Source organism: Plantactinospora sp. KLBMP9567 (assembly GCF_033446045.1).
In the GTDB taxonomy this organism is placed as follows: domain Bacteria; phylum Actinomycetota; class Actinomycetes; order Mycobacteriales; family Micromonosporaceae; genus Plantactinospora.
Map to the genome: position 1 here is coordinate 1 of NZ_JAWQRR010000030.1, position 57,671 is coordinate 57,671.

Below are 57,671 nucleotides of genomic sequence, written 5' to 3' on the forward strand. Positions count from 1 at the left end.
ACGCGGGTGGGGGGGGTGCGGGGCCCACCCCCCGCGGGGGGCCGCCCGGGGGGTGGGCGCCCCCCCACTACCGGGCGGTGACGATCGCACCGCCGTGCAGCCGGCGGGTGTGCTCGGGCACGTGCAGGTCGTAGGGATGCAGCAGGTCGGGGCATCCGAGCTGTTCGAGCCGTGCGACGTGTTCGGCGGTGAGGGTCGTGTCGAGGGCGCCGAGGTTATCCTCGAGCTGGGCAAGAGTCCGGGCCCCGACAAGGGTCGAGCTCACTCCCGGCCGGTTCGCCACCCAGTTCAACGCCACCTGTGCCGGAGTGCGTCCGAGTTCGTCGGCGATCGCGACGAGACCCTCGAGAACCTGTGCCGCGCCAAAACGCGGGCGGTGGCCGTTGGCCTGCCCTTTGGATTTTTTGACACGGCACACGGTTCGTGCGGACGGAGCCACGTCTGCTTCGGCTGACTAGGAGCCCGATTCGAAGGATCAGGACGTCTGCGCTATTTTCCCCACAGACCGGATCTATTGGCACAGTGCCATCTATTGATCACTGTAGGCGCATGAAAACACGGCTGTTCCTCATCGCCGCACTCGCCGCTGTCGCCGCCATCCTCACGGTACCCTCGGCCGCCCACGCCAGCACCGACGACAGCAACCGCGCGAGCGTCGCCGGAATCTCCGCGCAGGCCATCCAGGCCGGCCCGACGACAACAACAACGCGAGCGTTTCCGGAATCTCCTCACAGGCCGCCTGAACCTGTCCCTACACCGCCCTGTGCCTCTACACCGAGGGCGAATTCCGGGGACGCATGTTCGTGATCTACGCCTGCGGCAACTACGCACTCTTCAACTGGAACGGCTGGGGGTCCGTCTACAACAACCAGACTCCGAGCACGTGGGCCTATCTGCTGGACCAGAACGGCAATGAAGCCCACGCCTTCGTCGAAGGGGCCGGCGCCAGCTGGGTGGAATTCGATCCGTACTGGTACGCCAAGCCCTGCTACAGATCTTGAATGGTCAGGTTGTGTCGGCCTCAAGGGTCAAGCCAGTATGGGCGAGGAAACTGTCGAGGAGGTCGGTGCGGTACTGGATGCTCTTGAGTCGGTTCTTGATGATCGCCAACAGGTGGTCGACGCCATTCACGGCGAGGTTGCCGATGCTGCGTTTCAGGTGTGACCAGACCGCCTCGACCGGGTTGAGGTCGGGGGCGTAGGCGGGTAGCCGGATGACGTGCAGCCAGTCTCGGGCGGCGATCAGCTCGCGCATAGCGGCGCTGACGTGGGTGTTGAGGTTGTCCCAGATGACCACGATCGGGGCGTCGAGTTGCTGGTGAGCGGCGTCGAGCAGGCAGATGTAGTCACGTTCGCTGAAGCTGCGCCGTTCGCCTTTGCGGTTGCGATGCACGATCGTGCGGTAGATCAACCGGCTGCGTCGGCCGGGCTGGTAGCAGGTCAGCCCGGCGATCGACACTCGACCGGATCCCTTCCCGGACACCGTCACGACCGGTGTGCGCCCGCGCCGGCCCCAGGTACGTGCTTTCGGTGGGCGCAGCGTCTGACCGGCCTCGTCCTCGAAGTAGATCCACGCGCCGCGCTGCGCCGCTACCGTTTTCCCGCCGGCCATGCCTCCCGCCGCCACGTCGTGATCGCCTGCTCGTCGCGCTCGGCCGCGCGATGCTTCGGGACCTGCACCGAGAAACCAAGGCGGTGCAACACGTTCGCCGTCCCGCGCAGGGTGTAGCGGGTGTGAAACATCCGGGCGATCAGGTCCGACACCCTGGCGAGGGTCCAGCGCTGATCCTCGCCGAAGCCGTGCACGGCCGGACCCGCGTCCAAGGCGTCGGCGAGACGCCGCAGCCGGGAATCGTCCAGGCGACACCGGCTACCGCTGGACCCCTTCGACGCCAGGGCCTGTTCGCCACCGGCCTTCCAACGTTGCCGCCACCCGTACACCGCGGTCTGCGACACCCGCAACCTGCGGGCCACCTCCGGCACCGGCACGCCATCGGCGAACCAACCCGCCGCCTGACGTCGTACCGCCTCTCGTTTGGCCCGCCCTTGCGCGGTCAGACCGCCACCATCGGGATACCTCATCCCTCCGGCCTACAAGAGACCATCGATCATCGTCACGCAGACACGCCGGAGCAACATCGACCAACCTGACCGTTCAAGATCTGTAGTCGGGACCAGGAACAGCTGGCCGTTCCGGGCATGCCCGGCCTGACCCGCCGGCACGAACGGCAGCGGCCCGAGACAGGCATTAGACCTGGTACCAGGTCCGTCACCGACGGGCCTGGTACGCCCCGCACCACCCCTGCGTCGACCGCGCTCGGCACCACGCTCCAGAACTTGGTCCAACGCCACTGGACCTACCCCCACTGCGACGGCCGACCAACCGTCAGCGATGTGTTCGCAACTCTGCTCGAGTTGATGGGCGCCCCGGCTGTCTCGGGTACGTCCACCGACGGGCGACCAGGTTGCGGTGCCACCGCAGCAGCGTAGCCGGCGTAACGAAGAAACTCGCCCACCGCGGGCGGGGCAGCAGCCGCGACACGATCGAGCTTGGCATGGATACGTACTGCTTGGTGGTCGACCCAGGCCAGGCGACGCACTACGGCGGAGTGCGCGAATGCGAGATCAGGGACCGCGAGCTGCGGCTCGTGCTCGACCAGGACGCAGCCGCCATATTGGGCCTGCCGGTCGAACAGCGTTTCGTCCTCGGCATGCCCGCGCACCAATTGGATCTTCTTGGTCGGGGCCTGCGTAGGGTGCTGACCTCCGGCCGACGTGACGCAATCCCGGGCCGGCTCGACGTTTGATGGCGGACCAGGCTCCGGCCGGTAGTGGACTGGCTGTCGCCACGAGCGGAACTACCGACAGCGTCCGAATCTGCCGCCGTCCGCGCTCGCGTTCACTCAGGAGGTAGGCGACATCTTCGCGAGGGACTGCCGTGGGCGGAACGCCACCATGCGGTCAGGCGCCCGGCCATGGCCGCAGTCTCGACTTGACCACGTGACATGCCGAAGTGGCCAGTGCTTTCGTCGTCCAAGAACTATTGGACCTGTCCCGTGTTGGCGCCGCCTGCCAGCCTCGTCAGCAGCCTGGTTGGACAGCGCAGCACGAGGAACGACCGGAGCGTGAGGGAGTGCTGTGGCGCACGTAGGCGTCGCGCAGTGGCGTCAATGCGCCGCATCCGGCGAGGCAGAATGGTCGTCTGCTCGTGAGCCGCCGCCTTCGCGGCTACCGCCCACGCCCAATCGACGCGGTCCTCACCTGGACCTGGCGCAGGGACTTCCTTCTCCGCCGGCAGCACCACCCGACGCACGACCGCGCGCATGGCCTCTCGAACCGTGTCCTCCGGAACGAGTAGCCCTTCCCCGAAGGCTTGTAGCGCCAGGTCCCGTGGACGACGGCCGGACCCTGCGTGCCGAGCTAGCCACACGACCAGGTCAGCCGCACCTGGCGCCGGTACCGAAGTGCTCCCCCGGCCCCGACCCAGTCCTCGGGTGATGTTGCGCGGCAGTAGTCCTACTTGGCGCCACCGCTCAAGCCGAGTAGCGCTGATGTAGACGCCTTCAGCACGAGCAGCGTCCAGCAGGCGCTGGTCGGCGGGACTGAGGGACTTCCGGACCATCGCCCGACCGTACCGGCAAGGGTCGTTAGAGCCCCGCAACCTCGCCCAGGATCAATCCGTGTCCGGATGCTCTGCTTGGTGAACAAGCCCAGCCAGCCGAACGTCATAACGGTCGGCGTCGAGTGGAAGAGGTTGAAGGACCATGGACAGCGCATGCGCATCGGTACCACCGCCCAGCAGGCCACCTCGTCGGCGGTGGTCATCGGTATTGGCGGCAGCCGGCGCTGTGGTGGCAGGTGCCGTGGCTGCCCGTAGCCCGGCATGGGCGGCTGGGATCGGCACGGCCGTAGCGTTGTTCGCAGTAGTCCGGGAAGGTTTCCGAGCCCCGTGATCCCGATAGCGGGGCCGCGTACGACCCGCGGCACGTCGGCTACCCCTACCGCCGACACACCCGACCGAACACCCCCATGATCCAAACGACGCGGCGTGTGGGGCGTCCCCCGGGCTAATCGATGATCAGCGTTTCGGCAGGTGTCAGTCATGCGGGGATGAGGAGCGCCGTGCATCCGCCGTGGGCAAGCTGCTCGGTCGGCATCGCAGCCGATGCCGGCTCTGTCACCACCGCCGAATCCAAACGGGCGACACAGATGATCATGTGCTCCCAGTTTGCTCCCAATGTAAGGAACAATTACGAACTAGCTCGTTACCGGAATCCGGCAACGAGCTAGTTGACCTGCGTATATAAGTGGTGGGCGATACTGGGTTTGAACCAGTTACCTCTTCCGTGTCAAACACGGTCCACCCCACGCCGCGACCTGCTCGAATGGGATTCGGGCAGGTCACGGCATGTTCCTTGAGCGCCGTTGCCATCCGTTCGGCGCCGTTCACGTCCGGCCGCCGCGCCCCATGATCCAATCCAGTAGGCACGGCACCAGGGAGCACTGCACCGCCCCCACCCGACCACGCCGACGAACATTGCGGAACGCTCCCCCACCCATGCGAATCGCCGTGCCTGAGCAGCGCAAACACCTCGACCGGCTGGAGCACGAAGCTCATTGGTGTACCTCTTCGGCGCTAACACGAATGCCTCCCTTCGGGAGCCGCTGCGCGAAATGCCTCTGGATTCACTCAGGTGATGCGAGCGCCGCTGGAAGTTGGTGGCGAGAGGTGATGTTGAGTTTCCGGTAGGCGCTGGTGAGGTGGATTTCGATGGTGCGGCGGGTGACGAAGAGTTGCTGGGCGATGTCCCGATTCGTGGCGCCCCGCACTGCTAGGCGGGCGACGCGGAGCTCTTGGGCGGTCAACGCGTCTGGTCCGGATAAGGTCTTACGGCGGGGGCGGGCGCCGGCGGCTGACAGTTCGTCGATCGCGCGGCTGGTCAGCGATTGTGCCCCGCAGCGGGTGGCGTGGTGGAGGGCTTGGCGTAGCGGATTCTGGGCTGCGATGCGTTCGCCGTTGCGGCGCAGCGCGGCGCCGTACTCGACCAGGGCGTGTGCGTGGTGGAGCGTCGCGGAGGTGCGTTCGAGGGTGGTTGCGGCTTCCCGGAGTAGGGCGACGGATTCCGCGCCCTTCGCGGCCATGCCCGCCGTGCGTAGGGCGATGCCGAGCGAGTGTGGGGCCTTGAACCGCCGGGCAAGTTCGAGTTCCTCGGCGGCCAGGGTACGAGCCTTGGCGGTGTCACCCATGGCGAGGTGCGCCTGAACCATCTCGGAGCGCCATCTGGCGAAGGCCGGGTTGGTGTATCCGGCGGCGGTGAGCGCGTCACCGCAGACGGCCAGGTCGGCGAGCGCATCCGCTGGGCGGCGCTGCTGGAGGCGGAGCCGGGCTCGGGCCAGGTGGAAGAAGTGAGAGATCAGCCAGTTCAGCGGGAGGTGTGTTTCGAGGCCCAGGGTGGTGAGCACCTGCTGGGCAGCGACGGTCTCGCCACGGGCGACGAGTGCGTCGATGAGTACCGCGGCTGCGAGTGGACGCTCCTCGGGGCGTTCCTGGTAGATCTCGATCGCCGTCTGACCGTCGGCTTCGGCCTCCATGAGCTGCCCGACATCGATCGCGGCGTGTGACCGGAGAACCAGGAGGTAGCCAAACGTGGCGATGTCCCCGCTCTGGCGGGCGGTGTCGATCCCCTTGCTGAGCAACTGGAGCGCGTAGTCGCCCTCTCCAGAGATAGCGAGCGCCGCCCCGGCCAGATTGGCTAGCATGCCGAAGTTCCTGGCCGGTAAGGGACCGGCTGCGGCGACAGAGGCCAGGCGGACGACCTCGTCCGCTGGGCGGTCGCCGGTAGCGGCGGCGAGGAACGCGAGCGTCGCGTACACCATGCGGTCTGCGTCTGCCGTGCCGGAGAGGTCGGGCACCGCCTGTTCCAGTTGGTGGATCCAGATGTGGGGTGGATCCATGGCGGTGAGACCGCCAAAGGCGGCTGCCGCGAGGGCCCGGGTGGCAATGTCCGGGCTGTCCCCTGCCGCGCTTTGCGCGTACCGCAGCAGGTAGCCGCCGTGATAACGCCGCCCTGCGATCACCAGCAGCGCGCCGAGTTCCACCGCGGTCTCGGCGGAGATGTTCGTGGCGCCGGGCGCGTCCAAGAACGATTGCAGCCGGCCGGCGGCGTCGTCGAGCCGGTTCGACAGCACCAGTGCCCGAATCAAGTCGACGAGTATCGACGTATGGGCGGGTGGTTCGGGCGGCTCGACCAGCGCCCGTTCCAGGAACTTGATGGCACTCTCGATCGCGCTGCGACCGAGAGTGGCCCGGGCTGCGGCGTGTAGGGCATCTGCCACCCAGGGGTCTCGCGTGGGTTCGCAGGCGAGGAGGTGAGGCGCGAGATGTTCGGGCGCCAGCTGTTCGTCCGCCAGCAACAGGGCTGCCGCCTTGTGTAGGTGGGCACGCACCGAGACGCTGATGTCGGTGTAGACCGCAGTACGAGCTAGCGGATGCACGAAGTCGAGGGGAAGCCCCGGAGCAAGAACACCTTCCCGTACGAGAAGGTCGATGATCATCGCGGCCTGGTCGGACCCTGTCTGCTCCGAAGGGGGCCCTGCCATCCCACCAGCAGCACCGGAGAGTGTCGCGGCCCGGCGCAGAGTTGCCGAGCCGCCGAGCACCGCTACTGCTCGGGCCAGAGGCAGGGCCTGGGGTCCCACCGAGATGATGCGCTCCAGCACGGATCTCGTGATGAAATCGGACTGCAGGGCTTCCAGGTGATGCACTTCGCTTGCCCGGGCGGCGACACCAATGGCGCGAAGCGTCTTGATCGCCTCGATGACCAAGAAGGGATTGCCACCGCTGGCCGACGTAAACGCCTCGCAGAAAACCTCCTCCGCGTCCTGCGCTAGGGAATCACGAATCAACTCCGCGACGGCCCCACCGCTCAGCGGAGCCAAGGGCAAGAAGTGCGACGTGACGCCGCTCAGTACCTGAGCAGCCAGTGACCGGCCCTGCCGCCAAGCCGGGCGCGTGGCAAGCACCAGCAGTACCGGCAGGTGCGTGACCCGTCGGGCCAAGTGAGAGAGGAACCGCAGCGACGCCTCATCGGCCCAGTGAACATCGTCGACCACCAGCAGCAGCGATCCCCGCTCCGCGAGATTCGAACACAACCAGTAAAGAGCATGTACGACATCGCCGACCGGTGCGTCGGAAGCAGCGGGGCGGTTCTCGAACACCACCGAGGCGAATTGGGCCGCACCGCTGAGGATGTCCGTCCGGTCCGCCGCAGCGACAGCGCGCAGAGCCGGCTCGAACAGCTGCCGTACGACTCCGAACGGCATGTCCCGTTCGAGTTCGCCACAGTGCGCTGCGAGCACCGTGACCTGCCGCCGCCGAGCGTTCCCACACACACTGGCCAGCAGCGCCGACTTGCCGATCCCGGGCGCACCCTCGACCAGCACGATGGCCCCGGTCCCCGAGTCCAAACCGGAGATGAGCGCCTGAATTCGCACCTGCTCGTGATCACGTTCCAGAAGAATCATGGATCAGGCGGACCAACCGGAAATCTGCGCACGTGGGGTCAGGCCGGTGACCACAATCCCTCGACGGTGGGCAAACCCTTCGGTGGGTACCGTGATGCCACCTCGGCACATCTGCACAGATCCTGAAATCATGACACCGAAGGCCAACCGACGGCGACATCGACCCAAAGCGGGCCTAGCGCCAATGATGATCGAGTACGCCGGACGCCACCGCGGTTGGCATCGACATGCAAGGAAGGACTTGGCCACACTCGCCACTCCCGTGCGGTTCCTCGCGGCGCCGGGCCCGGGACCGGGCACCGGCGACGTATAAGCATCCAGCAGCGGGCAGCGCCACGCCTTTGCTCCCACCGCCGAGAGCGACCGAAGTATATGCCAGTGGAAACGATGCATGGACAGCCCAATGGATGCAGTCACCAATCAATTTCTGGCAACCTAGCAGCGGAAAGTCAAGATCACAATTATTGAGACGGTAATTTGACAGTTGTTGACTTTCCGGCGCATGTCGAGAGTCCGAGGGGGTGGTACGGCGGCTCAGCCGGACAGGCGCAACCCCGGTTCGAGTCCTCCGGCTCGGACGAGCCTTCAAGTCACCTTCGCACCGACATAGCGAAGGCTTCAATCCGAAAGGAAAGCAGATGACCAAAATCAGAATGATCGCCGCACGCGCGATAATCGTTGTACTCGGATCGGTGTCAGCTGTCGCCGTAATGGCTCCGTCCACCGCCTCGGCGGCCACCCCCAGGAACGGCATATGCGAAGTCGGCGAGGTCTGCTTCTACTGGGGACCGAACCTGACCGGATCGCTCTCCGACTTCACGGGTTCGCTCGCGAACTACGGCTCGACCCAGCCCACCTGCTACGAGTTCCGGTCGACGGGGACAGGGCAGGGACAATGCATGAAAAACAATGCCACCTCGGCATGGAATCGCAGTTCCGGGACCGTCCGCGTCTACTACAACAGCAACTACGGAGGTACGTACGACAATGTAGCCGCCGGAACATGGCGAAACCTGAACAACACCTATCTCGACAACGCTTCACACCGATTCCTCTGAGCGCCCAAGAACACTCCTAGCAATCACCGACCGGCGTCGGATGGCCTATCCGTCGCCGGTCCCCCACTTACTGGTTTCCTCACCTCGGGAGGTGAATTCGTGTTCGACCTGGGTGCGGTCCGCTAGGCAGGCGTCGATCCTGCAGGTAGATCCTTGCGACAGAAGTCGAGATCGCAAGAAAAGTTCCAGGCATCCGACACTCGACGCCATGACACCTGCCGCAAACGAAAACACAACTTCGGAAAACCGTCCAGAAATACTGGGAGCGGCATATCCTCCCGCCAAGGCGGGTGACGCGGGCGACGCGCCCGCCTGGGAAAGGGTGAGCGTGCATCCCAGGCCGTCGAACAACGTGGGGAGGGTCTCGTGGCGGGTGGTGTGCAGGTGTTCATCAGCCACACGTCGGACATGGCCGGGTATCCGGATCGGAATGTGTCGTTCGTGCGGGCGGCGATCGACGCGGTGAACCGGGCGCGGCATGTCCCGGTGGACATGGCCTACTTCGCGGCGCGCGATGGCCAGCCCGCTCGCTACTGTCACGAGCAAGTCCTGGCCTGCAGCGTGTACGTGGCAGTGGTGGGCTTCCGGTACGGGTCGATCGTCCCTGACACGTCAATGTCCTACACCGAGTTGGAGTTCCAGGCGGCCACCGAGGCCGGGCTGCCGCGGCTGGTGTTCCTACTCAACGAACGTCCCGATCTGCCCGCCGGTCTGGTGGATGCAGACCGGTCACGAATTGACAGGTTCAGAGCCCGACTGGGCGATGCCGGGTTGATCCTTCGCAACTTCTCCACCGTGGACCGGCTGGAGTTCGAGGTGTTCCACGCCCTGACCGAACTCAACCCGCCCAGCAGCGGGGGGCCGGCGCGGGACACGCTGCCGGCCAGGCAGGCCGTGTTCGTCGGCCGGGACCGTGAACTGGAGCAGATCACCGCCGCAGTCACCGACGCCACCGTAACCAGTGGGGTGGTCGCGATTCACGCCATCGACGGCATGCCCGGCATCGGCAAGACCGCGCTCGCGGTACGCGCTGCGCACCTGCTGACCGCCACGTTTCCGGATCGCCGGCTCTTCGTCGACCTACACGGCTACACCCCTGGTCACGAACCCACCGACCCCGCCGATGCCCTCGCCGACCTGCTGCGCGCCGACGGCCTCGACCCCCGGCAGCTCCCCGACGGGCTACAGGCCCGCTCAGCCCTCTGGCGGGACCGGATGAATGGAAAGAGCACCCTGCTCGTGCTCGACAACGCGCGGTCAACGGCACAGGTACGGCCACTGCTGCCCGGCACCAGCAACGCGCTGGTACTCATAACCTCCCGGGCTCGCCTAGCCGACCTACCCGAGGCCACCCACCTCAACCTGCAACTCCTGTGCCCTGCCGACGCGGCAGCGATGTTCCTCCGGCTGGTTCCCCGCGCCGAAGCCGAACCCGAAGCGGTTGCCGAACTGGTCGAGGTCTGCGGTTTCCTGCCACTGGCGATCGCCATAACGGCCAGCCGATTCGCCACCCGCCCCACCTGGACGATGGCGGACCTGCTCGCCAAGCTATACGGGACGGGTGGCCGGGTATTGACGGTCAAGGGTGAGGAAGCCACCGTGCGCGCCGCGTTCGACCTCTCCTACCGCCACCTACCACCGGAGCGGCAGCGGTTCTTCCGGCTCCTCTGCCTGCACCCGGGAATCGACATCGACGACTGCGCCGCGGCCGCGCTCACCAACACCACCCTGGACGGCGCAATCGAGCATCTCGACAGGCTGTATGGCGACCACCTCCTTGACGAGCCCGCACCTGGCCGCTACCGGATGCACGACCTTGTCCGCACATTCGGCTGTACCCTTGCCAGCACCATCGACCCACCGCCCGTGCGTGACGAGGCTGTGGCGCGATTGCTGGACTACTACCAGCACACCGCCGGCCGCGCCGACCGCTTGATTGCCCGCTACACCCGCTCCGCCACCACTACGGTGGTGGCGCCGGCAGCCGCCCCCCAACTGACGGGCTGGGACAGCGCCGCCGGGTGGCTACGCGTCGAACGAGCGAACCTACTGGCCTGCCTGCACCACACCACGGCCCGCGACCAGCACCACCGTGTGGTCGGGCTCACCGCTGGCCTCACCAACCTGTTACGCAGCGAGGGCCCCTGGACTACTGCGGTTGACCTGCACCAGCACGCCATCAACCACGCCGCGCAGGTCGGTGACCGGCTCAGCCAAGCCAATGCCCTCCATGATCTGGGGGCCGTACGACGGCTGATCGGGGACTACCCGGGCGCGGAGAACGTGCTGAGCCAAGCCCTAGACTTGCACCGCGCACTCGACAACCACCTCGGCCAAGCGAACACCCTCATCGATCTCGGGGCCATCAGAGCGTTGACGGGGGACAACCTGGGCGCGGAGAACGCGCTGATCCAAGCCCTACACCTGCACCGCGCACTCGACAACCACCTCGGCCAAGCCAACACGCTTCACCGTTTGGGGGTCGTGCGGTGGTTGATCGGGGACTACCCAGGCGCGGACGACCTACTGAACCAAGCCCTAGACCTGCACCGCGCGCTCAACAACCAGCTCGGCCAAGCCCACGTCCTCCACGAATTGGGTGCCGTACGCCGGCTAGCCGGAGACTACCCAGGCGCGAACGACCTACTAGGCCAAGCCCTGGGCTTGCACCGCGCACTCGATCATCGGCACGGCCAGGCCAACACCCTCCACGAGCTGGGGGTCGTACGGCGGTCAATCGGGGACCATCCGAACGCGGAGAAGCTGCTGCACCAAGCGTTGGACCTCCACCGGGCATTCGACAACCGTCTCGGCCAAGCCCACGTTCTCCAAGATCTAGGAATCGTGCGGCGGTTAACCCGGGACTACCCGAGCGCGGAGAAGCTGCTGCATCAAGCGTTGGACCTCCACCGCACTCTCAACAACCGTCTCGGCCAGGCGTATACCCGCACCCAGCTCGCGGTAGTGCGATACCTCACCGGCGACCACGCCGCTGCCGAAGATCTCCTCCAGCAGGCCCTCACCACGCTACGCAAGGTGCGCGCTCCTGACGACGAGGCCGAAGCCCTCAACCACCTCGGCACCCTGCGCCGGCTCACCGGACACCCCGACCAGGCCCATGCCCTGCACCAGGAAGCCCTCACCATCTCTCATCACCACGGCCACCGCATCGAAGAAGCACGCGCCCACGAAGGTATCGGCCGCGCCGCCACCGACCTCGGCAACATGGCCTCCGCCGTCTCCCACCTGCGGCAGGCCCTGCGCCTGTACCTGGCACTCGGAATCCCAGAGGCTACCCAGGTAACAGTCGACCTCGCCACACTCGACCCAGCCACAGAGGTGGCGGGCAACCGCAACCCATAGCGCTCAACCTGCATCCGCCCATCGTCCTCACTCCCATGAGCTTCCCTGGTAGTCAAGATGCCTTCGATCAGGGATAGACCTGCCGGGAGTAGTTCGACCGCAGAGAAGTACCCGATGGCTTGAGCGTCAGCCGGACACTTCCAGCATCGAGAAGCGGTCACCCCTGGTAGCAGGACTTCCACATCTCGGAAGTGCCCACCATGGAGGGACCATACATGCAGGTCAGACGCCTTCCGGTGCCGACTTTCACACTCCGGAAGCGCTCGCGACACCGCTCCCCAACACCCGGAGCACCGTGTCAACGACGTCCGAATTTTGGATCTGGCCCAAATTTCGTGATCAGTCCTGACCCCCGTGGCGTTTGATTCACTGTGTAGGGTCGGCGGCCGTGCGATTGGCTGACCTCGCGGTGCTGCTGCCGCACCTGGCTGGCGTGGGCGTTGACCGGATCGAGCGTCGCGCTGGTGGTCTGCGGTTATGGGCCCGATCGCGGGCCCTTCAGGCGGTCTGTGGCAGATGCGGCCGCGACGGCAGCCGGGTTCACAGTCGCTATGAGCGCCGGTTGACCGACGCCGCGTTGGCTGGCGAGCCGGTGGAGATCCGGCTGCGGGTGCGACGGTTCTTCTGCGACACCCCGGCGTGCCCCGCGCGCACGTTTGTTGAGCAGGTTCCTGGCTTGACCCGTAGGTATGCCAGGCACAGTCCGCCGTCGCAGCGGTCGCTGGAGAGGATCGGGTTGGTGCTGGCCGGCCGGGCCGGCGCCCGGCTGGCCAGCCGGTTGGGCTGGACCGTCGGCCGCAGCAGCATCCTGCGCGGGCTACGCGCCTTGCCCGAGCCGGAATCACCGACCCCCACCGTGCTTGGTGTGGACGACTTCGCCCTCCGCCGAGGCCGCCACTACGCCACCGTGCTGATCGACCTCACCACCCGTCGTCCGATCGACGTGCTACCCGACCGTGAAGCGGCCACCCTCGCCGGCTGGCTGGCCAACCACCCGCAGGTCCGGGTCGTCTGCCGGGACCGGGCCAATGCCTACGCCGACGGCGCTCGCACCGGAGCGCCGCAGGCCATTCAGGTCGCCGACCGCTGGCATTTGTGGCACAACCTGGCCGAACACGCCGAGAAGACGGTAGCCCGGCACCACCGCTGCCTCACCGAACCGCTACGCCCACCACCGTCACCATCGGGACCGGACCTGGGCCAGGTCACGACCCAAGCCCAGGTCGACCGGGCCGAGCAAGGACTGCTGGTCCCGCGTCTACGACGCGACTACGCGCAGGTCCAAGCGCTGCGTGGGCAGGGCGTTACGATCAAGGCGATCAGCCGCCAGCTCGGTATGGGCCGTAACACTGTGCGCCGGTTCGCCCGCGCCAGCAGCGTCGAAGAGCTCCTCGCCAAGGCCCACGCCGGACGACCCAGCATCCTTGACGAGCATGCCGCCTACCTGCGGCAGCGGTGGAACGACGGGACCACCAACGCCGCCCTCCTGTTCGCCGAGATCCGCGCCCGCAGCTACCGCGGCACGATCGCCACCCTGCGCACCTACCTCCAACCCCTGCGAACGGCCACCGCCGCAGCCTCAGCTCCGTGGCGACCACCCAAGGTCCGCGCCATCACCACCTGGCTGCTCCGACATCCCGACACCCTCGACGCCGACGAACGGGACCACCTGACCCAGGCACGCGCCGCCTGCCCACACCTGGACGCACTGGCTAGGCACGTCACCGCGTTCGCGGAGATCCTCACCGGCAGACACGGCCACCGACTCGACACCTGGATAGCCGCCGTGAACGCCGACGACCAGCCCGACCTGCACTCCTTCACCGCCGGCCTGCGCCGAGACCACCACGCCGTCGTCAACGGCCTGACCCTGCCCTACAGTTCCGGACCTGTCGAAGGGCATGTCAACCGAATCAAGATGATCAAGCGACAGATGTACGGCAGAGCCAACCTCGACCTGCTCCGCAAACGCGTCTTGCTGGCCTGACAGGGTCCACCCTCATCACGAAATTTGGGCCAGATCCCGAATTTTGACCCTCTGGCGACGGCTGAAATCTGACCCCCCTTTGTTGGTCATCGGTCGTCGTTGGTGGCCGCGGGGACGCGGCCGAGGTCGCGGTCTTTGAGTCGGTAGCTGTCTCCCTTGAGTGAGATGACTTCGGCGTGGTGGACGAGGCGGTCGATCATTGCGGCGGCGACGATGTCGTCGCCGAAGACCTCGCCCCAGCGGCCGAAGGGCTTGTTGCTGGTGACGATGAGGCTGGCGCGTTCGTATCTGGCGGAGACGAGTTGGAAGAACAGGTTGGCCGCTTCGGGTTCGAACGGGATGTGTTGGGTCGGGGACGAGACGCCGTGCAGCGTTTCGGCTGTCGGTTTCCTCGTCCCCGCCCTCCGAACCGGACGTGCAGGTCGTCCCCGCATCCGGCTCTCCACGTGTTCACGATGGGTTAGCTGATCAGTTCGCTGACCTGGGCGACGAAGAGCCCATCGTCGTGGCTGGTCTGGCGGAAGCGTGCTCCGGCAGGGTCGACCACGTCGATGTTGTAGGGCGTGCAGATCTGCTGGCCGCGGAAGCGGTAGCGTTCGACTCTCATCTTCGCCGGGTTGTAGAGGGTGACGTCATCCTCGGTGATCCGGTCGGCGCCGTAGTAGCGTCGCCGGATCTGTTTCCAGGTCAGGTGGGGGTGCTTGCGGCGAATCCAGCCGATCATCCGCCACCAGGCGTACCAGCCCAGGTAGGAGAACGTCCTCTTGGAGACGCCGTAACGGAAGTACGCGGCCCAGCCGCGCAGGATCGGGTTGATCTTCCGCAGCACCTCGGACAGGGTCATCGAGGTGGTTCCTCGCCTGGTCCATTGCTTGATCTTGTGCATGACGGCTGCGAGGGCGTCCTTCGCGGGCCAGGTCAGCACCACCGGTCGGCCGTTCCACTGCTTGCGCTGGACGCGGAAGCCAAGGAAGTTGAACCCGGCGTCGATGTGGGTGATCAGGGTCTTCTCATCCGAGAGGGTCATCTTCAACTGTTGGCCCACGATCTCGGCGATCTGCTGCTTGATCTGCTCGGCCTCGTCCCTGGTGCCATGCACGAGCACCACGAAGTCGTCGGCGTAACGGATCATGCGGTAGTTCGGCCGGCCCGTCCGGCGGCGATACTGCCGCCGCCATCCCGGGCTCATCTGCTCGTCCCAGACCTTCGCGAAGTGCCGGTCCAGGACAGACAGGTAGATGTTGGCCAACAACGGGCTGATGACCCCGCCTTGCGGCGTGCCGGTCAGGCTCGTCGCGAAGCCACCGTGCAGTTCGACAACCCCGGCGCGCAGGAACGCCCGCACCAGCCGCAGCACCCTCTTATCGGTGACGCGTTCGCGCACCAGGCCCATGAGGACCTGGTGGTCGACGTTGTCGAAGCAAGCCTTGATGTCGCCCTCGATGATCCACTCGTAGGTCGACGGCTTGCGGGTGAAATGGTGGATCTCGGCAATGGCGTCCTGAGCCCGCCGTCCAGGCCGATACCCGTAGCTCGCAGGGTAAAAGTCGACCTCGAAGATCGGTTCCAGGACCAACTTCAGGGCCATCTGCGCGACCCGGTCCCGCAGTGTCGGTATCCCGAGGTAGCGAACCTTGCCGCCCTTCTTCGGAATCGTCGTCTGCCGCACCGGCAACGGTGTGAAACTGCCGTCGCGCAGCGATGTCCGCAAGTTCTCCAGGAACGGGATCAACCCGTCGTCGCGGACGACGGCGAACCGTGTCACCGCATCCACCCCTGCGGTCATCGACCCTTTGTTGCCTGCCACTCGTTCCCAGGCGTGCATCAGCGTCGCCCGGTCGCAGACCAAGTTGAACAGGTCAACGAACCGCCGCAGCGGTTCGGTTCTTGCCCATCGGTGCAGCTTGCGCTGGTGTTCGAGTACCCGTCTCTCGGCTTGGCCGAAGCTCGGCCACTCCGGGAGCGGTTCGCCGCTGTTCAGCGGCGACTCCTCCGTCGAGCACACGCTGCTGATCACGCTGTCGCCCTTCCCCATGTGCCGGGCTTTCCCCAGCTCGGAGTACTACGGCGACTCCGCCACGACCCGATGCCATCAGCGGGCGTCACACCTGCCCGCCGGACGGCTGGCCGCGTCAGCGACCGCTACCCCGGCGAGGACGACGGCGGCGGCGGCCGCGACGATGAGTGGCGGCACGAGGATCATCGCCGGCGAAATGACAGCGAGTACGAGCACTCCGATCACACGGTCTCGGGACACCCGGGCGAACACCGCGTACTCGAGAATGGCCCGGCCGGCGAGGAACAGTGCGGGCCCGCCGAGGACGACGGCGATCCACGCCGGCCGGGTGTGCCCGGACGGATGCCTGATGACCAGCTCGTCGCCGACCGAAATCGCGACAACACCGGCGACCATCACCGCGTGGGCGTACAACACGGAGTTGACAACGCGGAGCGGATCCGGGGCCGCGGCGACGGCCGCGCCCAACACCTCACCGGCCCGGTAGATGTAGATGCGCCACAACAGCACCGTGGTCACGAACGCCACCACGACCGCCGCCGTGCGGTCGGCCACGAGGCCGCCGCTGGCGTATGCCAGCCCGGACACCACGATCAACTCGCCGAGCGCGATGATGAAGAACTGCCGATGCCGCTCGGCCACGAACTCGCTCAAGAATGAAAACTCCGCCGGTCTCGCGCTGGGCAGCCCCGGCGTTGGAAGGCCGAGTCTGGGCGCCGCGGAGTCCACGGCCACCGCGACCGCCCACAGCACCCCACGGGCCCAACCGTGCGCGAGCGCGCCGGCGAGCCACAGCGGCGCCGACACCACGAACCAGAACAGCGTCCGCAGCTCGAAGCGCTGCCGCTCGACGCCCCGTGTGACGAGCACGAGGAAGAAGCTGCGACCGACCTGGACGGCGACGTACGCGCCGGCGAAGACCAGACCGTGCGGACCGAACGCCTCAGGCGCCACCACTGCGAGCAGAAAGCTGCCGAACATGCAGCCGATGACCAGCGCCTGTATCGCCGGCTGGGCCGGGTCGAACCTGTTGGCTACCCCCGCGGTGTGGCCCCACACCCAAAACACTGCGAGCAGCACCACCACCGTCTGGAAGGCGCCGCTCCAGGTCAGACGCTCCAGCAACCCTTGCGAGAGCCGGAAGAGCGCGAAGACGAACACCAGGTCGAAGAACAGTTCCAGGAACGTGGCCCGGCCCGGATCCTCAGGTCCGCGCAGCAGCGTGGCTGCCCTACTCCTCATTGGTTCGCCCCGCTCTGTCGACTTCACACCGGTCTTGACGCAGTCGTACCACACCAATGGGCGTCGAACGTCGCCGACGAGACACTCCGCGCGACGACCGCTGCGTGGCCGATGGGTGCCGGCCACCCGAGCGACCGCTGAGCGAACCGCGGAGTCCGAGGCGGAACCGGCCGTATAGCGGGTACCGCGACGATCCGCAAGGGCGGCGCCTCCGGCGGGTAGGGCCCCCGACCCTGCGACCCGGATCCGGCCTCCGGCGGCCAGGACCACTCGCCCTGGACCCCCGGCGCTCCGGCGACGGCTCACCAGTGACACACCAAAATCAACCAGACCACGCCCGGCCGGTCCAGGGCGTACGTCCGGTGGGCCGCACCACCTGGACCGACCGCCGTTCCGGCGACCTCCTCCACGTCTTGACCAGCAATGATCCGACTACGCCATAACCCTGGGACGCTGGGCATCCGAATGGCCGCGATTGCCAGTGGCCGCCGTTTCGTGATCGACCTCTACCGGTTCGACCCACCATCCACAAACGAGCCCAACGCGACCCCTCCGGACCCGTCAGACGACGACTCCGGACAGAGGGGGCCCACCCACCGGACACCCCACCTGGCCTGAAGCGGTACGCGCCGTCCGCGCTGGCTCACCCCCTGGCGCCTGCTGCACCGCTGGCGGCAAGCATGGACGGACCAACCACCACCCCGCGAACTCCAGCAACTCCTCAATGCCGTCGCAAACGGCCAAGCCGCGCCGCGCCGGCGGGCGCCTCGCCTGACGAGGTAACCGGGGGTGTGTCAGACACGAAGGGCTCTGGCGCGAAGACGGTGGTGGAGCCTGTCGCCAGTGGCAGCTGCGGTGCGGCACACTCGGCACCGGTGTGCCTCCGACCTGATCAAGATGTGGTCACGTCCAGGGAAGTGGTGTACGACTTGCCCGTAATGGGCGTGTTGCGTAGATAGGAGACGGCCACCGCGCGATCCTTCGAGACGGCTAATCCAACGAAGGAGAGTGAGCCTTTTCCAACCTGACCGCACTGGTCACGGCAGGGATGGGAGTGTCCCGGCGCTGACGGCGGGCCTGAAGGGTGACTCACCCCAGCGGATCAACGACTCCGGACAGCTGGTTAGCGCGACCGGGGTTTGCTGTTCTCAGGCGAGCGCTGGTTCCCTGTTGGTCGCTGTCCAGCCACTGCCGGCCCGACGAGTCGGTCAGTTGGGGCGAGGTCGGCGAGGTCGGCCTCGAAAATATGGCGGGTGGTTCGTACGATGAGGCGGCTTCCGCAGGTGCTGACCAGGCGGAACTTCTCCAGCGGGAGGCCGGCGGGATCGGTCAGGACGACCGGGCCGTGTCCAGCGATGGTGTCGTCGAGTAGGCGGCATTCGGTCAGGCGGTACGGGTTCCCGTATTCGCCGATGAGAACGGCCTCGTCGTCGTAGACCAGTACGGCTCTCGCGCCGCGGACTGGACCCGGTCGGAAGGGCCGGACTTCGGTGTCGGTGATCCGGATGAGCGGGAATCCGGTGTAGTAGTAGGCCCAGGTGGTGCGGGCGTCGACGTTGAGGGCGTAGCAGTCGGCGATGTGGTCGAATCCCGGCGGCGGCCAGTACGACCACAGCCGCCGGCCGTACTCGTCGAATCGTGCTGCGCCAGCGGCGCTGAGCGGGTCGCCGCCGTAGACGCCCTCGTCGAAGTAGCCGACCCAGATGGTGCCCGGCTCGTCGATGGCGAGGTGGCTGATGCCGTCGCCGAGCCGGAACGACCGTACGGGCTGGCCGGAGGTGTCGAAGACCTGCGCGTTGTCTTGAGCAATTTCGTGCGGCTGGCGGGTGCAACGGGACTGGACCAGCAGGAACTCTCCGCCGGGCAGCAGGTCGACCCGGGACGGCGCTATCGTCACGCCGCTCAGCGAAACCTGGCGCCAGCCGTGCCCGGCGTCGTGCAGGTGGATTCGCACCCGCACGTCCCGTAGCCGGTTGCGCCGACGGCAGTGTTCCGAAACGGCGATCAATCGGCCTTCGACGGTTGCGTTCAGCGCGACGAGGTCTTCCCCTGCGCTCAACGGTGGGAGTTCGGCTATCCGACGGCCGCGCAGCGTACGCATCACGATCTTGTACCACCCCTGAAGGTCGAGCCGGATTACCGCCGCGCGGAGATCGTGCTGATAGGTTCGATCTTTGAGATCGAAGTGTGAAGGTTGGCCCTCTTCATCCTGCTATGACGGTCGCTTCGATCGTATGGAGGACGAGGATGGCCTGCACGATCGCGGTGGCGCGGCGTGGGCAGCAGCGCAGCTTGACCAGGATCTTCCAGGTCTTGAGGGTGGCGACGGCGCGTTCGCCCAATGCGCGGATGCGGGCGTGGGATCGGTTGATCGTCTTCTGCCGCCGCGACAGCTGTGGCCGGTGTCGATGGCGCTTGAACGGGGTACGGACCGTGCCGCCGGCGCCTTGATATCCTTTGTCCGCAAACGTAATCACGTTGCGGCAGGTCAACGCGTCGATCAGGCCGGTTGTCCGCGCGGCGGTCAGGTCGTGCGCCGCGCCGGGCAGGGCGGGCGACGCCCAGACAAGTCGGCCGGCGGGGTCCGCCACGACCTGCACGTTCACTCCATGTCGGCGATGTTTCCCCGAGTAGTACGGCCGTTGGTCAGCGACCCGGTCGATCGGGATGAGGGTGCCGTCGAGGATCGCGTACGCCAGTCGTGCGGCTCGTCCCACGCAGGCGTCCAGGTCATCGGCAATGACGGTGAGCAGGTCGATCGCTTCCTGCATGTAGCGCCAGGCGGTGGTGGTACCGATGGCGAACCCGGCGGCGAGACGGGCGTAGGTGTCGCCGTTGCACAGGTGAGCGAGGACCAGCAGCGCTTGCCGTCCGGGATCCATGCGCCGCCACCGGCATCGACGCTGCGCGTGTCGGGCACGGATCAGGCCGGCCAGACGGGCCAGGGTGCGAGTCGACAGCGGGATCGCGGCAGGGTAAGACAGCAACGAGGCTCCGGTGGGGCATCGGACGCTTCTATAGATGTGCCGGTCCGGGGAGGGATTGGTACCGGTAGGGTCCGGCGTCGGTGATCTACGAGTGACTCAACCAAGATCTGGCCACCTCGCGGTGTGCCGTTCATCGGACTTGTCCTCGTAGGTTGCCGGCGCCGGCCCGGCCCGCCTTGCTGGCCTGATCAGAAGCCTGTCCGCGTTGTCGCGTGACTCATCACAGATGTGCCGCCGGGTGACCGCCTCCCGGGCCGACGCTGTCCGAATGTCGGCCCAAAAAGAGGAGACCTCGTGTCGTCCGTCCTGGCAGAACGACTCGCAGATCGCGTCGACGCGATCATCGGCGTGGACACTCACACCGACACCCACACCGCGGCGGTGATCTCGCCGGTCGGGTCAGTCCTGGCCGAACTCACCGTCACGGCCACAGCCGACGGCGTCGCCTCCCTGCTGGCCTGGGCCGGTGAGCACACCGACGGGCTCGGCTCCGGCCGTCGCGCCTGGGCACTGGACAGTGCACGCTCGCACGGAGTCGGACTGCTACGCGCACTTCGCACCGCCAACGAAACCGTCTTCGAGGCGCCCAAACCCACGGCGACGGCGCGGCGGCAAGTCCGACTCCCTGGACGCGGTCCACGCCGCCCGAGCCGTCCTAGCCGCCGACCACACCACCACGCCGCGCGCCGACGGCGACCGCGAAGCCCTACGGATCCTGCACGCCTGCCGCCGCCACTACACCGACACCCGCACCGCCACGGTCAACCTGTTCAAGTCACTGATCCTCACCGCCGACGACGAGTTACGCGACCAGTTCCGCAGCCGAAACACCGACCAGCAAGTCCGCCTCGCCGCCGACCTCACCGCTGGCGAGAACACGGATGCGCTCGCACGCCCGCGCCGTGACCAGATGGCCGCCCTGGCCAACCACATCCGTGACCTTGACCGGCTGCTGGCCACGAACCTGCGCCAGATCCGCGACCTGGTCACCGCAATGTGTCCGCCGCTGCTCAAGCAGCCCGGCATCGGCCCCGTCACGGCTGCGGTCGCTCTGATCTCCTGGTCGCACCACGGCCGCGTTCGCAGCAAAGCCGCCTTCGCCGCCCTCGCCGGGGTCAGCCCCGTGCCCGCCAGCTCTGGCCGCACCGTCCGCCACCGCCTCAACCGCGGCGGCGACCGCACCCTCAACGCCGCCCTCCACACGATCGTCACCACCAGACGACGCATGAAACACGCCGCAACCAGCGCCTACATAGCCCGCCGCACCGCCGAAGGACTCACCCCGAAGGAGATCCTGCCCTGTCTCAAGCGCTACACCGCCCGCCAACTCTTCCGGCTCATGCAGACCACCACGACCACACACACTTGACAAACCACACTCACAGACTGCTGTCCTACCGGGAGCCCCAGCTCACCCCGACCTCAGCCCCTCCACCTCCCGTGACCAGCATCATCACGATGGAAAAGGCTCACTGACACGCCTACACGTCCACCGACACGACCGACTCGGCGGACTTCTACCTGAATACGAGCATGCCGCCTGACCAGCGCGGACGAGGTTTTCGGCACCCGCAGGGTCAAAACCAGCCGCACCGAGAAACACGCCGCGGACATCGCCGACGCGGTCAACCGGCTCGGCATTCGGGCGCAAGACCCGTTCACCGTCCTAGCCATCAAGGCCCTGGACGAGGAACCCGAACTTCCCGACGCCGGCGTCGAACTCGACTGGGTCGACCGGTTCCGCGGCACCGAAGCCCGCAATCGCCGTGGCCTCAAAGACCCCCGCGAATGGGAAACGGTCCTGCGTCCCCAGCTTCCCCAAGCTCAGCGCACCCTGCGTAGCCGCAGAGCTCGGCGCATCCTCATCACCGGCACCATGCGCCTGCCTACCTGGTTCACCGCAGGCGTCACGTTCCAGGAGACCGCCGGCTTCACCCCAGCCAAAATCAAAGACGGCCAGCTCCGGGTCAAGCCCACAAGGATCATCACGCCCGCGCCAATCGTCCTGTCCAGTCCGGTCGCCGACCTCCCAACCGGTGTCGAGATGGCGCTCGCGTTGGCGATCTCCGCCGACCCGACCGAAGACGTCAGGCGACATATCGCCTTGGCCGGCCGTAACCTCCCGATCATCACCGCTTACCTACCAGGCGGCGTCTCCAACGCGAATGTCACCGGCTGCGACCACGCCTACGGCATTTCGTTGGCAGTCCGGGACCTCGCTTGCGAGATCGCCCGGACCGTAAACCCTCCTGTCCTCCAACCTGTTCATGGCAGCACCGGCCGGACTCGCCGTCCTGCTCGGCGGCATCTGGGACCGGGTACCCACAATCCAGACATATGAGGATCTCAACGGCATCGGATATGAGCCCGCATTTCTCATACCAAACTGATCGTGGCGTCTCGGTCTATCAGAAGCGCGACGGCAGATCTGCGCACCTTCGGTCCCACGGTGAGTAGAGTCCCGCGCGAGTTGCCGGTGTCCGGGTGCTTCACGCCCGGCCGTGATCCGGACCTCCGGGAAAGTCGGTCTCTGTGAGGGCGAGCTTCGTGGGACGACCTGGGGTCTGCTGCCGGCCGGAGGAAGCTGCGTCGACTCGGCATGCAAATCGTCAGTCAACGAGGTAGTGGGCTTCGATGTAGGCGACGGTGGAGTCGTACGGCTCCCCGAGCGGCTTCAACTTGTACCGGCGGAAGGCGGCTGCGGTGGCGCGGCGGACGCCTCGGTTGCGAGCGTCTGCGTTGTCCCACGACTGGGCGAGGGTGCGGGTGACCTGTACGGTGCCAATACCTGTCGCACCGGCTGTGAGCTGGTACTTCGTGAGCTTGGAGCACCTTCATGGCCATGGTGCTCCGATTGGTCTATCTGGTCGCGATCCGCATGTTCGACGCCCTGCTGCGCGCGGCCCGTAGCGACAACGTCGTGCTCGCGGAACTGCTGGCCCTTCGCCATGAAGTCGCGGTGCTACGCCGTCAGGTCCACGGCCGACCACGCCTGTCCTGGCCAGACCGGGCGATCCTGTCCGCCCTGTCCCGCCGCTTGCCCCGCGCGGTCCGCATCCACCGGATCGTAACCCCGGCGACCCTGCTCGCCTGGCACCGCCGGCTGGTCCAACGCCACTGGACCTACCCCCAACGCGGCGGCCGACCACCCGTCAGCGACGCGATCCGCGAGCTCATCCACCGAATGGCCCGCGACAACCCCCGCTGGGGCCACAAGAGAATCCAAGGCGAACTGCTGGGACTGGGCCACCGCGTCGGCCTCGGCACCATCCGCCGAGTCCTGACCCGTGGTCACCTCGGCCCCGCACCCCGCGACACCGACACCTCCTGGCGGACATTCCTGCGTACCCAGGCCACCGGACTGCTGGCCGCCGACTTCTTCCACGTCGATACCGTGTGGCCGCGCCGGCTGTACGTGCTGGTCGTCATGGAGATCGCGACCCGCCGGGCGCACCTGCTCGGCGTGACCGACCACCCGACCCAGGCGTGGGTGACGCAGCAGGCCCGCAACCTCCTCATGAACCTCGGCGAACGCACCAGCGACTTCCGGTTCATCATCCGCGACCGCGACACCAAGTACGCCGCATCGTTCGACGCCGTGCTCGCCGACGAGGGCGTACAGGTGGTAGAGACACCACCGCGTACACCGACGGCGAACTGTTTCGTCGAGCGCTGGGGTCGCAGCATGCGCGAGGAGTGCACCGACCACGTCCTGGTCTACGGCCAGCGGCACGCCAGGATAGTGCTGACCGAGTACGTCCGACACTTCAATGACCATCGGCCGCACCAGGGGCGCGGGCAGGTACCGCCAAACCGTGAGCCGGGCATCGTGACGCCGATCGACGGCGTTGTCCGACGCCGACGACGACTCGGCGGGGTCATCAACGAGTACTACCGGGCCGCTTAAACGGATCTACGAATCCGCAGGTCAGAGACCGGAACCTCGTTTTGGCACCCTACAGCCCAACGGCCGAAGTGTCGGCTGCGGCGATAGCGTTTGCTCAACCACAACGCCAGCCGCATCCGCACGTAGTACCTGATCTTGCTGAAGCGTTCGGCTGAGTAACGACGCCGCAGGCTTCGCTTCACGCTACGGACCGCTCAGTCGCTCCCCCAGCAGGGCTTTCGACACTGGGCTTCGACCCGGCCCGTTTCCAGACCGAGCCGCCAGTCTGCTACCGGGCCTCCTGGCAGCTACCCGGACCGGACTTCCACCGGCAAGCGACGACGAGCTACGCACGAAGATCAACCACCTACACGATCAACCTCCACTCTGCTGGGCGCACGAAAATGGCTCAATGAAGATGCTATTCGCTCCTCAGCGCGTCAATAGATATAGCCTCTACAGCCTGGCTCCATTCGTCTCCGGCGCCGACCTGCGCCCATAAGCGACGAACCTCCGAATCCGGCTGTCGAACTCGCTCAAGGGCCGCGACGACCAGTGGAAGGAGATCGGTTGGCACCTGTGGGATGCTTGACTCCAGTTCGACTTCCTCAAGAATGTCCGTCCGCTCCCACCTCTTCGCCACTACGATTGCGGCCGCAGCGACGGCCGCCTCACCTACATCACGTTGGATATATGAACCCTCGGGAGCGTCGGCGGCGGCATTGAGCGCCGATCGGAGAAGATCGACCACCTGATCGCCATCCAGACCTCGAACTTCATCACAGAAATCAAGCGCGAAGTCGTTATCAAACGGTCCTACATCAGAAGCGCTCATCTACATCTTCCCGCCTATTGCTGCCGCAGCCAGTCACGGGCCGCTTGTATGTACTGTGGCCCGTTCGGGTTCGTCAAATCGATTGCGTCTTGCTTAGCAAGGACAGGGGTATACCAGAGTTGAACCATCTCCTCAAGGCCCCGCCGAACGTTGGGGTCATCGGTGCGGTAGAGTACCACACCCCTAAGCCCAGGGTAAGTCTTGTTGTGCTTGCGGAGCCTATCCGCGAGATCAGTGGCCATGCCCGTGCGGTGTACTTTTCCGCTTTCACCCACGAGAGCATATATGCCACCTCGTGCATTGGGGTCGCCAACAGCCTGATGCCCGGCACTCAATAGCCCTGCGCCGCAGTTATTGTGCACGAGGACCGGGGTTTTGCCGGCTACCACATAGTACGTGTGGGATTTTCACCCCGTCACGCAGTGTGACTTACGTTTTTTTGGCGTTTCACCTGGCCTTTCGTGTGTGACACCAACTCGCCGCATGGAAATCTATCGGTGTTGACGGCGACGGTGACGGCAACCTGGGGAAACGTCCACACCCTTCAGCGGCCAGGGCATCGATGGGTGGCGTTATCCGAGGTAGGGGGTGTCGCGGTGCTCGGCGTGGTGGTGGAGGCGGAGTCGGACGGTGTCGTGGATGGGGATGTGGTCGAAGTCGGTGGGGTGGATGAAGCGGACCTCGGTGGACTCGTCGCTGATGGTCAGCGTGCCGCCGGTGACTCGGGCGAGGTAGGTCACGGTGAACTCCTGCCGGACTTCGCCGTCGGCGTAGGCGATGACGTGTGCGGGGTCGGTGTAGATGCCGAGCAGGCCGGTGATCGCGATGTCGAGGCCGGTTTCTTCTTTGACCTCGCGGACGGCGCACTGTTGAAGGGTTTCGCCGATGTCCATGGCGCCGCCGGGTAGGGACCAGTTGCCGGAGTCGGTGCGCCGTTGCAGCAGCACGCGGCCGTGGTCGTCGGTGACGATGGCGGCGGCGCCGGGGACGAGGCTGTTCGCGGTGGGGGCTTGGGGGTCGTGGTAGTAGTCGCGCCGGCCGGTCACCGGGTCTCCTTCGGGTAGGTTGTGGTGGTTTGCCAGATCTGTTCGAACTGGTCGGCGTGGGCGGCGAAGATGCCGTGCGGGGACAGTTCGCGCAGGTGCAGGGCGGGGTGTTGGTAGCCGCGGGCGCGGTAGAGGTGTGGGGTGACGATCATCCGGTGGTCGAACCGGAACACCGAGTTGTACAGGTGCACGGTGTGCAGCCCGATCTCCACCCCTGGGACGTGGTGGAGGGGTTCGCAGAAGTTGAGGGCGTTGCGGATGCGGCCGGGTAGGGTGCCGCCGATCTGTTCAAGAGCGGCCCGGCCGAAGCCGGGCCGCGCGCACGCGCTACAGGCCTACGGCCCCGCGCGCACGCCGCCATCGGCGATAGTCATTTATGAACACAGATGCGACTCCCGGTCTGACGGCAACCGTGACGGCAACCCGGACAGGCACCGGCATCCGTGAGCGCCTGCCCGCCACGGAACGTGACCATGACGGGCAAGCAACATGGGCAGACAGCCAACGACGTGTGGATGGTTGGCGGTGGTGTCCCGCTGGCCGGCTGGCTGTCGAGCGGGTCTGGTGCGGCTACCCAGGTGCGGCATGACGCGGTGCTCGGCGCGTGGCGGAGCAGGGGCCAGGAACTTCTCACATCACCGAGTCAGAGAACCCGGAGTACACTACGGGTCCGGGTTCTCTGATTCGGTGTACGTATAAATGCAGCCGCGTTGGCTATGTTGCTATTAGTACGGCAGCGGAAGCTGAGCCGCCGTCATCATCCTCTCATATTCATCGACCCAGAAAGTAATAGTTTCCTTCAGCTCACTTATCGTGTCCTGCACCTCTTCCGAGTCCAGGCTGGAGACTGCGTTGCTCAGATCTCGCACAATATCGCTCACAATCTTGATGGAATCGCCTTGGACAAGGAGCCCAGGAAACTTCCTTCCGGCCACTCGCGCCAATGCGAGATTACCAGCCACCTCGACGAGCTCCACTTGAAGGTGCGACATCTAACCTATCCCCTGGGGTAGAAAGTTATGTGCGGCAACTCTGTATTGAGCGGACCCGTGAATATATCTAGCCTCCCCTGCGGCCCCAGGGTAATATCCCCGAGCGGGAGCGAATTCTTGACTGAACTCTTCTTCCTACTATTGGCACCCGTGATCACGTAATCCCAATCAGATAGTGGATGCGCGGTTCCGCTGGCTCTGCTGCCCACCAAGCTAATAGGCATCCCAATCTTGTCGGCAGCATTTTGGATTCGCGTCGCTTCGCTTACGGTAATATTCTCGAGGCTTGCCCCCGCACCGACCGTTGGGCCGCACCCGGTGTTGTGCACCAGCACGGGCGTGTTGCCGGCGAGCACATAGTACGTGTGGATGTCGTCGACCGTGAGGTTGTAGGCGACCCCCCAGGTCTCGGTTGTGTCCAGCAGGCCGACGACCGGCACCTTTCCGCCTATGGCGCTCAGGAGCAGGTCGCCTGGGTCGAGGTGTTGGGCGTCTTGCCACTGCTGGTCGGTGTGGTTCCAGAAGGGGTGGTCTTCGGTAGTTGTGATCTTGGTGCCGTTGGCCAGCTTGAGGTCTACGAGTTGGTCTCCGTGCACCCAGACGTGGGTTACTTCACGCGGCCCGTGCTCCCGGGTTTCTGGTTCGGTTGCGAGGACGAGGTCGCCGACCTTGATGTCTTCGATGCGTTTGGTGCTGCCGTCGGCCATGAGGACCTGGGTGTCTGCCGCGAAGCTGCGGTAGCAGCTTCCTCCGGGGCCGACACGCCCCCGGCCCTTGCCGCTGGGGAGACCCGCTTGCAGGCTCTCGAACAGGGTGAAGAGAGGATCTGAGGACATACGTTGCTCGTAGTAGCCCAAGCCGTCGATTTGCCCGACCCACTCCGTGTTTTCGAGAGCCCACTGCGAGCACCAGTCGGCGTGCTCCTGGCAAATCTTGAAGCCGACATAGTATTCCTTGTTCTCAAGGCTGAGCCCCGCACCGTCAATGGACCACTTGTTGATCGCGTCCTCGAGTGCCTTGCGGTCCGGCGCCCCGATTCGCTTGTCTCCGAGGATGATCGCCGGCTTCGTTCTTGGCGGGGGCTTCGGAGCGGTGGGCTTCTTCTTGACTACGCCCCACTTTTTGGTCTTCGGGTTTTCGGCGAGTTGGGTTCCTTTGCCGCCGCCGGTGCTCCAGTAGTGGTCTTCTTCGTAGCCGCCGTTGGTGGCGAGGGGTCTGCGTCCGTCGGGGTCGCTGAGGGTGCTGGGGTTGTTGTTGGCGTAGCTGTAGCCGTGCAGGTGTTGTGGGTCGTCGATGACGAGCAGGGGGTCGACGCTGATGAAGCGGCCGAGGGTGGGGTCGTATTCGCGGGCGCCGAGGTGGGTGAGCCCGGTGGGGTCGGTGTCGCCTCCGACGAAGCCTTTGGGGTTCGGCCACGGGGGTTGGATGCCGCGGGGTTGGCCGTAGGGGGTTTGTCGGCGGGTGGTGACGGTTTCGGTGGCAGCGTCGATGGTGGTGTGTTGGGTGCCTTGGTGGTCGGTGTAGGTCCAGTTGAGGGCGGTGGGGGTGCGGGTGGCGATGAGTTTGCCGGCGAACGTGTAGTAGCGGGTTGCGGTGGTGGTGGTGGTGCCTTCCCGGCGGTGTTCTTGGCCTGGGAGGTAGAGGGTGGTGCCGGTGGCGTCGCGGCGGAGGAGTCGGTTGCCGTCGGCGTCGTGGATGTTGCTGCCGGCGGTAGGGGCGTCGCCGGAGATGGTGGTGAGGCGGTTTTCGGCGTCCCACGCGAGGTGTTGGGAGTTGGTGCCGGGTGGGCAGGTGTTGGCGACGTCGCCGGTGGGCCGGCAGGTGGTGTTTCCGGCGGCGTCGTAGCCGTAGCTGGTGACGACTGGGGGTTGGCCGGGGTTCTGGGTGGTGACGGCGGTGACGGCGTGTGGGCGGGCGACGTTCACGCCGCCGGTGGGGACGGTGTAGGTGCGGGTGGTGTCCCCGGTGGTGGTGTGGGCGGTTTCGGTGAGGCGGTTGCCGACTTTGTCGAAGGTCCAGTCGTGCCAGTAGGGCGCGGGGCCGCCGAGGTTGGGCAGGGTGGGGTCGGGTTCGCAGTCGACGCCGGTTTTCGGGGTCCAGGCGGAGGTGAGGCGTCGGAGGGTGTCGTGGCGGAAGCATTGGGTGTCGGTGCTGCCGGTCTGTGGGGTGTCGCTGATGGAGGTGATGTTGCCGGCGTCGTCGTAGCCGTAGTTGCGGTCGGAGACGATACCGCCGGCTTTGGGTTCGACGTGGGTTCGTTTGATTCGGCGAGTGGCCTCGTCGTAGGTGGTGGTGTCGATGACGTAGTCGAAGAGGTAGCCCTCGCGTTTGGTGCTCAGGGGTTCGCCGAAGGGTGTGTACTTCTGTTCGGTGACGTAGGTGGCCGCATCGGAGTTGGTGGTCAGCCCTGTCGGAAGGCCGGTCTGTCCATAGACGGTGGTGACCTGCTCACCGGCTAGGCCACCGCCCCCGATGTAGGTGAGGGCTGTTGGCGACCCGTCGTAGTCGGAATAAGTCTGGGTGAAGCTCCAGGTGCCCGCGATGCCGGTGCCTTCCACGGGCGGGATGACGTAGTGAACGGTGGCGGGCTGGTAGCGGGTACCGAAGGTGCGGACCTGCATCTTGTAGGCGTTGGTGGAGCCGGGTGGTTCGTAGCGGATGGTCTCCGTTAGTTGGCCGCGCAGGGTTTGTCCGGTGGCGAGTCTGTCGTACTTCCATTCGGCCCTTTTGGTCGCCGGGGTTACGGTGTCGTCGTAGATGCCGGTTTTGCGGCCGAGTCGGTCGTAGCTGTAGGCGAGGACTTCGCCGCGGGCGTCGATGGTTTTGGTCAGGTCGTTGTGGTCGTTGTATTCGGAGGTTGTGGTGCCCTTGTCGGGGTCCTTGGCCTGGATTTGGCGGCCTTTGACGTCGAAGGTGTAGGTCCATTCGTTGCCGTCGGGGTCGGCGACGGTGACGAGTTGTCCCTTGCGGTTGTAGGTGTAGCGGGTGGTCTGGTGGGGGCCGTCGACGCCTTGGTCGGTGGTGTGCTGTCGTAGTTCGACGGTGCGGCCGTGGGCGTCGGTGACGGTGGTGGTCGGGGTGCCGCCGTCCGGGGGTGTGACGCGGGTGGTGTCACCGGTGTAGGCGGTTGTGGTGCGCCACTTCTCGACCAGTGCGGTGGGGCCGCCTTCTGGGGTGCCGTTGCCGGAGGTGAGGAAGATTTCGGCGACCGGTCGGGACGCGTTGTCGTACACGGTCTGGGTTACTGCGGGTACGCGCCATTCGGATTCGCCCCACAGTTCGCCTCCGGCCGTGCCGAGCTTGTGGTGTGGGGCGTAGGTCATCTCGGGGCGGCCGGCCTTGTCGTAGCGGGTGTCGGTGATGATCCGGCCGCCACCGATGGCTTCGGTCTGAGACTGACGTGGGTGCAGCAGGGCGTCGAAGATCTCGTACAGGGTGCGGTAGTCGCCGCCGGCGTGCAGAGTCTTGGTGGCGACGTAGGGGTAGACGTCCCGCCCTGGCGCGTAATGGTAGGTATATCCCACGGAGGGGGAGTTCTCGCGGCCGGCCCGGTTCCAGCCGACTTCCCAGACCTTGACGATGCGGCCGAGCGGGTCGTACGTCATTTCGTTGACCCGGCCGTTCGGGTCGGTGGCCTTGATCGGCAGGCCCCAGTACGGGCGAGTGTCGACGCTGCTGGTCCAGCCTGTGGCGCCGCCATTCGGGTCGGGGGTGGTCGTGGTGACCCTGGTGACCGGCCCACCGGAGGCGGGTGTGTAGCCCGTAGTGGTGGTGTTACCCCGCACATCGGTGGTGGTCAGCACCCGGCCGAAGGCGTCGTGGCTGCTTTCGGCGGTGGTCTGCCACACCGTGCCCGTGGAAGCTGACCAATCTTTGAGTGCTTCGGCCTTGGTGACGACGCCTCTGGTGGGTTGGTCGCTGGGGCTAGCCTGGCCGTCGTAGTAGTTACGGACGTCGCTGATGATGTCGGCCGTGCTGGTCGGGTTGGTGCCGCAGGCCAGCGCGGTGACGGTGGTCTGCTTCACCGTCGTGGTGAGGTTCTTGCCGGTGTTGCGGTTGTAGTGGTGGGTGGTGCAGTCCTCGTCACCGGTCTTGGCGAGGTCGCCGTCGTCGCGGAGTGTTTCGAGGGTGCCGTAGGTGTCGTGGAAGGTGGAGTGGGTGCGGGTGGTGCGCCAGCCGGCCTGCCCGTCGGTGCCGAGGGCGGTCGCGCTGTAGACGGTGGCTGTATTGATGAAGCGGGCGGTGACCGTGTCACTGTTGATGGTCCGTGATGCGAGGGCCGGGGAGCGCCAGGGCACGTTGACGGTCTTGGAGACGGGTTTGGTGTTGACACCGTTGTAGACAACCTGTTCCCGAACCATGCCGGCGAACTGGTCCTCGTCCTGCACCGTCTCGTTCCCGAGGCTGGCGGGCACGATCACCTCGCGAATGCCGCCGGACGGGGATTGCCGGTCGCCGTGCATGCCGCGCAGGTACGTCGTCACCGTCAACGTCTGGCTCGGAGCCTCACCGACGCGGGTTTCGACGGTCTGATAGCCACGGAACTGGTTCCACGTCTTGCGTTTCGGCTTGATCAGGCCGTCGTCGTCCGCGTAGTGCCAGGCCGGCGCATCGAGATAGGTGTAGCGGGTGTGCTTGATCGGCGAGCTGTAGTTGACCCCGTCGACGGTCATCTCGATGTCGGACTCGGACACCTGTTCCACGACGTACTTGTGCCACCACTCCCGGATCTCCGGCCCGGTCGGGTTCGCCGGGTCCGGACCGATGACCGGGTAGCACAGTTTCGTGTTGGTGTGCGGCTCGCTGGGCAGGTTGTCGTCCGTGCACTCAGGTTCTCGGTAGGTGACCTGAATTTTCGCGCCGGTCTCGGTGATGATGTTCCCGATCCGGTTGCGGTTGTTGCTGGTGTTGTGATCGGTCAGGACACGGTTGCGCAGTGAGGTCGGCGCGAACGTCACCGGCGGCAGCGCGACCGGGGTCAGCGGGGTGGGGCCGGTGGAGTCGCTGTTGACGACGAGACCGGCGCGGGTGATCGAGTTGAGCCACATGCCGGCGTACTCGCTGCCGTCGCCGACCGGCGGGTAGGTGTGGTCGAGGGTCCAGGAGTCGACGTCCTGCCACGCGGGGGTGGTCTTGGTGGTGTCCCATGCCTGGGTGGTGACCTTCGCCAGCCGCTTCGTGGACCAGAAGGTGGGCGAGGAGTTGTCGTCACAGTCGGCGGTGGCACTGGTGCATTCCTGGTCCCAGGGCACATCCTTCCAGTGGGTGGCGTCGTGGGTGCCGCAGTCGGACTCGCACCGGTCACCGATCTGGAACAGCACCCGGGCGGTCGGGTTGACCGACCGGCTTACCGTGCCATCCGGCAGGATCCGGTCCCAGGTGCCGTAGTCGATCCGCCGCAGCGTTCCGCCGCGGACGTAGGAGAGGTTGTCACCCTCGCCGAGGTTCTTGGCGTAGTAGTTCGTTTCCTTGTCGTACCAGTAGGACATGGTGTTGCCGTGCGGGTCGACGACGTAGTCGAGGTTCCACCGCCACGCCTGGGTGCAGAACGAGCCGTCGAAGCCGCCGCTGCTGCTGTGGCACGGCTCGTTGTCGTGGTTACCGGCGACCGGCACCGTCCAGGTCGAGTTCGTCGTCGACGACTGGCCGGCCAGGTTGTTAAGGCCGAAGTAGTACTGCACACCGTCGGTGGTGGTCACCCTCCAGTGCTCGCCACCCTGCGCACCGTTGCTCGCACCCGCGAGTTTCTCGATCTTCGCGCCGCTCTCGTTGCGAGCATGCCAGCCCTTCCCCTCCTCGAAGACCAGCTCGGTGCCGCTACCGTTGAGCGACATGGTCGCGTTGTACGACCGCCAGCACAGGTCCCCGGTCCGCTCGCTGTTGTTCCCGCCGGTCATGTCATCGACGCAGGGCACATAGCTACGCTCGATGAACCCGGGCGAGTACTCGAACCCCTCCCCCACCCAGGACGGCTGGTTGTTCTCCGCGCTGGACCGGCCATCGGTGCTCGACGACGAGTACGACAAGGCGAGGTTCGGTGACGGCCCGCCGAGCGACGGCGGGACCCGCATCGGATACGACCAGGTGAAGTCCCCCGTGGACCCGCCGGACGACCAGGTCGCCGACGCCGCCAACGGGGTTGCGGTGAAGTCGCCCTCGGGGCCGGACGGGCCAGCGGCCAGCGCCACCAGAGTGCCGGTCGGCGCCGCAGCGACCTCGGCGGTCACCGTGCCGTCGGCGGCGTTGTTCACCGACGGCAACGGCGTCGGTCGGCAGCCATCATCTTCCGGCGTTTGCTCCGCACAGTTAGGTGGGAGCTGCCACAGCCGCAGTCGCGACGCCCAAGTGCCGCCGTAGGCGTACCGAAAGCTCCGGTAGTCGACCGACACGCTCATCGGCACCGCCGCAGAGGCTGCTGGTGTAACCGGCTTGACACGGACGAGTAGCCCGTCACGCCACCCCGCCGTGGCGGCGCGGTCGAGTACCTCCACGCCTACTTCCGACAGCGGGCCGCTGCCCGCCGTGGCGGCCACCCGGACCGGCAAGCCTTCCACCGGCACGCCACGGGTAGCGGCCCGCCGGTCGCCGGCGTCGGGGAGCGTCACCCGGGCGGTCCCGCGCCTGGGCCAGACCGGCGCTGGCAGCACGGCGCTGGCGGCCCGTTTCGCCGGCCACGCCTTGCCCTTCACCGGAGGTGCGGGCTTCTGCTTGTCCGGACGGAGTGTGGGGCGGGCCGGCGTGTCCGCCGGCGCCGCCTCCGCCGGGGGCACGTGCAGGAAGCTTGTCACCATGACCGCGCTGACCGCGGCGGCGACCAGCATTCGCGCGGACCTGCGCGAGGGCCGCAGGGTCCGGATCAGCTCGGACCATCGGCTGGGCTTACCGTTCACGACTGCCTCCCACCCTTGCCGTACACACCCGGAACCGCAGTTGATGCTTGCCTTCTGCCTCGCGCTGGCGTCCGCCGTGTCGGCGCCGCTGCTCGCCACCGTGTCTGGGACCGCGCTCGTGTCAGCGCGGGCACCGCAGACGATGCATGTTCGCCCGCCACCGTGACGGCGTATGCGACGGGCACGTCCGTTGCGGTATCGGCCGGCCCTGTTCGAGGCGTCGTCGAGGGTTGAGATGGCATGAGCACGGGTCCTCCGCAGTCGGCCAACAGGGTCCGGTGGACGATGTGGTCAGGCAATAAGCCGGGCAGAGCCTCGGCGCGGTAGCGATCAGATCGGGGGCATATCAACGGCCTGCTGGTCGTGCAGCGCGTCCACCTGGGCATCGGTCATCGCCCCCTGATACACCAGCAGGTCGTCGACACCCCCATGCCAATACTCGGAGAAAGCACCGTCGGCGAACGTGCGGCCGAGCTGCAGCGGTCCGCTCGACGCCATCGGCGTCCACGGCAGCAACGCCATCTCCGCCAGATGCCCCTGTACGTACAGGCGGATCTGGGCGCGGGCAGCGTCATACAACCCGACCAGATGAACCCATCCGCTGGCGTCCCCTGACACCGTCGATGCCACGGACGCCTGCAGGCTGGCCGAGTTGTCCTCGTCATTGACGATGAACTGCCACTCGCCACCGTCACCATTGGGCGTGTACTTGATCGAGAACGCGGACTCGCTGCTTCCACGCTGGGACAGCAGCGTCTCCTCGCCCGCCTCGTCATCGCGGTAGGCCCAGACGGAGAGGGTGTAGGAGTCGTCGGTCCGCAGCACCCTCCCGTCCTGCCAGAAGGGAGCTTCCGGTGTTGCGCTGTTGGTCTGGGACCAGCCGTACTCGGTGGTGGTCAGCTCGTCGTGTCGCGGGTCGGACGGGTCCAGGTCCCAGACGCCGTTCAACACCAGTCCAAGGCCACGCTGGCCCTGACCGACATTCACACCCTGCGACAGGGCGAGCCGACGGCCAAACCGGCTACTGTCGAGTGCCTGGCAGACGCCGGGTTCGACAAGCGGCTCATAGCAAGGAACGGCGTCATCGAAGGTCCAATCCGCGACCTCAGTGGGGATCAGGACTCCGGGGTGGCTGACGCCGCTGGAAGCCGGGTCGTCCGCTAGCTGGCCGGTGAAGTCGTGTCCGACCAGTGTCCGGTCGAACACCTGGACGTCAACAATGTCGCCCTTCCACCACGTCGTCTTCGAACGTCCCACCCACACCGGATGCCCGGCGTCGTTGAACGTCGCCACCCCGTCGAGGCGATCTTCCGCCATGCCGTTGACGTAGAGGATGAGAGTCCCTGCGGTCTTGTCGTAGGCAACGGCGAGGTGGGTCCACACTCCGGCGGCGGGCACCGTGGTGGACTGGATCTCGGACCAGGTGAGGGTGCCTGTCGCGGCGGACGGCAGCCGGGCCAGCCACCGGTCGCTGCTCTGCTGGTACATCAGCCGCAACGATTCGTTGCCGTTGGCGTCCTTGGCCAGCACCGTACGGTCGGCCGACTTGTCGGCCAGGTTCACCCACGCTGCGGCAGAGAAGCTCTCCGACGTGTCCAACGCCTGCGCCTCGGCTTGCAGGTACGACGAGGTGCCGTTGAAGGAAACCGTCTGCCCGCCGACCAGACGCGCGTCGGCCCGCCACGCCACGTTCGACGCCGCAAGATCGGTGCGCCCGTCGTCATCGGCGGCGGGTCGGTTGTCGGCCAGGGCCTGCGCCTGACTACGGCCCGGATAGGTCTCCAAACCCCACGACGCCGTCGGCAACGACGGCCCGACCAGGTCGAGGGTGTGGGATGCGAGGTGGCCGAGGTTGCCGGTCGAGTCGATGCCCCGAACCCACAACGTGTTCTGCCCGTAACCCGGCACCATCACCGTGACCTCGGCAGTCTTCTCCGTAGTCCCCACGGCGGGAACTTCGCCGAAGTTGGCGGTCGGCAGAACCGCCAGCACATCCCGCTTCCCGTCCCCGGTGAAGTCTCCCGGGGTGACGAGACCGGACACATCCGCCCAGCCGGTGGCGACCAGCTCCGACTTGCCGGTGACCCATCCTCCGGCGCCGTTGCCACGCGTCATCCTCAGGGCGTTGTCACTCTTGTGCCGGTACAGCAGATCCGGCTTCCCGTCACCGGTGAAGTCACCCCGACCGGCCAACAGCTCACACGAACCCCAGTTGCTGCCGATCTGCTCCGACCTTCCCGTAACCCAACCACCCGTACCGTTGCCCCGCACCAGATACAGGGCCGCGTTCGCCGAGCTGCGGTACAGCACGTCCGACTTACCGTCCCCAGTGAAGTCCCCCGGGGAGAAGATCCAGTTCGCGGCGGACCAGGCGACGCCGACCTGCACCGCGGCACTCTCCAGACCACCACCAGCGGCACCACGCCGCATGTACAGGTTCAGGTCGCTGGGATTGCGGTAGAGCAGGTCCGGCCGCCCGTCACCGGAGAAGTCACCCGGAGAGAACAGGTACTGGTCGGTCGACCAGTCCCCGGAATCGAGCGTCTGGGGCGGCCCGGTGAACCCTCCCCCGCCGTCGCCCGCCACCAACTGAAGGCTGTGGTCGGTGACCCGACGGAACACCACGTCGGGTTTGCCGTCACCGGTCATGTCACCGGGACTGAACACGGTACTTCCGTCGACCTGCCAGCCCACCGCCGGCTCCGACCAGGTGCCCGCCAACCCACCGGTACCTGTACCCGGATGAGCGCGGACCCGGGCCGTCGCCGCCGGATCACCGGTCCACGAGTACCGGAACTTCGTCACATCAGCCGCACCACCACCACCGACCCTGAGCTGGAACGTGACCGGGGTACCCGGACCGCCCACCTCGCCCGGGGGTGTGATCACCGGTGCCGGCGGGCCCTCGTTGTCGACCGTGAACTGGCACCACACCGACCAGCCACTCCACTGCGAATACGGATCCACCGCCGTCACCCGAAACGCGTACGTCTTCGCCGCCGTCAACCCGGTCAGCGACACCGTCGTAGCCCGCCCACCCGCCGGCGCCGACGCCGTCGGCGGCCGCGGCAACCGCGACGGGAACGCATCCGTGACAAGGCCGATACCACCGGCCGGGACCTCGACCCACTCATACGTGCCGGTCAGCGACTGCGTGGTGTCCGCATCCGGGTAGACAGCCGAGAACGTCGGCGTCAACGTGCCGATCCCGACCGCACCCGACGCCGAACACGCCACCCCCGCCACCTGCAAACCCGTCGGCTTACCCGGCCTCGAGTCGTAGTCGACGATCAGCTTCGCGTCCGCCGGCACGAACTTCTTCCACCGCTCCAACATCCCCTCATTGGCACCATTGCTGTCCCGGGCCGAGAAACCCACCGTCCACGTAGTCGCCCGCCGATCCGCCACATCCTGGACCTTGTCGATCACCAGCGACGAATCAAAGTTCATGGGCATATCCGGTTGGAGGACGCCGCACCCGCCCGCCTCGTTCGCATGCCCAGGAGCACCATCCAAAAGCGTGCCGAGCGTCATCTTCGACCAGGTCGCCTTCATCGCATGATCGATCACCGGCGTCTGATACATGTACGCCCACGTGTCATCACACGAGTACGAGTGCGTCAGGTTCATCTGCACATAGGCGTCCTCGATGTGCTTACCCGCCAGCGACACACCACTGCTGGCCGTCGGGAACTGGAAGAACGACCGGAACACACTCCCCACACACGGCCCCTCCGGGCTGTAACCCATCCGCGCCACCGTGTAGTCAGCGTTCGAACATCCGTCGTTGGTCGCGTACGCCCACCGGTTCTGCCGCACCGACCACGCCGGATCGATGAACACCGGAAACTCCTCCGGTGCACCAGCCAGCATCTGCGCGTCCGGTGTCAGCACCAGATCGCCCTCGGCGGTCACCGCCGCGCGCACCGGCGCCATCTCCGCCCCACCAACCGGACCATCAGCGGTCGACTCCCCCACCGCACCCGCCGATCCCCGGCTCGCCGGAGCCGTCGGGCCGGCCGAGTTCCACATGACCGCCGGCTCCGCCGACGCCACCACCCGGGCATCAACCTGGGCACGTAGTGACCCGTTCGGCAGACCCGCCGCCCGGGCATCGCCTCCAAGGTCGAAGTGGATCTGCCGCACCGCCGGGTTCGCCGCCGCCTGCGGCGTCTTGACCACCAACAGATGCGAGAACCCGGTCCGGGTCGCCTGCACCGTCAGATCCACCCCCGGCAACACCTCGGCGTAAGTGGCGGTGTCACCCGACACCGAAGGCACCGGCAGACCCGCCGGCCACCCGACCGTGAACGTGCGCCCCTCCCGGGCCAGCGACACCAACGGGCCCGTACCACCATTGGAGAACGTCACGTCCGCGACCGACGCCGCCGGCCGCAACCGGCCATCCCCACCCCGCGACAACCGCAGGTCCACATCCGCCCAACTACCGTCCGCCCGCCGCGCCCACAACGGCACCACCCCGGACTCGAACCTCAACCCACCATCCGGCTGCGCCACCACCCGCGCGAACTCCGACCGGGAAGAGCCCACCACCACCGGCCCGTCACACACCTGCGCCGCCGCCACCGCCAACGCCTCCGACGTAGCCTCAGCCGCGCAACCCGGCTGGGCCGACACCGGCCGCTCGCCAGCGACGACAGGCACCAGCGCCGCACCCACGACCACAGCCACTACTGCAGCGACCCGGCGTCGCCACCTATCGCGCGCCCACCAAAGACGCGGCAAGGTCGACACACGACCAGCACCCACCACAACCCTCCGTGGTCAAGACGTGACAGCGCGCAGACTCTATAAGCTTCGAAGATCATCTGTAAAGAGGCGTTACAACTGGTGACCACAAACCGGGCAACGCAACACCAGCCACCCCCGACCCCGGCACCCACCGCGATCCACGAAACCAACCGCACCCTCACCAGACACACCCCGGCCCGGATCACGAGCGAAACGCACGAAAGTCAACCAAACCGACTCCACCAAACCCGGGGACATCAAGCCCCTCCGCGTTCTCGGGGGAACCTCACGTCAACGGCGTGGGGTGGGTTCGTGTTGGCGGATCGACACTGAGCCCAATGCGGGCTACGCCTCCTCGGCGCCACCCCGCTCGGTTGACGAGCGCCCTATCCGGCGGTGTAGGGCCTTTGGCTGGCAACCGGCTCCGCGCTGGTGCTGAGGGTTTTCGGGCGGCTTACTGCCTCCGACAAACCCGGGAACCTCAGCCAGTACCCTGTGGAAGATCGTGCACCCCTGACTGGCGTTGATCGGTGTCATGCCGGACCGGTACAACCTGGAAGCCCTCCTCGCCGCCCAAGACCACACGATGTTGGCCAGCGACACGGTCAACACTGCGCCGCTGAAGCGATCTACGAGGTTGGGACAGAATCCTTGCCAGGGCGTGCCGCCCGTTACGAGCGACGAGGGAGACTGATGGCGGAAAAGCGGTGGGACACGCATGACCTCGTCGCAAAACGGCGGGAGTACTTCGGAAGCACGTTCGTGTCGAGCCGAGTCGAGGCGGAGGCAGAAGCACGTCAGTTCCTCGACGAGAAAGCCGGCATGATGAACTCCCAGGACATCACGGATCTGGGGCGACTGTTCAACCGGCACGGAAAGTCCGGCCGCATCCGCTATGACCGCTTCTCGCCAGGCTTCGCTGGTGCGATCATGGCGAAACTCGCGCAGGACGTCAGCCGCTTCAACCGGGTTGTCGGCAACCTATGGAGTTTGCCGGTCGACAAAGCACTGGACCTGCTTGGCCGCATGTATGCGGATCGATCGATTCTACCTGGCGCTGGCTCATCACTGCCCAGCCATCTTCTATACCTGCGTGATTCATCGCAGTTCGGGGTGTGTATCAATGCCACGATGACGGGCCTCGGCGCCGAGGTTGGCAAGCGGTTCAGAGCGGATGGCAGGGACAGCTATGAGCGGTTCTGCGTCGCGCTTCAGGACTGGCGGCGGGAGTATGGTGTGGAGCCGCAGGAGTCGGACGCGATCCTGACCGAGATCATGCGGCAAAGTGCCGCGCTCGTCTCGCTGAACCCTCAGGCAGACGAGCCGGTGGCGGCCCACACCTCGTATCCGCAGGATCCAGTCGCGTACCAACACCTGACTACGGAAATGGTGGCGTCCGCGTGTTACCTGCCAGTGGAGCAGGTCGATGGGTGGGTGCAGGCGGTCAACACGGGCATGCGTCAGGCGGTGTTCCACGGCCCACCTGGCACGGGCAAGACTCACGTCGCCCGGCTCCTTGCCCGACACCTAGCCACCTCACCGGCTCACATCGAGCTCACCCAGTTCCACCCCGCCTACTCGTACGAAGACTTCGTCGAAGGCCTGCGACCGGCAACCAGCAACGGCGGCCTGCATTACAGGGTCCGGAACGGCGTCTTCTCTCTGCTCTGCGAACGCGCGGAAAACGCGCCGAACGAAACGTTCGTCCTCGTCATCGACGAGATGAACCGCGCTGACCTGGCGGCCGTCTTCGGCGAACTGCTCTTCCTACTGGAGTACCGCGGCGAGGTCTCCGCGACCCTTCCCTACTCCCAACGCCGGCTGTCCGTGCCACACAACCTGATCGTGCTTGGCACCATGAACACCGCCGACCGCAGTCTCGCCCTGCTGGACTTCGCGCTGCGCCGCCGCTTCCACGCCTTCCCCCTCCTGCCCAGCGACGACGTCCTCGACGGGTGGGCAAAAGAGCACTCAGCGGTCAACGCCGACCTGGCCCTCGGCGTGTTCCGCCTCATCCGCGACCGCATCGGCCACGACGCTCCCGTCAGCCCTGGTCACTCGTACTGGATGGTCGAGGGCCTCGACGCTGCCGCAGCCGAACGGATCTGGGAGTTCCAGTTGCGCCCATACCTAGCTGAGTACTGGTTCGACCGCCCCGCCGACCTTGCGCAGCTCGACACCGACGTGCGGGCCCTGATCGCCGAACGGGCCTAGCATGATATGCCTGACCGAGTATCAGACGACGACTGTCGAGCTTAATCACGACGAGGCCGCTGAGTTCACCGCATTCACCAAGGGCGGCACTCGAGCAAGCGGGCAGCCCCGGGTCATCGAACGCTTCACCATTCATCCGGACGGGTACGACGTCACACCTGGACCGTACGTCGGCCGGTTCCGGCTCCGCTCGGGTCGGGTCGTCGACATCGCCAGCCGGTTCGCGTTCCACGACCTCGCGCAGCTCCTCGGCCTCGGTGACAAAGCTGCCCTGATACGCGAGCCCGCCACCGCAGCTACCGGCGGGACGGGCCTGATGGACCTCATCGCGCTCGCGTTCGTCCGGGAGGCCGAACGCGTCGTCGGGCAAGGTCTGGAGAAGGGGTATCAGAGGCAGACGTTCACCCGCCCCCCGTACGCCGGTGTACCCGCTGTGACCGCGCACCTGAACACCCATGCCGCCCGCCCCGATCGGCTGGTCACCACCGCCCGCCGGCTCACCACCAACATCCCAATCAACCAACTCGTCGCTGCCGCGCACCGCCAGCTGGCCCAGCTGACCTACCAGGACCGCAACCTGGCCACCCGGCTTGGCGCGCTCGGACCAGCATTCCGACAGTTGTCCCCAATGACCGGTCCCACAGCTCCTATCCCGGCAACTGCACGGTACCGAGACATCCACGACCTCGCCCTGCTCATCCTCGACGCCCGCACCAGCCTCCCCACGGCAAACGGGATCGCCGGCGTCGGCGTGCTGTTCAACATGACCAGAGTCTGGGAGGCGTACACCCGATGCTGGCTCGCCCGCCGCCTCGGCACCGAGGCTGTTTTGCGCGAGCAGCACCGGATTCCCCTTACAGACAACGATCCGATGTGGGAGGGAAGGGCTGACTTCGTCGTGGAGTCAGACGGCCGACCATCAGCTGTCTACGACGCCAAGTACCGCCCCTGGCAACGACGCCCTAAAACGAGCGAGCTCTATCAACTGCTCGCATACACGCAACGCCTCGGCGTGAGCTACGCCGCACTCCTGCATCCCGCAACCACCCCCGACAAAGGCACCTTTACCGTTGGCGACACCACCATCGACACGATTGCCATCGACATCACCAGGACGTGGCGGTCAAGCTCCTGATCAGGCCAAATATCTCCCGCCGGGCCGGCGCCTCAGTGATGGCGCCAGAAGTTCTTCCCCGCGAGCTGTGGACGCGGTGGGTGTACGGCGGGGCTGTGGTGGTCAGGCGCCAGCCGGGATGGCTACCTGATCGCTTGGGTCATTTCCGGCGGTGGCGCCGACCGGCATGCGATGGGGCGAGCTGGCCGGACTCCGCAGACCCAACTGCAAACTCGACGACGGCCGCATCCTCATCGACCCCGACGAAGGCAACCTGCACGAGGTCGGCGGCCACCTGACACTCGGCCCGCCGAAGACCCCAGCGGCCGTCCGGGACATCCTGCTACCACCATTCCTCATCGCGCTGCTTCGCGCCCACCTCGACAGCCACGACCACGACCACGTCTTCACCGGCCGCGACGGCGGCCTACACCGCCGCTCCAGCTTCCACCGCCGCCACTGGCGACCCGCCACCGACGGCGACCTCGCCAACGGCATCCCCGCCATCGTGCGCGGCCTGCACTTCCACGACCTGCGCCACAGCCACAAGACGTGGCTGATCGAAGACGGCGTGCCAGAGGTCGCCCAAGCCAAGCGGTTGGGCCACCGCCTCCCCGGCGTCCGGGGGATCTACAGCCACGTCAGCGCCGTCGTCGAGCAACGTCTCGTGGACGGCCTACAGGCCCGGTGGGAGCAGCACGCTCCCCGAACCCGACCCCCGGCGGCGCGTGACAACATTTCCGACTAGGAAGTGTGCAGCCGTGGAGCGGACAATCGGTTAACGGAAGTGGTCACCGCCGGGGAGCGGGCCCGCTCCCCGGATGCTCCCCGCGTAAGGGCCAGGTCCGGAAACGGCCCGTTACCGAAGATTCGATAACGAGCCGTTTGACCTGCTTATATAACTGGTGGGCGATACTGGGTTTGAACCAGTGACCTCTTCCGTGTCAAGGAAGCGCGCTCCCACTGCGCCAATCGCCCTCGCTTGTAGCCGAGGTGGAGACGGGATTTGAACCCGTGTACACGGCTTTGCAGGCCGTTGCCTCGCCTCTCGGCCACTCCACCGAGGTAGCCCCCGACATGTGGCGGCATCTCCGAGCGGACGACGGGACTCGAACCCGCGACCCTCACCTTGGCAAGGTGATGCGCTACCAACTGCGCTACGTCCGCTTGTCATCCGGTGTTTCCTGGTGACGGATGAGAACTTTAGCCGAGGCCGCGAACAGATGCCAACTCGGGGGCCGGTCGGCGGGTCAGCAGGTCCCGGACGCCCGCCCTCATCCCCGAGGTCGACGACTTCAGCCTGGTCGACGCCTTGATCATCCGCACTCAACCCGCACCACCACCCCTAGACCATCCTAGGAACCTGGAATGAAGGGGCGGGGCGGTGGTGCGGGGTCGGTCGGTTACTTCGCGGCGTTGAGGTCGTCGAGGGCCTGGGTCGCGCCGCGGTGCAGCGGCACCGGGTCGGTCTTACGGGCGGTATCCAGGCTGATCTCCTTGGCCGCCGCGTTGGCCTGCTCCAGTTGCGGCTTCCGGTCGAAGAGCACCTTGGTCAGTATGCAGACCAGGTTCGCGTCCAGGTCGTCCTTCACCAGCAGGAAGTTTGGCACCACGATGGTCTTGACGTCGGCCGGAGTGCCGTAGGTCGCGGCCGGAATCGCACCCTCCTCGTACACCGGGTTGATTTTCTTCATCTCGGTCAGCAGCGGGGTGATGTCCAGGAAACTGACCTGGCCCTTGGCCGTGGTGAGCAGGTCGGTGATGCCCGGCGTGGGCAGGCCGCCCGACCAGAACAGCGCGTCGATCGAGCCGTCCTTCACCCCGTCGACGGTCTTGGCCAGGTCCAGCCGCTGTGCCTGGATGTCCTTGGCCGGGTCGAGCCCGGCCGCCTGGAGGAGCCGGTTCGCGATCACCTCGGTCCCGGACTTCGGCGAGCCGGTGGAGACCCGCTTGCCCCGCATGTCGGCCACGGAGTTGATCCCGGCACCGTTGCGGACGATCACCTGGGTGAAGTTCGTGTGGATCCGGGCCAGCGCCTGCACCGGCTGCCGCTGCCCCTCGAAACTGCCGGTGCCCTGCACCGCGTCGGCGGCGGTGTCGGCCAGCGAGAACGCCACCGCGTACGTGCCGGCGACGAGCTGCTGGATGTTCTGCACCGAGGCGCCCGTCTCGGCCGCGGTGGCCTTGACCTTGCTGCCCGGCGCGTTGGAGACCTGCTCGGCGTACGCGTTGCCGAGCGCGAAGTAGACCCCGGTCGCGTTGCCGGTGGCGATCCCGATCCGGGTCTCCGTACCCACCTCACAGGTGACGTCGCCACCCGCGTCGGTGGTGGCGGTGTCCTGCCGACCACCACAGCCGACCAGGCCGGTCAGCCCCAGGCCGGCGGCGGCGACCGCCGCCACGATCCTCGTCGTACGCCTCATTTCGCATCCTCTCCCACGCTCGAACCGATTCCCCGGCCCCTCGGCCCGGTGTCGTCGTCCACCCGGGAACCGTCGTCCGCCCGGGAGCCCGGATCGGCCGGCACCGGCGCGCTCTCCGGCCCCGACCGCTGCGCGTCCGCGCCGTCCGGTCCGGCCTCGACGTGCCGGTCACCGCCGCCCCGGGCGCCTGGCACCACCGGGTCGACCTCCTGGGGCACCGCCTCCTCGACCACCGACCGGGTGCCGGCGGTACGGCGCCGGCGCGCCAGTGTGGCCAGCACGGCGACGGCGACCAGCGTGCCGCCGATCGCGATCGACACCGGGTGCAGATAGAGCAGTAGCAGGCCGGCGACGGCGCTGAGGGCCCGTTCGACCGCCCCGGCCGGCCCGACGCCGAGCAGCCAGCCACCGGTGGCCACGGCGAGCGCCGCCACGCCGAGACAGCCGACCAGCCCCGCCCAGAGCACCTCGACCGGTGAGCCCCGGCCGAGCAGGTACTCCCCCGGCCCGGTGAGCACGAAGGCGATCGGGGCGAGGAACGCCGGCAGGGCGTACTTGAGCGCCTGCCACATGGTCGGCACGGTCCGGCCGCCGGTGATCGCCGCCGCGCCCACCGCGGCCAGCGCGGTCGGCGGGGTGACCTCGGAGAGCACGGAGTAGTAGAAGACGAACATCGCCGCCGCCGGGGCCGGTACGCCGAGCGCGAGCAGCGCCGGACCGATGATCACCCAGCCGATGATGAACGAGGCGGTGACCGGTACGGCCAACCCGAGCAGTGAGAGCGCCACCGCCGCGAAGACCACGGTCAGTGCCAGTACCACAGTCGGGTTGTCGGTCAGCGCCTCGGCGCCCCGGACCAGCAGCGAGGCGAACTGCGCGCCGAGTCCGGTCTTGGTGGTGGTGGCGGTGATGATGCCGGCCGCGCCGCAGACCGCGGCGACCGGAAGCACCCCGCGGACCCCGGCGGAGAGGGCGGTGAAGATCCGACGTGGGGTCAGCCAGTTCCGCCGGTCGAGGAAGCTGAGCAGCACCGCCAGCCCGGTGGCGTAGACGACCGCCCGGGTGGCGCTCAGCCCGACGGCGAGCAGCACGACGATGACGATCAGCGAGGAGAAGTGGTAACCGAACCGGCCCAGCAGCCGCCACGCCGAACCGGTGGCCACCTCGACCGGGCGTACCTTGAACCGGCGGGCGTCGATCTCGACGGCGAGCAGGATGCCGAGGTAGTAGAGCAGGGTCGGGATCACCGCCCAGCCGAGCACGGTCAGGTAGGAGACCTCCAGGTATTCGGCGACGATGAAGGCCGCCGCGCCGAGGGTCGGGGGCGAGAGGATCGCGCCGACCCCGGCCGCCGCCAGCATGCCGCCGGCGTGTTCGGCGGGGTAGCCGGCGCGGCGCAGGATCGGCCAGGTGACCGCGCCGACGCTGACCGCGGTGGCGGTGCCGGAGCCGGAGACGGTGCCGAGCAGGAACCCGGAGGCGACGGCGGTGCGGCCGGCAGCGCTGCGGGACCGCCGGAACGCGGCCACCGACAGGTCGACGAAGAACCGTCCGGCGCCGGAGAGGTCGAGCACCGCACCGTAGATCGTGAACAGCACGATGTAGGTGGCGGCCACGTCCAGCGGGGTGCCGTAGAAGCCGCTGCCGGAGTTGTAGAGCGCGTCGACGATCTGTCCGAAGTCGAGCCCGGCGTGCGCGATCGCCCAGCTCTGCGGCAACAGCCCGCCGTAGTAGCCGTAGCCGAGGAAGAGCAGGCAGACCACCGGCAGGATCCAGCCGGTGGTGCGCCGGCAGGCCTCGATCAGGAGTACCAGCAGCAGCGCGCCCATCAACACGTCAACCGGTACGAGCAGCCCCTGCCGGTCGAGGAAGGCGTCGTAGCCGCCGCCGGCGTCGCCGATCGCGACCGGCAGCACCGGATAGAGGCAGACGACCAGGGCCAGCCCGGCCAGCAGCCAGTCCGGCGCCGTCGGCAGGTCCCGGCGCGCCGCGGCCGGAGCATCCGGATCGGGTACGCGGCGCGGCCCGACCGCCGGCAGCCGGCTCGCCAGCCGGTCCGGCAACCGCAGCCCCGACCGGTACGCGAGGAAGACCAGTGGCAGTACGCCGGTCAGGAAGACGATCAGATAGAACTGGCTGCCCTGGGACAGTGGCCGGAACACCTGCCCGAGCACCAGCAGCGCGACGGCGAACGCGACCACCGCCACCCCGGCCTCGACCGGGCCGCGCAGTTGCCGGGCCGGCCGCTCCTCGTCGTCATAGGTCACGGCGGTGGCGACGTCCGGGGTGGCCAGCGCGGGAAGTTCGTCCCGCCCGATCCGGGCGGACGTTTCCGCCGGCCGGTCCGGATCCCGGGTGGACGTTTCCGCTGGCCGCTCCGACTGACGGGCGGACGTTTCCGCCGGCCGGTCCGGCCCGGGTCCGGCGCCCGTCGCCGGAGGGATTTTGGCCACACCGTCTGGCATGAGCGGACACTACTACGGGATACCGATGGTTGCCGATCTTCTCCGTCCGGTGGTTGGCCCGCCGGGCCGGGCGGTTGACTGGCTGCGCCGGCCGGCCCATCCGCCGCTCCGCCCCTGCTGGGCAGGGGTTCACCGGGGTTCGGCGGCCCGCGTCGGGACGTGCGGCTTCTGAGGCGCTAGTGGACAGTCTGACCCGCTAGTAACTTATCCGACGTGTTGATAGCTTATTGTGCCGGCCGGAATGGGCTAACGTAGCCGCGTGACGAGACGTGCGGCAGAGGTGCGCCTGGATGCGCTACTACGCACCGCCTGCGACGTGATCGCGACGCGGGGCCTGGCCAACACGCGTACCGCCGACGTGGCCCAGGCCGCCGGGGTGAGCCAGGCGCTGGTCTTCTACCACTTCGCCACCAAGGAGCGACTGGTCGCCCAGGCGTTCGCGTACGCCGCCGAGCAGGATCTGGCCCGGCTCGATGCGGTGCTCCGGTCCCCCGCCACCCCACTGGTCAAGTTGAAGAAACTGCTCCGCCTCTACGCCCCGCCGGGCCGGTCCCGGTCCTGGGCGATGTGGATCGACGGGTGGTCGGAGTCGCTGCGTACGCCGGAGCTGGAGAAGGTGTCGCGGCGGTTGGACCTGCGTCGGCGGGAGGGGCTCGGCGAGGTGATCGCGGCCGGGGTCGCTGACGGGGTGTTCAGCTGTGACGATCCGGCCGGTGCCGCCTGGCGGATCAACGGCCTGATCGACGGACTCGCCGTGCAGATGGCGGTACACGACCGGGTCATCCCACGCCGCCAGCTCACCGAGTGGGTGCGACTCTCGGTCGCCCGCGAACTCGGGCTGCTCCCCGAGCAACTGGACTGATCGGAGACGGGTTCCGGCCAGCACCGGCCGGAGATGCCCGGTCGACCAGTCGGGTCACTTGCCCGGCGGGCGCTGCCGTAGCCGGGCAGAATCAGGCCATGGACCTGCTCACGACGTACCGGCGTACGGTGGCCGGATTCGCCGACCGGGCCGGCCAGGTCGGCACCGAGCACTGGACCGCGGGCACCCCCTGCGCCGACTGGGACGTCCGGACTCTGTTGAACCACGTCGTCGGGGAGGAGCGCTGGTCGGTACCGCTCTTCGCCGGCGCGTCGCTGGCCGAGGTCGGCGACCGGTTCGCCGGTGACCTGCTGGGCGCCGATCCCGCTGCCTCGGCCCGGGACGCGGCCGAGCAGGCGTGCCGGGCCGTCGGCGATCCCGCCGTGCTGGACCGCACCGTGCAGTTGTCCGCCGGGCCGACTCCGGGTCGGGAGTACCTGCACCAACTGCTCGCCGAGCACCTGGTGCACGGCTGGGACCTGGCGGTCGCGATCGGCGTCGAGCCCCGGCTCGACCCGGCCGGCGTACGGGAGTGCGCCCGCTGGTTCACCGAGCGGCGGTCGATGTACCGGGAGAGCGGGCTGACCGCCGCGGACGTACCGGTGCCGCCGGAGGCGAGCGAGCAGGACCGGCTGGTCGCCGCGTTCGGCCGGGATCCGGGCTGGCGTCCCCACCGCCGATCCCCGTCCTGAATCGATTCATCCACGGCCGGATATGCCTCCGACCAGCCCGGACCCCACTCCGGTCGAGAGTGCCTCCGTTGACAGGCCCGGCCCGCCGGCGGTACCTTCGTGCGGTTTGTTGAATGGTTTCATCACCGCCTCACCACCGGGGCGCGTGCACACACCCGGTGAGGGTGTGGCCGCCAGGAGCCGATGGGAAAGTCGACCATGACAACTGGGACCCTGCGCAGGCCGCCGCCCCGGCCCGCCGCACCGGGCGGCGCCGCCGCCGGAGCCCGGCCCCGATACCGACGCAACCGGCCCGGGATCGCGTACCTCTTCCTCTCCCCCTGGGTCGTCGGGGCGCTGCTGCTGACCGTGGGCCCGATGCTCGCCTCGCTCTACCTGTCGTTCACCGACTACGACCTCTTCACCTCTCCGGAGTGGGTCGGGCTGGAGAACTACCAGCGGCTCTTCGCCGACGACGCGCGGTTCCTCGCCTCGGCCAAGGTCACCGCGATGTACGTGCTGATCTCCGTACCGCTGAAGCTGGCCGCCGCCCTCGCGGTGGCCCTGCTGCTCAACCGCAAGCGGCGCGGGCAGGGCTTCTACCGGTCGGCCTTCTACGCGCCCTCGCTGCTCGGCACCGGCGTGGCGATCGCGCTGGTCTGGCGGGCGATGTTCACCGACGCCGGGGTGGTCGACTCGGTCACCGGCAACTTCGGCTGGGACACCGGCGGCTGGATCAACGAGCCGGACTACGCGCTCTACGTGCTGATCATCCTGGCCGTCTGGCAGTTCGGCGCGCCGATGGTGATCTTCCTGGCCGGTCTCAAGCAGATCCCGACCGAGCTGTACGACGCCGCCGCGGTCGACGGCTCCGGCGCCTGGCGCACCTTCCGCTCGGTGACGCTGCCGATGCTCTCCCCGATCATCCTGTTCAACCTGGTACTGGAGACGATCCACGCGTTCCAGGCGTTCACCCCGGCGTTCATCGTCAGCGGTGGCCGGGGCGGGCCGAGCAACTCGACCCTGTTCTACACGCTCTACCTCTACGAACGCGGGTTCTCGCAGTTCCGGATGGGCTACGCCTCGGCAATGGCCTGGCTGCTGCTGCTGGTCATCGCGATCATCACGGCACTGTTCTTCGGCACCTCGCGCCGCTGGGTGTTCTACTCGGGGGAGGACCGGTGAGCACGCTCTCCGACGGCCTGTCGACCCGCACTCCGGCGGCCCGGCGGCCCGGCGCGACCGGTGCCCGGCTGCGTACGGTCGGCTGGCACACGCTGATCATCGCCGTACTGGCCCTGCTGCTGTATCCGGTGGTGTGGCTGCTGGCCACCTCGATCAAGCCGACCGACGAGATCCTGTCCAGCCTGAGCCTGCTGCCGACCCGGCTGGCGCCACAGAACTACTCCGCCGCGTTGGACGGGATCGCCGGGATCGGGGTCTGGCAGTTCTTCACCAACTCGCTGATCGTGGCGGTCGGCGCGGTGGTCGGCAACCTGATCTCCTGCGCGCTGGCCGCGTACGCCTTCGCCCGGTTGCGGTTCCGGCTGCGCGGGCCGCTGTTCGCGTTCACCCTGCTGACCATCATGTTGCCGTACCACGTGGTGCTGATCCCGCAGTACACGATCTTCCAGCAACTGGACCTGGTCGGCACCTTCGTACCGCTGATCCTGCCCAAGCTGCTCGCCACGGACGCGTTCTTCGTCTTCCTGATGGTGCAGTTCATCCGGGGCCTGCCCCGGGAGCTGGACGACGCCGCCGAGATCGACGGCTGCGGCCCGGTGCTCACCTTCCGGTACGTGATCCTGCCGCTGCTCAAGCCAGCCCTGGTCACCACCGCGATCTTCACCTTCATCTGGACCTGGAACGACTTCTTCAGTCAGCTCGTCTACCTCAACGACCCGGAGTCGTACACGCTGCCGCTGGCGCTGCGGCTCTTCATCGACCAGACCAGCGAGTCGGCGTACGGCCCGATGTTCGCGATGTCGGTGCTGAGCATCGTCCCGGTGATGCTCTTCTTCCTGGCCTTCCAACGCTATCTGGTGGAGGGGATCGCCACCTCCGGCCTGAAGGGCTGAGGGCCGGTTCGGGTTCGGTTCGGGGCGGGGGCCGGTCAGGCTGTCAGGACCGGCCCCAACGCCTCGACCTCGTCGCAGGTCAGCTCGCCGTCCGCGACCACGATCCGGTGCCGGCGCCGCACCGAGGTGCCGGCCGGGACCGGCAGGGTCCGGTCGAAGGCGAGCGCGACGCAGACCCCGGGATAGATCCCGGTCCGCACGAACCAGTGGTCGCCGTCGGCCAGGCCGGCGAAGACCAGGGTGTACGGCCGGCCGCCGCCCGCCGCGCCGACCATCGCCAGCCACGGCTCGGTGCTGCCGTTGACCCGCTCCTCCCCCTCGGCGCTCGCCGTGAAGGCCCGGTTGGGCCCCGGGGCGACCCGCCAGAAGAAGCCGCCGTATCCGGCGCCGTCCGGCCGACCGTTGGTCGCCGGGCTGCCGAGCAGGATGTCCCGGTCGGCCGGTGCGGTCAGGACGTACCCGAAGTCGAGCAGCCAGGCGTCGGCCCGGCCGGCCAACTCGGCGGCGCCGACCCGCCGTTCCTCGGTCAGCAGGGTCGCGCCGGCCGGGTCGAGCCAGCGCAGCCGCCCGGCGAACCCGCGGTCACCAGAACCGCCGCCCGAGCCGCTCCCGCCCGCCGCACCGCCGTCGCCGGGGTCCGCGGCATCGGCGTCCGACACCGATCCGCCCGACACCGATCCGTCCGGCAGCCAGCCGTCCGGCAGCCAGCCTTCGTGCACGATCCGACCGTGGTCGTCGAGCCAGGTGTAGCCGGCATCCCGGACGTAGGTCCGGCCTCCCCAGAGGTTGGTGCCCGAGACGTCCTGCATCGCGACCGAGACTCCGAGGTGCCAGCGGTGGTCCTCGGGCAGCGTGTCGGTCACCACGACCCCGGCGAGGGTACGCACCGGATGCAGGTACGGCCGGCGCCCCCAGCGCGGGTCGACGTGCGGGTCGTCGAGGACGTACTCCGCGACGGTCTCGCCACGCACCCGCAGCCGTACCCCGGTCAGGTCCTCGCCCATGCTCGCCGCCCTCTATGCGTCGTTCCACGGTGCCCCGGTCGGCGACACCGGCAGGAAAGCGCTTCCCCTGATCCGACAGGGTACCGACGGCGCCACCGCTCGAAAACCACGCACCACACACCGCCCACCCCACGACTCGTGCCCGACGACCGGCAATCGGGGTGTCCGGTGACGAGACTGTCGAGCTGCCCCGTATGTGCGCCCACCCGGAAACCGCGCCACACCGAATTGTCCGCCCGACACCCCACCAGGCACCCCGGCACCGAGACGTCCCGTCCATGCACCCAGCCCGACACACCCCACCAGGCACCCCGGCACCGAGACGTCCCGTCCATGCACCCAGCTCGACAGTCGCCCTGACAGGTATCTGGTCGGCCCGTGGTGCTGTCGAAGGAACGACTTCCCGGCAAGGTGGCTGAAGCAGCCGCCCGGGCAGGTATCTGATCGGTGGCGGCAGGCGGCCGGGCCACGCGGGGACGTGCAGACCGGTCCCGGACGACATCGTCGCCGGCCCGAGGGGCCGCGACCATCGGGACAGCACGGCACCGGACCGGCGAGGTGCACCCGGCGCGGCACACCGGGGAGTTACTGTCGGTCGCACGCGGTGGAGGCCGCCGGATAACCTTGACACGTTTCAGCCCGACGGTCGGGGCTGCGGGAGGAGACGGTGGTGCCGGGACCAGCGGTGAGCATCCGCGACGTGGCCAGCCAGGCGGGGGTGTCGGTGGGCACCGTCTCCAACGTGCTCAACCGGCCCGACATCGTCGCGGCGTCGACCCGCAACCGGGTACTCGCCGCGATCAGCGAGCTGGGTTTCGTGCCCAACGACGCCGCCCGGCAGCTGCGCCGGGGCCGGGGGCGCACCCTCGGCCTGGTGGTGCTGGACGTGGCCAACCCGTTCTTCACGGACGTCGCCAAGGGGGTCGAGGACGCCACCGGCGCGGCCGGGATGGCGGTGATCTTCTGTAACAGCGACGGTGACTCGGCCAAGGAGAGCAGATATCTGGACCTGCTGGAGGAGCAGCGGGTCCAGGGGGTGCTGATCACCCCGGTCGACGACGCCAACGAGCGGCTGGTCCGGCTCCGCGAGCGGGGCGTACTCGTGGTCCTGCTGGACCGGCGTTCCACCCGGCCGGACGTCTGCTCGGTAGCGGTCGACGACCGGCTCGGCGGCGAACTGGCGATGCGACACCTGGTGGAGGCCGGGCACCGGCGGATCGCGTTCGTCGGCGGCCCGTGGCGGCTGGAACAGGTGCGGGACCGCTACCACGGCGCCATGCACGCGCTGCGCGAGGCCGGGCTCGCCGAGGAGACCCTGCGCCGGTTCGAGACGCCGAGCCCGACCGTGGCGGCCGGCCGGGACGCCGCCTCCCGGATCCTCGGGCTACCCCGGTCCGCCCGGGCCACCGCGGTCTTCTGCGCCAACGACCTGCTGGCGCTCGGCGTACTCCAGGAGCTGACCCGGCAGCAGGTCCGGGTGCCGGAGGACATCGCGCTGGTCGGCTACGACGACATCGACTTCGCCGCCGCGGCGGCGGTGCCGCTCTCCTCGGTACGCCAGCCACGGCAGCGGCTCGGCCAGACAGCGGCACAGTTGATGCTGGACGAGGCGAACGACCCGGAGAACCACCAGCACAAACAGGTGATCTTCGAGCCGGAGCTGGTGGTCCGGGAGTCCAGCCAGTACGCCCGCACCCCGGGCTGAGCTCCGGCCCCGGCCCGGTTTCTTGACAGTTCAGTGACGGCGCTCGTATGTTGAGTGCGGCTTGTTGAAACGGTTCATTTGTTGGGAGGCCCGCCAATGCGGCGAGTGTGCTTCGTCCTGCGGGTCCGGCCCGACCGGCTGGCCGAATACCGGGAACGACACGCGGCGGTCTGGCCCGAGATGCTCCGGGCGCTGCACGCGGCCGGCTGGCACGACTACTCCCTCTTCCTGCACGACGACGGGCTGCTGGTCGGGCACTTCCGCACCGATGACCTGGCCGCGTCCCTCGCCGCGATGGAGGCCACCGACGTCAACGCCCGGTGGCAGGCCGAGATGGCCCCCTTCTTCGTCGGCCTGGACGGTCGCCGCCCCGACGAGGGGTTCGTCGTCCTCGACGAGATCTTCAACCTGGACGCGCAACTCGCCGCGCTGGACAACACCGCGCTGGACAACACCACGCAGGACAACACCGCGCTCGACACCACGGAGGCCTAAAATGACCGAGACCGACGTCCGGGCGGCGCTGCGCGCGCAACGGATCGAGGTGCCCTCCTGGGCGTACGGCAACTCGGGCACCCGGTTCAAGGTGTTCAGCCAGCCCGGGGTGCCGCGCAATCCCGAGGAGAAGATCGCCGACGCCGCACAGGTGCACGCGTTCACCGGAGTCGCCCCGGTGGTCTCGCTGCACATCCCCTGGGACCGGGTCGACGACTTCGGCAAGCTCGCGTCCTACGCGGCCGAGCGGGGGGTGCGGATCGGCACCATCAACACCAACGTGTTCCAGGACGACGACTACAAGCTGGGCAGCGTCACCAACCCCGACCCGCGGATCCGGCGCAAGGCCCTGGGCCACCTGCTGGAGTGCGTCGACATCATGGACACCACCGGATCGCGCGACCTGAAGCTGTGGTTCTCCGACGGGACCAACTATCCCGGCCAGGACGACATCCGGGCCCGCCAGGACCGGCTGGCCGAGGCGCTGCACGCCACCTACGAACGGCTCGGGCCGGAGCAGCGGATGCTGCTGGAGTACAAGCTCTTCGAGCCGGCGTTCTATCTGACCGACGTACCGGACTGGGGCACCGCGTACGCGCACTGCCTCAAGCTGGGCGACCGGGCCCAGGTGGTGATCGACACCGGCCACCACGCCCCCGGCACCAACATCGAGTTCATCGTCGCCTTCCTGCTCCGGGAGGAGAGGCTCGGCGCATTCGACTTCAACTCCCGGTTCTACGCCGACGACGACCTGATGGTCGGCGCGGCCGACCCGTTCCAACTCTTCCGGATCATGCACGAGATCGTCCGGGCCGACGCGCTGCGGGCCGACTCCGGCGTCAACTTCATGCTCGACCAGTGCCACAACATCGAGCCGAAGATCCCGGCCCAGATCCGCTCGGTGATGAACGTCCAGGAGGCGACCGCCAAGGCGCTGCTGGTCGACACCGACGCGCTGGCCGCCGCACAGGCCGCCGGGGACGTGCTCGGCGCCAACGGAGTGCTGATGGACGCGTACAACACCGACGTACGGCCGCTGCTGGCGGAGGTCCGCCAGGAGATGGGCCTCGACCCGGATCCGATGGCCGCGTACGCCCGCTCCGGCTACGCCGAGCGGATCGCCGCCGAGCGGGTCGGCGGGCAGCAGGCCGGCTGGGGGGCATGATCGTGAGCACCGGACCGACCAATCCGCAGGTCGCCGCGCTGCTGGCCCGGGGCCACCGGCTCGGCGCCGACCGGCGTAACACCAACTACGGCGGCGGCAACACCTCGGCCAAGGCGACCGGCACCGACCCGGTCACCGGAGGGCCCGCCGAACTGCTCTGGGTCAAGGGTTCCGGCGGAGACATCGGCACGCTGACCGAGGCGGGACTGGCGGTGCTCCGGCTGGACCGGCTGCGCTCCCTGGTCGACGTCTACCCCGGGGTGGACCGCGAGGACGAGATGGTCGCCGCCTTCGACTACTGCCTGCACGGCCGGGGCGGGGCGGCGCCGTCGATCGACACCGCGATGCACGGCCTGGTCGACGCCGCGCACGTCGACCACCTGCACCCGGACGCCGGGATCGCGCTGGCCACCGCCGCCGACGGCCCCGAACTGACCCGCCGCTGCTTCGGCGACCGGGTGCTCTGGGTACCGTGGCGCCGGCCCGGCTTCCAACTCGGCCTGGACATCGCCGCGATCGCCCGGGACAACCCGCAGGCGATCGGCGTGATCCTCGGCGGCCACGGGATCACCGCCTGGGGCGCCACCAGCTCCGAGTGCGAGGCCCGCTCGCTGGAGATCATCGAAACCGCCACCCGGTTCCTGGCCGAGCACGGCCGGCCGGAGCCGTTCGGCGCGGTGCTTCCCGGGTACGCGGCGCTGCCGGCGGAACAGCGGCAGGAGCGGGCCGCCGCGCTGGCCCCGACGCTGCGCGGGCTGGCCAGCACCGACAGCCGGCAGCAGGGGCAGTTCCAGGTCGGACACTTCACCGACGACGAGGCGGTGCTGGACTTCCTGTCCCGGGCCGAGCACCCGCGGCTGGCCGCGCTCGGCACCTCCTGCCCGGACCACTTCCTGCGGACCAAGGTCCGTCCGCTGGTGCTCGACCTGCCGCCGGACGCGCCGCTGCCCGAGGTGGTGACCCGGCTGCGCGAGCTGCACGAGGAGTACCGCAAGGACTACCGCGGCTACTACGAGCGCTACGCCGAGCCGGACTCGCCGCCGATCCGGGGTGCCGACCCGGCGATCGTGCTGGTGCCCGGGGTCGGGATGTTCAGCTTCGGCCGGGACAAGCAGACCGCCCGGGTGGCCGCCGAGTACTACCTCAACGCGATCAACGTGATGCGCGGGGCGGAGGCGGTCTCGACGTACGCCCCGATCGACGAGGCGGAGAAGTTCCGGATCGAGTACTGGCAGCTCGAAGAGGCGAAACTGCGCCGGATGCCGAAGCCGAAGGCGCTGGCCGGCCGGGTCGCGCTGGTCACCGGCGGCGGTTCCGGGATCGGCGCGGCGATCGCCCGGCGGCTGGCCGCCGAGGGCGCCTGTGTCGTGGTGGCCGACCGCAACATCGAGGGCGCCGCGTCGGTGGCCGGGGAGATCGGCGGCACCGACCGGGCGGTCGCGGTGGCGGTGGACGTCACCGACGCGGCCGGGATCGAGGGCGCCTTCGCCGAGGCGGCGCTCGCGTTCGGCGGGGTCGACCTGGTGGTCAACAACGCCGGGCTGTCGATCTCGAAGTCGCTGCTGGAGACCACCGAGGCGGACTGGGACATCCAGCACGGTGTGATGGCCAAGGGCTCCTTCCTGGTCTCCCGGGCCGCCGCCCGGCTGATGCTGGACCAGGGCCTCGGCGGGGACCTCGTCTACATCTCCAGCAAGAACTCGGTCTTCGCCGGGCCGAACAACATCGCCTACAGCGCGGCAAAGGCCGACCAGGCGCATCAGGTACGCCTGCTCGCCGCCGAACTGGGCGAGCACGGCATCCGGGTCAACGGGGTCAACCCGGACGGCGTGGTACGCGGCTCCGGGATCTTCGCCAGCGGCTGGGGCGCCCAGCGCGCCGCGGTGTACGGGGTGCCGGAGGAGGAGCTGGGCGCCTACTACGCCCGGCGTACGCTGCTGAAGCGGGAGGTGCTGCCGGAGCACGTCGCGGGCGCGGTGTTCGCGCTGACCGGCGGCGAGCTGTCGCAGACCACCGGCCTGCACGTACCCGTCGACTCCGGCGTGGCCGCGGCGTTCCTTCGATGACCGGTTCGACCAGTCCGACCGGTCCAGCCGACTCGACCGCCGTCGCGGCCGTCGACCTCGGCGCGGCCAGCGGCCGGGTGATGCTCGCCGAGGTCGCCCCGGACGGGGTGACGCTGACCGAGGTGCACCGGTTCGACAACGGGCCGGTCCGGCTGCTCGACACCCTGCACTGGGACGTCCCCCGGCTCTACGCCGAGACGCTGACCGGGCTGCGGGCCGCGCTGCACCGCCGGCCCGACCTGGCCAGCGTCGGCATCGACTCGTGGGCGGTGGACTACGGGCTGCTGGACGCCACCGGCGCGCTGGTCGGCAACCCGGTGCACTACCGGGACCGGCGTACCGACGGGGTGCAGGAGTCGGTGGTCGCGGCGCTCGGCGCCGACTATCTCTATCGGACGACCGGGCTGCAACTGCTGCCGTTCAACACGCTGTTCCAGCTCACCGCCGAACTCGGCACCCCGGCCCTGGACCGGGCGCAGACGATGCTGCTCATCCCGGACCTGCTCGGCTACTGGCTGACCGGGGTCGCCGGGAGCGAGGTGACCAACGCCTCCACCACGCAACTGCTGGACGTGCGTACCCGGGAATGGTCCACCGACCTGATCGCCCGGACCGCACTGCCGGCCCGGCTGTTCGGGCCGCTGCGCCGGCCCGGCGACCCGGTCGGCGAGCTGCGGCCGGAGGTCCGGGAGGCGGTCGGGACCGACCGGCCGGTGCCGGTGACCGCGGTCGGTTCGCACGACACGGCGTCGGCGGTCGCGGCGGTACCCGCCGAACACGACCGGTTCGGCTACATCTCCTGCGGCACCTGGTCGCTGGTCGGCGTCGAGT

The 57,671-nt window shown here is 67.7% G+C and carries 37 protein-coding genes, 3 tRNA genes and 4 pseudogenes (1 of these 44 running past the window's edge); 23 read left to right on the forward strand and 21 right to left on the reverse strand.

The features are described 5' to 3' along the window. Positions 1–67 precede the first annotated feature (67 nt). Positions 68–439 carry an aldo/keto reductase gene (locus R6Y94_RS23340; protein ID WP_318398040.1) on the reverse strand — a complete coding sequence of 124 codons (372 nt, stop codon included), beginning with the start codon at positions 437–439 and terminating at the stop codon, positions 68–70. Positions 440–758: 319 nt separating this feature from the next. Here R6Y94_RS23340 and R6Y94_RS23345 point away from each other — a divergent pair. After that, positions 759–1,001 (forward strand): annotated as a pseudogene (locus tag R6Y94_RS23345) (hypothetical protein); the annotation flags it as partial. A 4-nt stretch (positions 1,002–1,005) separates the two neighbouring features. Here R6Y94_RS23345 and R6Y94_RS23350 read toward each other — a convergent pair. Continuing rightward, positions 1,006–1,611, reverse strand: coding sequence for an IS630 family transposase (locus tag R6Y94_RS23350; RefSeq protein WP_318398042.1), 606 nt, complete (start codon positions 1,609–1,611; stop codon positions 1,006–1,008). After that, positions 1,590–2,081 (reverse strand): winged helix-turn-helix domain-containing protein, encoded by a 492-nt coding sequence (locus R6Y94_RS23355; RefSeq protein ID WP_318398043.1) that lies wholly within the window; start codon positions 2,079–2,081, stop codon positions 1,590–1,592. Before R6Y94_RS23355 ends, R6Y94_RS23350 begins: the two co-directional genes overlap by 22 nt. A gap of 473 nt (positions 2,082–2,554) precedes the next feature. Between R6Y94_RS23355 and R6Y94_RS23360 the strand changes: the two genes are divergently transcribed. Then, entirely contained in the window at positions 2,555–2,806 is a 252-nt protein-coding gene (locus tag R6Y94_RS23360; RefSeq protein WP_318398044.1) for a hypothetical protein, read from the forward strand. Positions 2,807–4,685: 1,879 nt separating this feature from the next. On the opposite strand, the gene R6Y94_RS23365 is transcribed toward R6Y94_RS23360, so the two are convergent. Next, positions 4,686–7,523 carry an ATP-binding protein gene (locus tag R6Y94_RS23365; protein ID WP_318398045.1) on the reverse strand — a complete coding sequence of 946 codons (2,838 nt, stop codon included), beginning with the start codon at positions 7,521–7,523 and terminating at the stop codon, positions 4,686–4,688. Between the two features lie 638 nt (positions 7,524–8,161). On the opposite strand from R6Y94_RS23365, the gene R6Y94_RS23370 reads away from it, so the two are divergent. The 3 genes from R6Y94_RS23370 to R6Y94_RS23380 all read left to right on the forward strand — a co-directional run bounded on the left by R6Y94_RS23370 (position 8,162) and on the right by R6Y94_RS23380 (position 13,931). Continuing rightward, on the forward strand, positions 8,162–8,581 hold the full coding sequence (locus R6Y94_RS23370) for a peptidase inhibitor family I36 protein (RefSeq protein ID WP_318398046.1): 420 nt from the start codon (positions 8,162–8,164) through the stop codon (positions 8,579–8,581). A gap of 366 nt (positions 8,582–8,947) precedes the next feature. Beyond that, positions 8,948–11,944 carry a tetratricopeptide repeat protein gene (locus R6Y94_RS23375; protein WP_318398047.1) on the forward strand — a complete coding sequence of 999 codons (2,997 nt, stop codon included), beginning with the start codon at positions 8,948–8,950 and terminating at the stop codon, positions 11,942–11,944. Positions 11,945–12,377: 433 nt separating this feature from the next. Further along, positions 12,378–13,931 carry an ISL3 family transposase gene (locus tag R6Y94_RS23380; RefSeq protein ID WP_318398108.1) on the forward strand — a complete coding sequence of 518 codons (1,554 nt, stop codon included), beginning with the start codon at positions 12,378–12,380 and terminating at the stop codon, positions 13,929–13,931. Positions 13,932–14,017: 86 nt separating this feature from the next. Here R6Y94_RS23380 and R6Y94_RS23385 read toward each other — a convergent pair. From R6Y94_RS23385 to R6Y94_RS23400, 4 genes and pseudogenes are all read right to left on the reverse strand, one after another. Beyond that, positions 14,018–14,275 (reverse strand): annotated as a pseudogene (locus R6Y94_RS23385) (ATP-binding protein); the annotation flags it as partial. 116 nt (positions 14,276–14,391) lie between these two features. Continuing rightward, positions 14,392–15,948 (reverse strand): group II intron reverse transcriptase/maturase, encoded by a 1,557-nt coding sequence (ltrA, locus tag R6Y94_RS23390; RefSeq protein ID WP_318398048.1) that lies wholly within the window; start codon positions 15,946–15,948, stop codon positions 14,392–14,394. 75 nt (positions 15,949–16,023) lie between these two features. Further along, positions 16,024–17,190, reverse strand: a complete 1,167-nt coding sequence (locus R6Y94_RS23395) for a low temperature requirement protein A (protein WP_318398049.1) — start codon at positions 17,188–17,190, stop codon at positions 16,024–16,026. Positions 17,191–18,313: 1,123 nt separating this feature from the next. Further along, positions 18,314–19,150, reverse strand: coding sequence for a hypothetical protein (locus R6Y94_RS23400; RefSeq protein ID WP_318398050.1), 837 nt, complete (start codon positions 19,148–19,150; stop codon positions 18,314–18,316). 27 nt (positions 19,151–19,177) lie between these two features. Between R6Y94_RS23400 and R6Y94_RS23405 the strand changes: the two genes are divergently transcribed. Beyond that, positions 19,178–19,381 carry a hypothetical protein gene (locus R6Y94_RS23405; RefSeq protein WP_318398051.1) on the forward strand — a complete coding sequence of 68 codons (204 nt, stop codon included), beginning with the start codon at positions 19,178–19,180 and terminating at the stop codon, positions 19,379–19,381. Between the two features lie 13 nt (positions 19,382–19,394). Here the strand turns inward: R6Y94_RS23405 and R6Y94_RS23410 are convergent, their stop codons facing one another. Next, positions 19,395–20,177 (reverse strand): transposase family protein, encoded by a 783-nt coding sequence (locus R6Y94_RS23410; protein ID WP_318398052.1) that lies wholly within the window; start codon positions 20,175–20,177, stop codon positions 19,395–19,397. A gap of 381 nt (positions 20,178–20,558) precedes the next feature. On the opposite strand from R6Y94_RS23410, the pseudogene R6Y94_RS45255 reads away from it, so the two are divergent. The 5 genes and pseudogenes from R6Y94_RS45255 to R6Y94_RS23425 all read left to right on the forward strand — a co-directional run. Beyond that, positions 20,559–20,901: pseudogene (locus R6Y94_RS45255) on the forward strand (IS110 family transposase); the annotation flags it as partial. 270 nt (positions 20,902–21,171) lie between these two features. Next, positions 21,172–21,546 (forward strand): transposase, encoded by a 375-nt coding sequence (locus R6Y94_RS45260; RefSeq protein ID WP_412102858.1) that lies wholly within the window; start codon positions 21,172–21,174, stop codon positions 21,544–21,546. 270 nt (positions 21,547–21,816) lie between these two features. Then, a complete protein-coding gene (locus tag R6Y94_RS23420) occupies positions 21,817–22,518 on the forward strand; it encodes an SAVED domain-containing protein (protein ID WP_318398109.1) in 702 nt (233 codons plus the stop codon). Then, positions 22,484–22,567 (forward strand): hypothetical protein, encoded by an 84-nt coding sequence (locus tag R6Y94_RS45265; RefSeq protein ID WP_412102859.1) that lies wholly within the window; start codon positions 22,484–22,486, stop codon positions 22,565–22,567. The genes R6Y94_RS23420 and R6Y94_RS45265 overlap by 35 nt, the downstream gene beginning before the upstream one ends. A 452-nt stretch (positions 22,568–23,019) precedes the next feature. Then, the gene (locus R6Y94_RS23425) at positions 23,020–24,084 is read left to right on the forward strand and encodes an integrase core domain-containing protein (protein WP_318398054.1); all 1,065 of its coding nucleotides are present in this window, start codon (positions 23,020–23,022) and stop codon (positions 24,082–24,084) included. Positions 24,085–24,484: 400 nt separating this feature from the next. On the opposite strand, the gene R6Y94_RS23430 is transcribed toward R6Y94_RS23425, so the two are convergent. The 6 genes and pseudogenes from R6Y94_RS23430 to R6Y94_RS23455 all read right to left on the reverse strand — a co-directional run bounded on the left by R6Y94_RS23430 (position 24,485) and on the right by R6Y94_RS23455 (position 38,506). Next, positions 24,485–24,898: a DUF4259 domain-containing protein gene (locus tag R6Y94_RS23430; RefSeq protein WP_318398055.1), complete on the reverse strand. Its 414-nt coding sequence runs from the start codon at positions 24,896–24,898 to the stop codon at positions 24,485–24,487. A 572-nt stretch (positions 24,899–25,470) separates the two neighbouring features. Beyond that, positions 25,471–25,944 carry an NUDIX domain-containing protein gene (locus tag R6Y94_RS23435; protein ID WP_318398056.1) on the reverse strand — a complete coding sequence of 158 codons (474 nt, stop codon included), beginning with the start codon at positions 25,942–25,944 and terminating at the stop codon, positions 25,471–25,473. Further along, positions 25,941–26,246 (reverse strand): annotated as a pseudogene (locus R6Y94_RS23440) (XRE family transcriptional regulator); the annotation flags it as partial. The gene R6Y94_RS23435 and the pseudogene R6Y94_RS23440, both read right to left, overlap by 4 nt. Positions 26,247–26,669: 423 nt before the next feature. Next, a complete protein-coding gene (locus R6Y94_RS23445) occupies positions 26,670–26,936 on the reverse strand; it encodes a DUF6959 family protein (RefSeq protein WP_318398057.1) in 267 nt (88 codons plus the stop codon). 5 nt (positions 26,937–26,941) lie between these two features. After that, a complete protein-coding gene (locus R6Y94_RS23450; protein ID WP_318398058.1) occupies positions 26,942–33,757 on the reverse strand; it encodes a polymorphic toxin-type HINT domain-containing protein in 6,816 nt (2,271 codons plus the stop codon). Positions 33,758–34,156: 399 nt separating this feature from the next. Beyond that, positions 34,157–38,506 (reverse strand): LamG-like jellyroll fold domain-containing protein, encoded by a 4,350-nt coding sequence (locus tag R6Y94_RS23455; protein ID WP_318398059.1) that lies wholly within the window; start codon positions 38,504–38,506, stop codon positions 34,157–34,159. A gap of 765 nt (positions 38,507–39,271) precedes the next feature. Between R6Y94_RS23455 and R6Y94_RS23460 the strand changes: the two genes are divergently transcribed. The 3 genes from R6Y94_RS23460 to R6Y94_RS23470 all read left to right on the forward strand — a co-directional run bounded on the left by R6Y94_RS23460 (position 39,272) and on the right by R6Y94_RS23470 (position 42,654). Beyond that, positions 39,272–40,792 (forward strand): McrB family protein, encoded by a 1,521-nt coding sequence (locus R6Y94_RS23460; RefSeq protein ID WP_318398060.1) that lies wholly within the window; start codon positions 39,272–39,274, stop codon positions 40,790–40,792. A 1-nt stretch (position 40,793) separates the two neighbouring features. Next, a complete protein-coding gene (locus tag R6Y94_RS23465; protein WP_318398061.1) occupies positions 40,794–41,927 on the forward strand; it encodes a 5-methylcytosine restriction system specificity protein McrC in 1,134 nt (377 codons plus the stop codon). 151 nt (positions 41,928–42,078) lie between these two features. Then, positions 42,079–42,654: a tyrosine-type recombinase/integrase gene (locus R6Y94_RS23470; protein WP_318398062.1), complete on the forward strand. Its 576-nt coding sequence runs from the start codon at positions 42,079–42,081 to the stop codon at positions 42,652–42,654. A gap of 155 nt (positions 42,655–42,809) precedes the next feature. Here the strand turns inward: R6Y94_RS23470 and R6Y94_RS23475 are convergent. The 5 genes from R6Y94_RS23475 to R6Y94_RS23495 form a co-directional block, all read right to left on the reverse strand. Next, positions 42,810–42,884, reverse strand: a tRNA-Val gene (locus R6Y94_RS23475). A 13-nt stretch (positions 42,885–42,897) separates the two neighbouring features. Beyond that, positions 42,898–42,968, reverse strand: a tRNA-Cys gene (locus tag R6Y94_RS23480). 32 nt (positions 42,969–43,000) lie between these two features. Next, positions 43,001–43,073: transfer RNA gene (locus tag R6Y94_RS23485), tRNA-Gly, on the reverse strand. 236 nt (positions 43,074–43,309) lie between these two features. After that, positions 43,310–44,329 carry a TAXI family TRAP transporter solute-binding subunit gene (locus tag R6Y94_RS23490; protein ID WP_318398063.1) on the reverse strand — a complete coding sequence of 340 codons (1,020 nt, stop codon included), beginning with the start codon at positions 44,327–44,329 and terminating at the stop codon, positions 43,310–43,312. Then, entirely contained in the window at positions 44,326–46,794 is a 2,469-nt protein-coding gene (locus R6Y94_RS23495) for a TRAP transporter fused permease subunit (protein ID WP_318398064.1), read from the reverse strand. The genes R6Y94_RS23490 and R6Y94_RS23495 overlap by 4 nt, the downstream gene beginning before the upstream one ends. A gap of 259 nt (positions 46,795–47,053) precedes the next feature. Here R6Y94_RS23495 and R6Y94_RS23500 point away from each other — a divergent pair, with 259 nt between their 5' ends. The 4 genes from R6Y94_RS23500 (at position 47,054) to R6Y94_RS23515 (ending at position 50,405) form a co-directional block, all read left to right on the forward strand. Next, complete coding sequence (locus R6Y94_RS23500) at positions 47,054–47,656, forward strand: TetR/AcrR family transcriptional regulator (RefSeq protein WP_318398065.1); 603 nt, start codon at positions 47,054–47,056, stop codon at positions 47,654–47,656. A 98-nt stretch (positions 47,657–47,754) separates the two neighbouring features. Further along, positions 47,755–48,348: a TIGR03086 family metal-binding protein gene (locus tag R6Y94_RS23505; RefSeq protein ID WP_318398066.1), complete on the forward strand. Its 594-nt coding sequence runs from the start codon at positions 47,755–47,757 to the stop codon at positions 48,346–48,348. 198 nt (positions 48,349–48,546) lie between these two features. Continuing rightward, positions 48,547–49,512, forward strand: a complete 966-nt coding sequence (locus tag R6Y94_RS23510) for a sugar ABC transporter permease (RefSeq protein ID WP_318398067.1) — start codon at positions 48,547–48,549, stop codon at positions 49,510–49,512. Further along, the gene (locus R6Y94_RS23515) at positions 49,509–50,405 is read left to right on the forward strand and encodes a carbohydrate ABC transporter permease (protein WP_318398068.1); all 897 of its coding nucleotides are present in this window, start codon (positions 49,509–49,511) and stop codon (positions 50,403–50,405) included. Before R6Y94_RS23510 ends, R6Y94_RS23515 begins: the two co-directional genes overlap by 4 nt. Positions 50,406–50,440: 35 nt before the next feature. Here the strand turns inward: R6Y94_RS23515 and R6Y94_RS23520 are convergent, their stop codons facing one another. Next, the gene (locus R6Y94_RS23520) at positions 50,441–51,409 is read right to left on the reverse strand and encodes a PmoA family protein (protein ID WP_318398069.1); all 969 of its coding nucleotides are present in this window, start codon (positions 51,407–51,409) and stop codon (positions 50,441–50,443) included. Positions 51,410–52,079: 670 nt separating this feature from the next. Between R6Y94_RS23520 and R6Y94_RS23525 the strand changes: the two genes are divergently transcribed. From R6Y94_RS23525 to R6Y94_RS23545, 5 genes are all read left to right on the forward strand, one after another. Then, positions 52,080–53,114, forward strand: coding sequence for a LacI family DNA-binding transcriptional regulator (locus R6Y94_RS23525; RefSeq protein WP_318398070.1), 1,035 nt, complete (start codon positions 52,080–52,082; stop codon positions 53,112–53,114). Between the two features lie 96 nt (positions 53,115–53,210). Beyond that, positions 53,211–53,609, forward strand: a complete 399-nt coding sequence (locus tag R6Y94_RS23530) for an L-rhamnose mutarotase (RefSeq protein WP_318398071.1) — start codon at positions 53,211–53,213, stop codon at positions 53,607–53,609. A gap of 1 nt (position 53,610) precedes the next feature. Next, positions 53,611–54,774, forward strand: a complete 1,164-nt coding sequence (rhaI, locus tag R6Y94_RS23535) for an L-rhamnose isomerase (RefSeq protein ID WP_318398072.1) — start codon at positions 53,611–53,613, stop codon at positions 54,772–54,774. Between the two features lie 2 nt (positions 54,775–54,776). Beyond that, positions 54,777–56,840, forward strand: a complete 2,064-nt coding sequence (locus tag R6Y94_RS23540; RefSeq protein ID WP_318398073.1) for a bifunctional aldolase/short-chain dehydrogenase — start codon at positions 54,777–54,779, stop codon at positions 56,838–56,840. Beyond that, on the forward strand, positions 56,837–57,671 hold the 5' portion of the coding sequence (locus tag R6Y94_RS23545; protein ID WP_318398074.1) for a rhamnulokinase family protein. It continues 674 nt past the right edge of the window; 835 of the gene's 1,509 nt are visible here — the first part of the coding sequence; its start codon is at positions 56,837–56,839; its stop codon lies off the right edge, out of view. The genes R6Y94_RS23540 and R6Y94_RS23545 overlap by 4 nt, the downstream gene beginning before the upstream one ends.

Excerpts from the sequence above, each read along its gene's own strand:
- rhaI (WP_318398072.1), top strand. The coding sequence starts at position 53,611 with ATGACCGAGACCGACGTCCGGGCGGCGCTGCGCGCGCAACGGATCGAG.
- R6Y94_RS23370 (WP_318398046.1), top strand. The coding sequence starts at position 8,162 with ATGACCAAAATCAGAATGATCGCCGCACGCGCGATAATCGTTGTACTC.
- R6Y94_RS23465 (WP_318398061.1), top strand. The coding sequence starts at position 40,794 with ATGATATGCCTGACCGAGTATCAGACGACGACTGTCGAGCTTAATCAC.
- R6Y94_RS23355 (WP_318398043.1), bottom strand. The coding sequence starts at position 2,081 with ATGAGGTATCCCGATGGTGGCGGTCTGACCGCGCAAGGGCGGGCCAAA.
- R6Y94_RS23520 (WP_318398069.1), bottom strand. The coding sequence starts at position 51,409 with ATGGGCGAGGACCTGACCGGGGTACGGCTGCGGGTGCGTGGCGAGACC.
- R6Y94_RS23495 (WP_318398064.1), bottom strand. The coding sequence starts at position 46,794 with ATGCCAGACGGTGTGGCCAAAATCCCTCCGGCGACGGGCGCCGGACCC.
- R6Y94_RS45260 (WP_412102858.1), top strand. The coding sequence starts at position 21,172 with ATGTGTCCGCCGCTGCTCAAGCAGCCCGGCATCGGCCCCGTCACGGCT.
- R6Y94_RS23445 (WP_318398057.1), bottom strand. The coding sequence starts at position 26,936 with ATGTCGCACCTTCAAGTGGAGCTCGTCGAGGTGGCTGGTAATCTCGCA.
- R6Y94_RS23365 (WP_318398045.1), bottom strand. The coding sequence starts at position 7,523 with ATGATTCTTCTGGAACGTGATCACGAGCAGGTGCGAATTCAGGCGCTC.
- R6Y94_RS23450 (WP_318398058.1), bottom strand. The coding sequence starts at position 33,757 with ATGCTGGTCGCCGCCGCGGTCAGCGCGGTCATGGTGACAAGCTTCCTG.
- R6Y94_RS23530 (WP_318398071.1), top strand. The coding sequence starts at position 53,211 with ATGCGGCGAGTGTGCTTCGTCCTGCGGGTCCGGCCCGACCGGCTGGCC.
- R6Y94_RS23360 (WP_318398044.1), top strand. The coding sequence starts at position 2,555 with ATGGATACGTACTGCTTGGTGGTCGACCCAGGCCAGGCGACGCACTAC.
- R6Y94_RS23460 (WP_318398060.1), top strand. The coding sequence starts at position 39,272 with ATGGCGGAAAAGCGGTGGGACACGCATGACCTCGTCGCAAAACGGCGG.
- R6Y94_RS23510 (WP_318398067.1), top strand. The coding sequence starts at position 48,547 with ATGACAACTGGGACCCTGCGCAGGCCGCCGCCCCGGCCCGCCGCACCG.
- R6Y94_RS23430 (WP_318398055.1), bottom strand. The coding sequence starts at position 24,898 with ATGAGCGCTTCTGATGTAGGACCGTTTGATAACGACTTCGCGCTTGAT.
- R6Y94_RS23350 (WP_318398042.1), bottom strand. The coding sequence starts at position 1,611 with ATGGCCGGCGGGAAAACGGTAGCGGCGCAGCGCGGCGCGTGGATCTAC.
- R6Y94_RS23490 (WP_318398063.1), bottom strand. The coding sequence starts at position 44,329 with ATGAGGCGTACGACGAGGATCGTGGCGGCGGTCGCCGCCGCCGGCCTG.
- R6Y94_RS23425 (WP_318398054.1), top strand. The coding sequence starts at position 23,020 with ATGGTGCTCCGATTGGTCTATCTGGTCGCGATCCGCATGTTCGACGCC.
- R6Y94_RS23395 (WP_318398049.1), bottom strand. The coding sequence starts at position 17,190 with ATGAGGAGTAGGGCAGCCACGCTGCTGCGCGGACCTGAGGATCCGGGC.
- R6Y94_RS23505 (WP_318398066.1), top strand. The coding sequence starts at position 47,755 with ATGGACCTGCTCACGACGTACCGGCGTACGGTGGCCGGATTCGCCGAC.